The organism is Novosphingobium panipatense (genome assembly GCF_900182875.1).
GTDB lineage: Bacteria > Pseudomonadota > Alphaproteobacteria > Sphingomonadales > Sphingomonadaceae > Novosphingobium > Novosphingobium panipatense.
Genome location: NZ_FXUI01000012.1, coordinates 1 through 57,671 on the forward strand (window position 1 = coordinate 1; position 57,671 = coordinate 57,671).

The window sequence follows — 57,671 nt, forward strand, 5'->3', positions numbered from 1 at the left end:
ACGGTCACGTCCTCGGCGGTGTAGAGCGGTTTCACCGCGATGCCCTCGGGCGTGTTCCAGGTCAGGTCCTTGCCCTTGACCTCCTTCGCCGCCGCAGCCTGCCAGCTTTCGAAGGTGGGTTTATCGGTCATCGCGTTGCCTCGCCAAATCGCGGTGCTGAAGCCGTTTCAGCATCCGCCTCTTGTTCTAGATCGTTCTTCGTCAGTTCAGGTTTTTCCAAGCCCCGGGGCTTCGAGGAACCTCGTATGCCTCAGTGCTCGTGCGTGGGCGCTTCCATGATTTCGGTCAGCTGGCCGCCCATGTCCCTGGGGTGGACGAAGAAGATCAGGGTCCCGTGCGCGCCCACGCGCGGCTCCCCCAGAACGCGCTTGCCCAGCTTCTCGAACCACGCCTTCGCGGCGTGGATGTCGGGCACTTCGTAGCAAATGTGATGCTGCCCCCCGAGCGGGTTCTTCTCCAGCCACTTGCCCACCGCAGAGTCGGGTGTCGTGGGCTGCAGCAACTCCACCTGCGTGCCGGCCGTACCGCTCTCGCCGGGCGTGTTGACGAAGCAAACCCGCACCTGCTGGCTCTCCAGCACGAAGGGTTCCGTGATGTCCGTGGCGCCCATCACGTCGCGATAGAACGCGATCGCGGCATCAAGGTCCGGCGTCGCGACACCGATGTGGTTCATCCGGCCAAGCTTCACGATCCTGCTCCCGCGTTCTCGATGACGAGGGCGATGCCCTGGCCGCCGCCGATGCACATCGTGATCAGGCCATAGCGACCGCTCACGCGCTTCAGCTCGTACATGCACTTGATGGTGAGCATCGTGCCCGTGGCGCCGACCGGATGGCCAATCGAGACGCCCGAGCCGTTGGGGTTCACCTTGTCCGCGTCGAAGCCGAGCGCCTTTGAGACGGCGGCGGCCTGCGCGGCGAAGGCCTCGTTGCTTTCGATGACGTCCATCTGGTCAAGCGTCAGCCCGGCGCGCTGCAGCGCGATGGGAACAGCTTGAATGGGGCCTTCGCCCATATATTCGGGCTCAACGCCGGCATGCCCCCAGGCGACGATCCGCGCCATGGGCTTGAGGCCTCGCTTCTCGACCTCGGAAGCGGTCGCCAGCACCACCGCGGCAGCGCCGTCGTTGATCCCGCTGGCGTTACCCGCCGTGACAGTGCCGTCCTTCTTGAATGCCGGGCGCATCTTGGCGAGGATTTCCGCAGTGGTGTCCGCTTTGACATGTTCGTCGGTGTCGAACACGGTAACGCCCTTGCGGGTCTTCACCTCGACCGGAAGGATCTGGTCCTTGAAGCGGCCTTCCGCGATGGCTTTCGCCGCGCGGGCATGGCTGGTGGCGGACAGCGCGTCCATGTCCTCGCGAGAGACGCAATGACGCTCCGCCACATTTTCGGCCGTGATACCCATGTGGTAGCCGCCGATGGCGTCGGACAGGCCGAGCGTCAGCGCGTCTTCCTGCGTGTTGGCGCCCATCTTCCTGCCCCAGCGCACGCCGTGATCGTGGTAAGGCACGTTGGACATCGATTCCGCACCGCCCGCAAGCGTCACGGACGCCTCGCCCAGCATCATGACGCGGGCCGCGGAGACGATCGCCTCGACGCCGGAGCCGCAGAGGCGGTTGAGCGTCAGCGCGGGGGTCGAGAGCGGCACGCCGGCGTTGATACCGATCACGCGGCTGAGCATCTCGTCGCGGGCGCTGGTCGGCATGACCTGGCCGATAACGATGTGCTGCACGGCCTCGGGCTCGACGCCGGCGCGCTTCAGCGCCTCCGCGGCGACGAGACCCCCGAGTTCGGCCGGCATGAACGACTTGAGCGATCCGCCGAAGTCTCCGACTGCCGTGCGAACGCCGCTGACGATGTAGATGTCTTCCATGACGTGCTTTCCAATCCCTTGTATGTTGCGCCGGTGCCTGAACTCCCGGCTGCCGCCCCGCCCCTGTCGATGACGGCGCGCTTCAGAGCGGAATGTTGTCGTGCTTCTTCCAGGGGTTCTCGAGCGCCTTGTTGCGCAGCTTGCGCAAGCCGAGCGCGATGCGCCGGCGGGTCGAGTGCGGGTAGATGACCTCATCGATATAGCCGCGGCTGGCAGCCACGAAGGGGTTGGCGAAGCGGTCTTCGTATTCCTTGGTCTTGGCCGCGATGCCTTCGGCGTCCTGGCCGCGGAAGATGATCTCCACGGCGCCCTTGGCGCCCATCACCGCGATCTCCGCGGTCGGCCACGCGTAGTTGAGATCGCCGCGCAGATGCTTGGAGCTCATCACGTCGTACGCCCCGCCGTAAGCCTTGCGGGTGATGACCGTGATCTTCGGCACGGTGGCTTCGGCGTAGGCGAAGAGCAGCTTGGCCCCATGCTTGATGATACCGTTGTGCTCCTGGTCCGTGCCCGGAAGGAAGCCCGGCACGTCGACGAAGGTGATCAACGGAATGTTGAACGCATCGCAGAAGCGCACGAAACGTGCTGCCTTCTTGGACGAATTGATGTCGAGGACGCCTGCAAGGACCATCGGCTGGTTGGCGACGATGCCGACGGTGCGGCCTTCGACACGGCCGAAGCCGATGATGATGTTGCCGGCGTGCAGCGGCTGGAGCTCGAAGAACTCACCCTCGTCGACCGTCTTACGGATGACTTCGTGCATGTCGTAAGGCTGGTTGGCGCTGGGCGGGATGATGGTGTCGAGGCTCGGCTCGAGGCGATCCCAGGCGTCTGCGGTGGGCCTTTCCGGCACGTCGTCACGGTTGGACGAAGGCAGGAAGTCGAAGAAGTCACGGGCTGCCAACAGCGCCTCGATGTCGTTCTCCAGCGCAAGGTCGGAGACGGAGGTCTTGCTGGAGTGCGTCACCGCGCCGCCCAGCTCTTCCTGGGTGACGACTTCGTTCGTGACGGTCTTGACGACGTCCGGCCCGGTCACGAACATGTACGAGCTGTCCTTCACCATGAAGATGAAGTCGGTCATGGCGGGCGAGTAGACCGCGCCGCCTGCGCAGGGGCCCATGATCAGGGAAAGCTGCGGCACCACGCCTGAGGCTAGCACGTTGCGCTGGAACACGTCGGCATAGCCGCCAAGCGAGGCCACGCCTTCCTGGATGCGCGCGCCGCCGGAGTCGTTGAGGCCGATGACCGGCGCCCCCACCTTCAGCGCAGCGTCCATCACCTTGCAGATCTTCTGCGCGTGACGCGCCGAGAGCGATCCGCCGAAAACGGTGAAATCCTGGCTGAACACATAGACGAGGCGGCCGTTGATCGTGCCCGAACCCGTGACCACGCCGTCGCCGGGGATCTTCTGGTCCTGCATGCCGAAGTCGACGCAGTCATGCTCGACGTAGAGATCCATCTCCTCGAAACTGCCTTCGTCCAGAAGGACGTCGAGGCGTTCGCGGGCTGTAAGCTTGCCCTTGGCGTGCTGCGCATCGATGCGCTTTTGCCCACCACCCAGCTTTGCCGCGTCCCGGCGCTTCTCCATTTCGGCGATATTGGCTGACATCCGGCTTCCCTTGCCTGCTCTGGTTCCAGCATCGAAAATGCTCACAGCGGTAAAGGCAGCTAGAAACGCACAGGTCAACTGTTTTTAATCGGCCGATTAAAAGCAGCGGCTGCGCGAAGCTTCGCGCAGCCGTCAGGAAAAGCGCTGAGGACACCCATCGTGTAATTTAGTTGCTTACTTGAGCAACACCATCTCCTCCGACATGGTCGGGTGGATGGCCACGGTGGCATCGAAATCGGCCTTGGTAAGCCCCGCCTTAACGGCCACGGCGGCGACCTGCATGATCTCCGGCGCGTCCGGCCCGATCATGTGAATTCCAAGGATCTTCTCAGTCTCCACATTGCATACCATCTTGTACAAGGACCGCTCGTTTCGGTGCGCGACAACGTTCTTCATGGGACGGAAGTCGCTCGTGTAGACCTTGACGGATCCGAACTTCTGCGTCGCCTGCGCCTCCGTCAATCCGACGCCGGCAATCGGCGGATGGCTAAACACCGCGGACGGAATGCAGGAATAGTCGACCGTCGTCGGCTTGTTGCCGAAGAGGGTGTCAGCGAACGCCTGCCCCTCGCGGATGGCGACGGGGGTAAGCTGGACGCGATCCGTAACATCGCCGACGGCATAGATGCTGGGCACGTTCGTGCGCGAATTCTCGTCGACCTCGATCGCGCCGCGATCGGTCAGCCGGACTCCGGCACTTTCAAGACCAAGACCTTCGATATTTGGTACGCGCCCGGTGGCGAACAGCACGCTGTCGACCGCGAGCGGCTCGTGGTTGGACATGAACACCAGCATCGAGCCGTCCTCCTGCTTCTCGATCTTCTCGAAAGCCGCGTTGAAACGGAAGTCGATGCCCTTTGTGAGTGAGATCTGCAGCAGACGGTCACGCACGCTCTCGTCATAACCGCGCAGCAACTGATCAGACCGGTTCATCAGGGTGACCTTGGCCCCGAACTGGTGAAAGATGCCGGCGAACTCGTTGGCGATATAGCCCGCTCCTGCGATCAGAACGCGCCTGGGTATCGCATCAAGGTGGAACGCCTCATTCGATGTAATGCCGTGCTCATGGCCCGGGCAGGAAGGAACGTGCGGGCGAGCACCCGTGGCGATGAGGATATAACGTGCCGTCTTCTTCTCGCCGCTCGCCAGGGTGACCTCGTTGGGACCCGTGATCGTGGCGCGCTGGTGGTAGATCTCGACGTTGTTGTTCTCGAGCGTCTGCGTATAAAGGCCGTTCAGCCGATCAACATCACTCAGCACGTTGTCGCGAAGCTTCTTCCAGTCGAACGTGCAGCCTGAAATCTCCCAGCCGAAGTGCGTCGCATCCTCGAGATCCTCGGCGAAATGAGCACCGTAGACGAGCATCTTCTTGGGTACGCAGCCACGGATCACGCAGGTGCCACCGACCCTGTGCTCCTCAGCCACGGCTACCCGCGCGCCGTGCGCGGCCGCGACCCGGCTGGCCCGGACACCGCCAGAACCTGCCCCGATGGTGAAAAGATCGTAGTCGTAGTCAGCCATGCGAAAAATGCTCCCTAGGGTCCGGGGGCGCATATGGGACATGGTTGTTCCGATTGCCACCCGCCGGGGAGCGGAGCCCGATTTTCAGCGGCGTCAACACATTCTTCCCGGCCCGGGGAACCAAACAGCATTTCTCTACTTTTACGATTGAGTTATAGCAGCAACGGCGAATTGGGAGATCCCCATGGCGAGCTTGCACGAAACCGAACACACGAAGCGCCCCTTGATCCTGCTCGTTCCCGGTCTGGAGGGGAGCGGCCCCGGGCACTGGCAACGCCGCTGGTCCGAAGAGTTGGACGATTGCGAGGTCGTTGAATTGGGCAGCTGGGACAACCCGCATCGCAACACATGGATCAACCGCCTCAACCTTGCGGTATATCGCGCGAACCGGCCGGTCGTGATCGTCGCCCACAGCCTTGGCTGCATCCTGACGGCCTGGTGGTCCAAGTTCGAGCAGCCCGTATCGACTGGCGCGGTCGTGGGCGCGATGCTGGTCGCGCCGCCGGAGGTGGACTTCTTCCCGCGCGACGAACGCCTGACCGGTTTTTCCCCCACACCCGCCGAGGCGCTGCCCTTCCCTTCGCTGCTCGTCGCCAGCCGCAACGATCCATGGATGGGTTTCGAGACGGCGAAGAGCCTGGCCCGACGTTGGGGCAGCACCCTCGTCGATGCGGGCGACGCGGGTCACATCAACGCAGACTCGGGACTTGGCAGCTGGGATCACGGCAAGGCGCTCCTTGCCCGGCTGATCCAGAGCGTTTCCGGACCGGCGGCGGCCGGAACGCGGCCCCGTCAGCCAGGCCGGGACGAAGGTCTCGCGTTCCGCACCTGATGAGGCCCGCTACGTTTCAGGTAGACCGCCCCGGCCGCCCGGGACCACCGGTCAGCCGATGCCGGCAAGCGAGAGCAGCGCCATGGTTGAGGGGTCGAAATGGGCCTCCCCCTGCTCGATCTGCTTTGCGATTTCCTTGCCCAATTCCACGCCGAACTGGTCGAAGGGATTGATCCCCATGAGCACTGCGTTGGCGAAGGTGCGGTGCTCATGGAAGGCGATCAGTGCCCCGAAGGTGGCCGGTGTCAGGTCATCCACCAGGATTGTCGCCGAAGGTCGGTCGCCTGGATAAACCCGCGCCGGATCCTCGCTCGCCTTGCCCGCCATCAACGCCGCACCTTGCGCGAAGCAGTTGGAAAGCAGGATGCGGTGATGATCGCTCGCGAGATCGTGACCGGGAGCGATCGAGGCTATGAAGTCCACCGGCACCAGGTTGGTGCCCTGATGCAGCAGCTGAAACACCGCATGCTGCGCATCCGTGCCGACGCCGCCCCAGGTGATCGGTGCAGTGGGACCGTCCACCGGCGAGCCGTCCAACTTCACCGACTTGCCGTTCGACTCCATTTCCAGCTGCTGCAGGTAGTCCGGCAGCAGGCTCAGACGCTCGTCATACGCAAAGACCGCGCGTGTCTGGCAGCCACGCAGGCGGGTGTAGTACTGGTCCGCGAAGGCGGCGCGCAGGGGCAGGTTGGCCGCGCCATCCGTGTCCCGGAAATGCAGGTCCATGGCGGCCGCGCCGTCGAGGAACTCCGCGAAGTCGGGCCAGCCCAGGGCCATCGCCACAGGGAAGCCGATCGACGACCACAGCGAGTACCGACCGCCCACGCTTTCCGAGAACGGCAGGATGCGGGTTTCGTCAACGCCCCACTCGATCGCCTTTTCCGGCGCGGCCGTGAGGGCCACCACACGGCCATAGGGATCCTCTATTCCGTTTTCGCGCAGCCAGATGAGAACGCTGTCGGCATTCGTCATCGTCTCGATCGTGGTGAACGTCTTTGAGGCGATCGCAAGCATCGTCGTGGCCGGGTCGCATCGGGCGAAAGCCTGCTCCAGTGCACAACCGTCGATGTTAGAGACGACATGCACATCCACCATGGCCCCCTCGCGGGCGAGGGCATCGATCGCCAGCGCCGGTCCAAGGGCCGACCCGCCGATCCCCACATGGATGAGGTGTTTGACCTCACCCATCGCCCCCCGGTGAATGGCCTCCACGATCGCTGCCATGCGGTGGTGGTTTTCCGCGGCCGTCCTGACGCTGTCTTCCTTGCCGATTCCGCGCTGCGCCGTATGCTCGGCGGCACGCCCTTCGGTCGGGTTGACGATGCCGCCGTCGAACAGCGCCGACCGACGTCCCGCGAAGTCCATCTCTGCCGCGAGTTCCTCGAACAGGGCGATGTGAGGGGCATCGAGATGACTCTTGGACCAGTCGAAGAGGATGCCGGTGGAGTTCTCCTCCTCACCGAGGTCGAACCGGGTCGCCAGCCTGTCGAGCCGCGAGCAGTCGGCATCGAAAAGCTGCTTCAGAGTCGGCTTGTCGAGGCCCTGCAGCTTGTTCCACACCGCTTCGCTCATGCCACGCATCTCCTTCTAAGGCGTTTCGGCCCGCCTTATGCGTTCCGGGGCCGCGAAAACCAAGCCCGGCCTGTGCATTTATCGATGCGGGTCAAAGGTTGGTCTGGATCACTCTTGACGGAACGGTGCCCGCGTGAGCAAGGGTTTGACCCATGAGCGACACCCACAGCGCGACCAAGATCGAAGCACCTGGCACTGATACCGGAAAACCCGCTGCCAAGCCCAAGAAGGACGAGAACTTCTTCTCCTTCCTTTTCTGGCTGGTGCTCGGAGTCGCGGTGCTGCGCAGCTTCATCATCTCGCCCTTCAACATCCCGAGCGAATCCATGCTGCCGCGGCTCCTGACCGGCGATTACCTGTTCGCCACGAAGTGGTCCTATGGCTACTCGAAGTATTCGCTGCCCTTCAGCCTTCCGCTGATCCCCGGCCGCATCCTCGCGAGCCAGCCGGAGCGGGGCGATGTCGTGATCTTCAAGGCTCCACCGCAGAACGACGTCGACTACATCAAGCGCGTGATCGGATTGCCCGGTGACGAGATCCAGATGAAGGGCGGCCAGCTTTGGATCAACGGCACCTCCGTACCCAAGGTGAAGGTCGCCGACTTCGTGGTCCCCGTCAGCCCCAACACGGATTGCGGCCCCGGCTTCGAGAAGGTGCTCGATAGCAGGGAAGTCTGCGCCTACCCGCAGTTCCGTGAAACACTGCCGAACGGCAAGAGCTACAACGTGCTCGACATGGCCGCCACGCCGCAGGACGACACCGGGGTCTTCGTCGTGCCCGAGGGTCATCTGTTCCTGATGGGCGACAATCGGGACAACTCGATGGACAGCCGTTTCCCGCCCGTCGAAGGCGGCGGCGTGGGAATGGTTCCCCAAGCCAATCTGGTCGGCAAGGCCGCGCTCATGATGTTCTCCACCGACGGCTCGGCCGAATGGATCAAGCCGTGGACCTGGTTCACCGCCGCTCGGTGGAGCCGCATCGGGAGCGTGATCTGAGTGCTTGAAGGCAAGACCCGCGACTTCCTGATCAAGCACGCCGGCTACGAGCCGATCGATGCGGCCCTTTGGCAGTCCGCGCTCACGCACGGCTCCACCGGCGAGAAGCGCAATTACGAACGGCTCGAGTTCCTGGGCGACCGGGTTCTCGGCCTCTCCGTCGCCGAATGGCTGTTCCGCAACAGCGACGAGGCGGAAGGCCGCCTTTCGCAGCGGCTCAATGCCCTCGTCAGCCGTGCCACCTGCGCCATGATCGCGCGCGAGATCGGCCTTGGCCCTCACATTCGTCTGGGCAAACAGGCCCGCGATGACGGAGGAGAGGATTCCGACAACATCCTGGGCGACGTGATGGAGGCGCTGATCGGCGCCTGCTTTACCGAGCGCGGTTTCCCTGCCGCCCGGGACATGGTGCTGCGGATGTGGGAGGACACGCTTCAGGGCAAGACCGGCAAGCGCAAGCATCCCAAGTCCGCCCTTCAGGAGTGGGCCGCCGGGAATCGGCGGCGCATGCCCGAATACACGCTTGTGGACCGCTCCGGTCCAGATCACGCTGCACGCTTCACGGTCGAGGTTTCCGTCCACAACGTGGGAGCGGCACAGGCCACTGCGCATTCCAAGCAGGACGCGGAAACACGTGCAGCAGAAGAATTCATGAGGAAATTCGGATGACCCAACACTGCGGTCTCGTCGCCGTCATCGGCGCGCCCAATGCGGGCAAGTCCACGCTCGTCAACGCCCTTGTCGGCCAAAAGGTGGCGATCACCTCGGCCAAGGCGCAAACCACGCGCGCACGCCTTCTCGGCATTGCGCTTGAGGGGGACGCCCAGATCATCCTGGCGGATACCCCCGGCATCTTCGCTCCCAAGCGCCGCCTCGACCGCGCCATGGTCGCCGCGGCCTGGGAGGGCGCGCAGGAAGCCGACGCTCTCCTCCTGATCGTAGACACGGTGAAGCTGCGCCGCCACGAACTCATGCCGCTGCTGGAGACGCTGAAGGACCGGCCCGAGCGCAAGGTTCTGGTGCTGAACAAGGTGGACGCCGGTGCCAAGGAGAAGTTGCTGCAACTGGCGCAGGAATTCACCGCCGAAGTCACGTTCGACGAAGTGTTTTTCGTGTCGGCGTTGACCGGCGACGGCATACCGGAACTCAAGTCCTGGCTTGCCCGGCTGATGCCGGAGGGCCCGTGGCACTATCCGGAAGATCAGGTGTCCGATGCCAGCGAGCGCCTCCTCGCCTGCGAGATCACCCGTGAGCAGCTTTACCGCCAGCTTCATGAGGAACTGCCCTACGACGCCGCCGTCCGCCCTGAAGCCTACACGCAGCGCAAGGACGGTTCGGTCGAGATCCGCCAGCAGATCGTCGTCGCGCGCGACGGCCAGCGGGCCATCGTGCTGGGAAAGCGGGGAGCCCGGATCAAGGCCATCGGCGAGGCGGCACGCAAGGAGCTGACCGAGGTGCTGGGGCAGAAGGTCCATCTTTTCCTTCACGTGAAGGTCGAAGAGAACTGGGCCGAAACCAAGGACATCTACGAAGAAATCGGCCTGGACTGGGTGAAGTAATGAAGCGACCCCTTGCAGGCGCATGGCTCACGGCCGCCCTGCTGTGCGCCTGCGCCGCGCCTCTCACGACTGCTGCCGCCGCAGAGAACCCGGCGCCGGTTGCGGCTGCTGAAAACCTGGCCGGGCAACGCTACGTTGCCATCGGGTCGTCCTTCGCGGCGGGCCCGCAACTGCCGCCGGCGAAGCCCAGCTGGCCGGCACGCTGCGGGCAGAGCTTCAGCAATTACCCCACCCTCCTCGCCGCGCGTTTCGGCATGGAACTGATCGACCGCTCGTGCTCCGGCGCGACGACGGATCACGTCCTTGGCCCCTGGGCCGAGGTCCCGCCTCAGATCAACAGCGTCACGCGGGAGACGCGGCTGGTCACGATCACCATCGGCGGCAATGACCTGTCGTATATCGGCAATCTCTTTTCCGCGACCTGCGCCTTCAACGCCCGGGTCATCGCCACGCAGGGCTCCAAGGGTCGGGCCTGCGGACCAGTATACGTGCCAAGCGAAGCAGACTACGTTCGTGACGAGGCGCAGCTGAACGAGATCGCGCGGCGGATCAGAACCACCGCTCCGCAGGCCCGCATCGTCTTCGTCCAGTATCTCACCCCGCTTCCGGCCCCCGGCAAGCTGTGTGCCGTGACGCCGGTGAATGAAGCGGACGCCGCTACCGTGCGTGAAATTGGACGGCGACTGTCCGAAATCACCGCCCGCGTGGCGCAGGCTCATGGTGCAATGCTCGCCAGGATGGACGTCGCGTCGGCGTCGCACACACCGTGCGATGAGGAACCGTGGATGATCGGCTCACCGGAAGGCTACGATGGCCGTCAGGGACTACAGTGGCACCTGAACCGGGCCGGCATGGAAGCCACCGCCGAAAGCGTGGCGACCCTCCTGATCGAGAGCGGCGTGCGGCCGGTGAAGACACCAAAACCGGCTGAAGCGACACCCGCAGGCACGCCGGTGCCGCTCCGTCTGGTGCCAAAGCCCCTGCCCGCCCCCACAATCTCGGTGCCGCCGCCGGTCGGCAAGCCCAACCGGACGCCGACCCCGCAACCGGCGAACGGCAAGCGCAGCTGAGAAGCCGCCCCGGCCGCGACCGGGAATGCCTCTTATCGTGCCTTCGAGATGGTCATCCCATGCTGGCGCGCCGCATCCTTGGTGGATTCCTCGGTGCGGTTGAGCGCCTTGGCGATCTCCTTCAGGCCCTTTCCCTTTCCGGCGAGGGTCTGAAGCTTCTGCAGCTCTTCCGGCTTCCACGGCTGCTTGTGCTTGGCAACCTTATCGCTCATTCCGCAGCCTCCTTGGTCTTCCTGGCAGGCGCCTTCCTGGCAGGCGCCTTCGTTGCCCCCTCCTTCTTGGCAGGGGCCTTCTTGGCGGGTGCCTTCTTGGCCGCAGCCTTCTTCGGCGCCGCCTTCTTCTTGCCCTTCGCAGGCCCCTTCGCCGCCTTTTCGTCGATCAGGGTGATGGCCTGCTCCACGGTGAGGTCCTCTGGCTTCTGGTCGCGCGGGAGCGTGGCGTTGGTCGTGCCATCCGTCACGTAGGGCCCGTAACGCCCCGCAAGCACCTTGATCTCGCCACCGGTGGTCGGATGAGCGCCAAGTTCCTTGATCGGCTCGGCCTTGGTCCGCGAAGCGGCGCCGCCCCGGTTGGCGGCGTCGGCCAGCAGAGAAACGGCCGCGTTCATGCCGGTGTCAAAGACTTCAGCGGTACTGCGCAGACGCGCGTACTTGCCGTCATGTGCCAGGTACGGACCGTAGCGGCCGATACTGGCCGTGATGTCCTTCCCGCTTTCAGGGTGCTGGCCGATGGTGCGCGGAAGGCTGAGCAGCTTTATTGCCCAGTCCAGCGTCAGCTCGTCGATGTCCTTGGGAATGCTTGCGCGCTTCGCTTCCTTCCCTTCACCCAACTGGATGTATGGCCCGAAGCGGCCCGAGCGACGCACGATATCCTCCCCGGTCTCCGGGTCCTTGCCCAGCGCTTCGTCCTCGCCCGCATCGGCAGTGCCGCCGGGCTGCGCGAACTTCCGGGTGTACTTGCACTCGGGATAATTGGAACAGGCGACGAAGGCGCCGTAGCGTCCGCCGCGCAGGGCAAGCCGCCCGTCGCCGCACTTGGGGCACAGGCGCGGATCGCTGCCGTCATCCTTGGGCGGAAAAAGGTAGTCGGACAGGAACTCGTCCAGCGCCTCGGTCACTTCCGAAGGCTTCTTCTCCATGACCTCGTCGGACTTCGGCTTGAAGTCGCGCCAAAAGGCTTCGAGCAGGGCCTTCCATTCCTGGCGGCCGCCTGACACGTCATCGAGTTCATCCTCCATTCCGGCGGTGAACTCGTAGGCCACGTAGCGCGGGAAGAAGCGCTCGAGGAACGATGTCAAGAGACGGCCCGATTCCTCAGCAAAGAAACGGTTCTTTTCCGTCCGGACGTAATTGCGGTCCTTGATGACCTGGATCGTGGCCGCGTACGTCGAAGGACGACCGATGCCGAGTTCCTCAAGCCGCTTCACCAGGCTCGCTTCGGAGTAGCGCGGCGGGGGCTGCGTGAAATGCTGCTCGGCGCTGACGTCCTTCTTGGCCGGCATGTCGCCTGCCTGCATGAACGGAAGAAGACCGCTCTCGTCGTCCTCGGTCTTGTTGTCCTGCCCTTCCTCGTAGACCGCCAGGAAGCCCGGGAACTTCACGACCTGCCCGGTCGCGCGCAGTTCGTTGCGGCCAGTGCCATCGCGCAGGGTGATGGTCGTGCGTTCCAGCGCGGCCGAGGCCATCTGGCTGGCCATCGCACGCTTGAAGATCAGATCGTAGAGACGCGCCTCGTCGCCGGAGCCATGGCGCTCCTTTGTGAAGTCCGTAGGGCGGATCGCTTCGTGCGCTTCCTGCGCGTTCTTCGCCTTGGTTGCATAGTGGCGGGGCTGTTCCGGCAGGTAGTGGCCGGAGAAGCGCTCCGAAATTGCGGATCGGCAGGCCGAGATCGCGCTCGGGTCCATCTGCACGCCGTCCGTACGCATGTAAGTGATGGCGCCGGCCTCATAAAGCGTCTGCGCCACGCGCATGGTCTGGCTGGCAGAAAAGCCGAGCTTGCGCGCGGCCTCCTGCTGCAGGGTCGATGTCGTGAAAGGCGGCTGCGGATTGCGCCGATGGGGCTTCGTCTCGACCCCCTCGACCTTGAAGGCGCCCTGCTCGACGGCGGCCTTCGCGCGCATGGCGGTGCCTTCGTCGCCAAGGCTCAGGCGGTCGAGCTTCTGGCCGTCGAACGTGACCAGCTTGGCCGTGAAGTCGGTTCCGTCATGCGCCATGAGCGCCGCGACGGACCAGTATTCCTGCGGCCTGAACGCCTCGATCTCACGCTCGCGGTCGACGATCAGCCGCAAGGCGACGGACTGGACGCGGCCGGCAGACTTCGCCCCCGGCAGCTTGCGCCACAGCACCGGCGAAAGCGTGAAGCCGAAGAGGTAGTCGAGAGCGCGGCGGGCGAGATAGGCGTCGATCAGGTCCTGATCCAGCTCGCGCGGCTGGGTCATCGCCTTCGTTACGGTGTCCTTGGTGATGGCGTTGAAGGTGACGCGCTGCACGTCCTTGGGCAGCGCCTTGCGCTTCGCCAGCAATTCACGCACGTGCCACGAGATCGCCTCCCCTTCGCGATCAGGGTCAGTTGCGAGGATCAGCCGGTCGGCACCCTTGGCGGCGTCCGTGATCGCCTTAACCTGGCGCTGCTTGTCGCCATAGAGCTCCCAATCCATCTCGAAGCCCTCGTCCGGGCGAACCGATCCATCCTTGGGAGGAAGGTCGCGGACGTGGCCGTAGCTGGCGAGGACCTTGTAGTCCTTGCCCAGGTACTTCTCGATGGTTTTCGCCTTGGCCGGCGATTCTACGATGACAAGCTGCATTCTCTGATCCGGTCTGCCCCTCGCGTGCGCGCACGCATACATACACGTACAAGGTGGGTTGCCTCCGACGCTGCCGTCAAGCCCTGCCGCGGCGCTCCCTTGCCGCATTAGGATGACGGGATAAAGCGGCATATCGCAGCAGCCCTCCTGTCCCACCCTGCGCGCCACATCCCGATGGCGTGGCAGGCCGGGCTCAAGCCAGGCTGACGCGGCCTCCGGCGTGGCGTGCGAGCCGCCCGTCCAGTTCCAGCTCGACCAGCGCAAGCTGAACCGCCGCCGCTGCAGCGCCCGACTGGCGGATCAACTCATCAACCCCGACAGGCGTCATGGTGAGAAGGGAGAGGACCTCCTCTCCCGGCACGGCAAAGCTCTCGATCGCCGTGTCTGCCGCAGCGTCTCCCCCTGTCTCGGCACCGTCGCTGCGAGCCGTCCCTGCGGACGCGTCGAGCAGTTCGAGGACGTCTGCGGCATCCTGCACCAGGGTCGCGCCTTCGCGGATCAGATGGTTGCAGCCATGCGACCGGGGGTCGAGCGGCGATCCCGGGATAGCCATGACATGGCGCCCCATATCGTTGGCGAGTCGCGCCGTGATGAGTGAGCCGGACTTCGGAGCCGCCTCCACGACGACCGTTCCTAGACTGAGCCCGGCAATGATGCGGTTTCGTGCGGGGAAGTGCCGTGCCAGCGGCTCCGCCCCCAGTGGCTGCTCCGCAAGCAGCAGTCCACGCGTGGCGACCTCTTCCTGAAGCGCGGCGTGCTGAGGCGGATAGGCGATGTCTATGCCGCTGGCGATGACACCCACTGTACTACCCGCCGTGAGGGCGCCCTGATGGGCGGCGCCGTCGATCCCCCGTGCCAAGCCGGAAACGACCGTCCAGCCTTCGCTCGCCAGGTCGTGCGCGATTTCCCGCGCCAGCCTCATCGCCGCAGCGGACGCATTGCGCGCGCCGACCATGGCGACGCAGGGCCTGGCAAGCACCGACAGATCACCGCGGTAGGTGAGGATCGGCGGCGAAGCGGGGCTCTGATCGAGCAGGAACGGGTATTCGGGCGAGTCGTGGAAGAGATACCGCACTCCGGCCTTGCGGGCGCTGGCGATCTCTTTCTGGATCGAACGCTCGTCCGCCAGCACGCAGGCGCGGCTCGCCCGGTCGGGGAGCTCCGGCAGGGTCGCGACAGCATCGAGAGCGCTGCCGAAGCGGGCCAGCAGGTGCCGGTAGGTGATCGGTCCGAGGTTGGACGAACGCAGAAGCCGGATCCGGGCGAAGGCCTCTTCCTGGGAAAGCCCGCCCGCTGCGCTCACTTGGCGCTGCCGGTCTTGCTGCCGCCGATACGGGGTTCGGTTCCGGCGCGCAGCCGGGTGATGTTCTCCCGATGCTGGAACAACACGAGGGCCGCAATGACGGCGAGGACGAGCCCGGCTTCAGGCCGACCGAAGCCATAGGCGGCGAGCGGCGCGACGACAGCCGCCGTCATCCCTGCGACCGACGATATGCGCACGAGAGCCAGCAGGCTCAGCCATGTGACGGCATAGGCCAGTCCCACGGGCCATGCGAGGCCGAAGGCAACACCGGCCGTGGTCGCGACGCCCTTGCCGCCCTTGAAGCCGAGCCAGACCGGGAAGCAGTGGCCGAGGAACGCCCCAAGCGCGGCGAGCGTGGCCGCTTCAGGCCAGAATTGCGCCGCGACCAGCACGGCCGCAAAGCCCTTGAGCAGGTCCAGCAAAAGGGTTGTGGCCGCAAGGCCCTTGCGGCCCGTGCGTAGCACGTTCGTCGCGCCGATGTTGCCGGAGCCGATCGAACGCAGGTCGCCCGCGCCGGTCATCCGGGTGAGTATGAGGCCGAACGGCACGGAGCCGAAAAGGTAGCCAAGTCCAAGTGAGAGAATCCACGCCATGCAGCGGCCTTAGCGTTCTATCGGGCTTTGCAGAAGACGGCTTGCTGCATTCGTCGTTGCCGGGATGGCTCTCGGGCGGTTAACAGATGTCAAGGTCCAGGGATTGAAGATGGCATCCGATATCACGAGCGCGCCCGAAACGGCCGCTACAATGCCGGCGCGGGTCGATCCGGCCTCGCCGATACTGCTGTTCGACTCAGGCGTCGGCGGGCTCACGGTTCTGCAGGAAGTCCGTAAGGTGCTCCCTGATGCGCCGGTGATCTATGCCGCCGATACCGCTGGCCTGCCTTATGGCACGAAGACGGAGGCCCAGATCGCCGCGCGGGTGGCGGGGCTCCTTGGCCGTATGACCGAACGGTTCCGGCCCCGACTGGTCTGCATCGCGTGCAACACGGCATCGACCATCGCCCTCGGCATGGTGCGCGACGTATTGGAAGTGCCGATCGTGGGCACGGTGCCGGCGATCAAGCCCGCAGCCATGCTGACCAAAACAGGCGTGATCGGGCTGTTGGGGACACAGGCCACGATCCGGCAGGCCTATGTCGACCGTCTCGAGCACGAATTCGCCGCCGACCGGCGATTGCTGCGCCACGGGGCTCCCGGCCTCGTCGAGGCCGCCGAGGCCAAGCTGCGCGGTGAACGCGTCGATCCGGCGCTCATACGTCACGCAGCGGAGGCCTTGCGGTCGCAGCCGGGCGGAGATCGGATCGATACCGTCGTGCTCGCCTGCACGCATTTCCCCCTCGTCGAGGATGAACTTGCGGAAGCCTTCGGGCCGGGCGTGACGTTCGTCCACGGAGCGGCCGGCATCGCGCGGCAGGTGGCTCGTCTCACAGCAGGTCAGGAGTACGCGCGTTCATCGGCCGACCTGGCCCTGTTCACGGGATCGGGCAACCTGCCCTCATCCTACGCGGCACGGTTGCCGGCCTATGGTCTTACCCGGATGGAACGGTTCTGAAGCGCCCGGCGTTCTCCCGGCGGTAATTGATGACGATCAATGCAGAACGCGCCGCAGCGTCGCAATTGCGCCCATGGCCCGGGACGTGCTCGCGGAAAACCCGTTTTCCGCAGGCACGTTTTCCGATTAGCGTAGGCTCATAAGCAACTGGCAATAGGAACGCCGATACGGTATTGGCCACCGCAAAAGCGGTCCGGGCAACGGATGCGGCGCTGAGGACAGGCGGCAGGGCAGCCAAGGCAGGACAAGTCGACACGTGAACTACGAACACATTTTCGACCAGGCGATCGAGCGCCTGCACTCCGAAGGCCGCTACAGGGTCTTCATCGACATCCTGCGCAACAAGGGTGCCTACCCGAACGCGCGCTGCTTCGCAGGCCATAACGGTCCCAAGCCGATCACCGTCTGGTGTTCCAACGACTACCTCGCCATGGGCCAGCATCCCAAGGTCATCGAAGCCATGGAGGAGGCGCTGCACGACGTCGGCGCCGGCTCCGGCGGAACCCGCAACATCGGCGGCAACACGCATTACCACATCGACCTGGAGCACGAGCTTGCCGATCTCCACGGCAAGCAGGGTGCGCTGCTGTTCACCTCCGGCTACGTCTCGAACGATGCCACGCTTTCGACCCTCGCCAAGCTGCTGCCGGGCTGCGTGATCTTCTCGGACGAGCTGAACCACGCCAGCATGATCGCCGGCATCCGCAATTCCGGGTGCGAAAAGAAGGTCTGGCGTCACAACGACCTCGAGCATCTCGAGGAACTGCTGGCGGACACCGATCGCAACGTGCCGAAGCTGATCGCTTTCGAATCCGTCTATTCGATGGACGGCGATGTGGCGCCGATCCACGCGATCTGCGACCTCGCGGAAAAGTACAACGCCCTCACCTACATCGACGAAGTCCACGCGGTTGGCATGTACGGTCCGCGCGGCGGCGGCATCACCGATCGGGACGAGGCGGCACACCGCATCGACATCATCGAGGGCACGCTAGGCAAGGCGTTCGGGGTCATGGGTGGCTACATCGCCGCCGACACCAAGATCATCGACTGTATCCGCTCCTACGCCCCGGGCTTCATCTTCACCACCTCCCTGTCGCCGGTGCTGGTGGCGGGCGTGCTTGCCTCCGTGCGGCATCTCAAAAGCTCCAGCGTCGAGCGCGAGGGGCAGCAGCGTTCGGCCGCGATGCTCAAGCAGATGTTCCGCGACGCGGGCCTGCCCGTCATGGATTCGGTCACGCACATCGTCCCGCTGATGGTCGGCGATCCCGTCCGCGCCAAGCAGATCAGCGACATCCTTCTGGCGGAATACGGTGCCTACGTGCAGCCGATCAACTTCCCCACTGTGCCGCGCGGGACGGAGCGCCTGCGCTTCACCCCGGGCCCGGCGCACACCGAAGAGATGATGCGCGACCTGACCGACGCTCTGGTGGAAATCTGGGACCGGCTGGAGATGCGCCTCGCCGCCTGAAGCGGCTGACAATGTCTACGGCAGGTCGAAACGGGTCTTTTAACCTGCGCCATGAATACCCAACTGATGCCGCACTGCAGCGACCGGCCGGTCGCACTCGCAACTGCAACACCAGAGGACATTTCATGGCGAAGCTCTTCGAGCCCCTCACCCTCGGCGATACCACTCTTGCCAATCGCATAGTCATCGCGCCGATGTGCCAGTATTCCGCCGAAGACGGGCGGATGACCGACTGGCACACCATGCATCTGGGACAACTGGCCCAGTCGGGCGCAGCCATCCTGACGATCGAGGCCACTGCCGTCGTGCCGGAAGGGCGGATCTCCTACGCCGATGTCGGCCTGTGGGATGACGCCACCGAGGAAGCGATGCGCACCACGCTGGAAAGCGTTCGCCGCTGGTCCGACATGCCCATCGCCATCCAGCTCGCCCATGCAGGTCGCAAGGCGAGCACGGCCAAGCCATGGGACGGCGGCGCTCAGATCGCGCCTGACGCGCCTAACGGCTGGCAGACGGTCTCAGCCTCCGAGTTGCCCTTCGAGGAGCACGAGCACCCTCCTGTGGCCCTCGACAAGGAAGGTCTGGCCCGGGTTCGCGACGCCTTCGCCGATGCGGCCCGCCGTTCGGCTCGGTTGGGGATCGATGCCATCCAGATCCACGCCGCACACGGCTACCTGCTCCATCAGTTCCTCTCCCCCCTCTCCAACACCCGCACTGACGAGTACGGCGGCTCTCTGGAAAACCGCATGCGCTTCCTTCTCGAAGTGTTTGACGCGGTCCGGGACGCCTTCCCGGCAGAGAAGGCCGTCACCGTACGCCTTTCGGGCACGGATTGGGTCGACGGCGGTTGGGATATCGAGCAGACGATCGCCGTTTCCAAGGCGCTCGAAGCACGGGGCGCCGCGGCCATCCACGTGTCGAGCGGCGGCCTCCACCCCGCTCAGAAGATCCCGGTAGGGCCCAACTACCAGGTGCCGCTGGCCCGCGCGGTCAAGCAGGCTGTTTCCATCCCGGTGATCGCGGTTGGCCTCATCACGGAACCGGAGCAGGCGGAAGCGATCGTGGCGACCGGAGACGCAGATCTCGTCGGCGTGGCCCGGACCGTTCTCTATGATCCGCGCTGGCCGTGGCATGCCGCCGCCCAGCTCGGCGCCACGGTGAAGGTTGCCCCTCAATTCCTGCGCAGCCAACCCCGCATGTACAAGGACCTGTTCACCGCGGACTGACGCCGGACCCGCCCGGCGCACCGTAAGGCTCGCCGGGCGTTCCCGCACCGGTCAGCGGTTCGCCACACGCAGAAAAGCCCGCCAGCTTAGCGCTGACGGGCTTTTCATATATACTGAAAGGTCGGGCGGACCGGAATTCAGCGCAATGAGACGACGTTGTCGGACACACGCGGATCCTTGCGGCCCGTGTAGAGGCTTGCCATCGGCTCATCCTCGACGGTCACGATTTCACCGCCGCCGAAACCATTGAACGCAGTGCGCATGGCAGCCCCATAAGCGCCCAGCATGCCCACCTCGATCCAGTCCCCGGCCTTGATGTCAGCCGGCAGCAGGAACGGACCTTCCATGAAGTCCGCATCGTCGCACGTCGGGCCGTAGAAGGAGAACTCCTGCATCTCGCCCGTGTGCTCGCCATCGTGCGCGATCGCCTTTACCGGGAAGCGCCAGGCGACGTGAGCCGCATCGTAAAGGGCACCATAGGCACCGTCGTTGATGTAAAGCTCGTCGCCGCGGCGCTTCTCGACCTTCACGATGAGGGAGTTGTACTCAGCCGACAGCGCGCGGCCGGGCTCGCACCACAGTTCCGCGTTGTAGGCGATCGGCAACGCCTCGAAGTGGCGGTGGATGATCGCGAAGTAATCCTCCAGCGGCGGTGGTTCCATGCCCGGATAGGAGGAAGGGAACCCTCCGCCCACATCGACCATGTCGATCACGACACCCGCTGCGGCAATGGCGGCACGGGCGCGCTCGAGCGCCTGCACGTAAGCGAACGGCGTCATGGCCTGCGAACCGACGTGGAAGCACACGCCTAACCAGTCCGCGACCTGGCGGGTGGCTTGAAGCAGTTCACCCGCGTCCGCCACATCGATGCCGAACTTCGAGGCAAGGCTCAGTTCCGAATACTCGGACGAGACCCGCAACCGCACACAGAGGCGCAGGTCCTTCGCGGCGTTGCCCAGAGCGTCGGTGGTCGCATCCACGATCTTCTCGACTTCCTCGATGGTGTCGAGGCTGAACGTGCGAACGCCATGCTTGAAGTACGCTTCACGGATCGCGCTCGCGGTCTTGACCGGGTGCATGAAGCACAGGGTCGCGTCCGGCAGCGTCTGGCGCACCATGCGCACCTCGGCAATCGAGGCGACATCATAATGCGTGATGCCGTTGGCCCAGAGAATCCTGATCAGGTCCGGCGACGGGTTCGCCTTCACCGCATAGAGCGACTTGCCCGGAAACTTCGTAGCAAAGAAACGAGCAGCGCGCGCCGCAGCATGCGGGCGGTTCAGGATAACGGGTTCGTCAGGCGCGAGGGAGCGCGCTACGGCCGGTGCGTCGAGGTGAATGTGCAACTCAAGGGACCCCCAAACGGTGTTTAGCGACAAGGCTGCCTTGCGGTTTGGAAGTCCCCATGGGGCAGCGAGGGGCGGATATAGGGTTCAGCACATGAATCGCAAGTGAAAAACGGGGCATTTTCCAAAAACACCGACGGTGCTGTCCCGCACAGGGACCACGGTACCCCTACATTGGTAATACGTAGCGTCTTCAAGGATTTGCATCCGAGTCTCCCGACCTGCCCGGCAAAGGGTGGATCACCCTCCGGTTCCGCATATCAACGTTTGCAACGCGTCACCGGCGGCGGACGATCCCCTTCGAGTCGCAATTGCAGGATCGATCGTCCCCGAGGCGCGACGGGGCGCCTTTCCAACCGCTGAGGGGGCCGACGCCTTGTCAGCTCAGGCGGTTGCGGAAATCCTCATAATCGAACTTGCGGATGCACTCGAGCGAGTCGGTTTCGGAGTCCCACAGCCAGATCGAAGGCAGTGGCACGCCGTTGAAGGTCGTGGTCTTGACCATCGAGTAGTGCGCCTGATCGAGGAAAGCGAAACGCTGCCCCACCTCCGGACCGGCCGGAAGGACATAGTCGCCGATGACATCGCCTGCCAGGCACGACGGCCCGCCGAGACGTACCGCCTCGCCCGCGCCCTCACCTTCCTGCCGCTCACCCAGCAGCGCGGGACGATAAGGCGCCTCGATTACGTCAGGCATGTGGCAGGTGGCCGATATATCGACGACCGCCACAGGCATGCCGTTCCAGCCCACGTCGAGCACAGTGCCGACAAGGATGCCGGCGTCGAGAGCGACGGCTTCGCCCGGCTCGATGTAGATCTCGGCTTGGGTGTCATCGGCCATGTCGGCAAGGAACTGGACCAGCTCCTCGCGCTGGTAATCCGCCCGGGTCACATGGTGCCCACCGCCGATGTTGATCCACTTCAGCTGGCCAAAGTATGGTTCGAGGAAGTCGAACACCTTGTCCCAGGTACGACGCAACGGCTCGAAGTCCTGTTCGCACAAGTTGTGGAAGTGAATGCCGTCGATCATACCGACATGCTCTTCCGTGAGCTGATCGATCGGGAAGCCGAGGCGGGAATGAGGTGCGGAAGGGTCGTACTTCGGCACCTCGCCCTCGGCATGAAGAGGGTTGATGCGAAGGCCGATGTCGAAGTCTTCGCCGCGCGCGCGCGCCAACTCTATGAAGGGCCAGAAGCGCTCGATCTGAGCGGGCGAGTTGAAGATGACGTGATCGGAGAGGCGCAGGATCTCATCCATGTCCCCTTCCTTGTACGCCGCGCAGTACGTCGCGATCTCGCCGTCGTAGAATTCCGAGGCCAGGCGCGCTTCCCACAAGCCCGACGTGCAGACGCCGTCGAGATACTCGCCCACAATGGGCGCGGTGGACCACATCGAGAAGGCTTTGAGCGCGGAGAGAACCTTGGCTCCGGACCGCTCGCCGATATCGGCCAGCACGCGCAGGTTGTCGCGCAGCTTTGCCGCGTCCACCACGAAGGAGGGGCTGTCCACCCGCGAGAGGTCGAAGTTGGCAAATGCGCCCGGATCGCCGGCTCTGGTTTCCATGTGTTTCAGTCCCGTCTCGCCAGCCGGTCAACCCAGCGGGCCCTTGAAGATGAACCAGGCCCCTGCCCCGACGAGGGAGAAGCCCACGATCTCGTTCCACCCCGGTTTCTGCCCGAAGAGTGCCCAGGCTACCAGCACGAAGGCCACCAGTGAAAACGCCTCTTGCATGACCTTGAGCTGGCCCAGCGAGTAAACCTGCGCGCCGATGCGGTTGGCAGGCACGGCCAGGCAGTATTCGAAGAAGGCGATGCCCCAGCTCATCAACACCGCCACCCACAGCGCCTTGCCGGGCACTTTCAGGTGGAGATACCAAGCCGTGTTCATAAACAGGTTCGAGCCGGCCAGCAGAGCCGCCGGAGCCAGCGCCGTCCAGTTCATCGTGCCGTCAATCGATGCAGAGCAGGTCCACCCGGCTGCCGCCGTGTACTTCGGCCACGCAGCCGAACAGGCGATTGTCGGCCTGGCACTGGCCCGATATATTGGCGGTCTTGCCCATGTCGTCCTTGCTGCCGATGCAACGCCCCTCGCACTGCGAACTGTCGGTGCACTGCTTGCCCGCGTCGGCATAGGAGCGTACGCACATCTCCATGCTCGCCCGGCCGCGGCGCTGAACGGTGCCCCCGCCCGACGTGCAGGCTGCGCGATCAGCAGCGCTCAGGTCCCGTGAGAGCGATCGCCCGTCCGCAGCCTCAGGCGTCGGCGCGGCGGCCTGCGGCGTACAGGCGCCGAGCACGAGTACGCCCAGCGCCGCGACTGCGAGGTGACGCAGCGCCCGCATCAGAACGGCAAGGGCGCCGGCAGCTCTTCGACGGTCCAGGGCAGGCCGTGCTTGTTTAGCATATCCATGAAAGGATCCGGATCGAACTGTTCCATGTTGAACACGCCCTCCCCGGACCATGCGCCGGTCACGATCATGGCCGCGCCGATCATCGCGGGAACACCGGTGGTGTAGCTGACCGCCTGATTGCCGGTTTCGGCATAGGCGTCCTCATGATCGCAGATGTTCTTGATGTAGAACGTCTTCTCGCCCGATCCGTCGAGCGCTTCGCCCGTCGCGATGTCGCCGATGTTCGTCTTGCCCTTCGTCGTCGCCCCCAGCGATGCGGGCTCCGGCAGGACGGCCTTGAGGAACTGCAGCGGCACGATCTCGACGCCGTTGTACATCACAGGGTCGATGCGCGTCATGCCCACGTTCTGCAGCACGGTCAGGTGCTGGATATATGCGTCGCCGAAGGTCATCCAGAAGCGCGCGCGCTCCATTTCGGGGATGAACTTCGCGAGGCTTTCCAGCTCCTCATGGTACATCATGTACATGTTCTTCGGGCCAACGCCTTCGAAGTCGAACTCGACCTTCTTGCCCATGGCAGGCGTTTCGACGAAGTCACCGTTCTCCCAGTGACGGGCCGGCGCCGTCACTTCCCGGATATTGATTTCCGGATTGAAGTTGGTCGCGAAGGCCTGCCCGTGGTCACCACCGTTGCAGTCCAGAATGTCGAGCGTGCGGATGGTCTTGAGCTTGTGCTTCTTGAGCCACATCGCGAAGACGCTTGTGACGCCTGGGTCGAAGCCCGAACCCAGCAGCGCCATGAGGCCCGCTTCCTTGAAGCGCTCCTGATAGGCCCATTGCCAGTGGTATTCGAACTTGGCGACGTCCTTCGGTTCGTAGTTCGCGGTGTCCATGTAATGCGTGCCGGTCGCCAGGCAGGCGTCCATGATCGCGAGATCCTGGTACGGCAGGGCGAGGTTCACGACCAGCTTGGGCTGGATCCGACGAATCAGCGCCGAAGTCGCCTCGACGTCATCCGCGTCGATGGCATAGGTTGCGATGGTGACGCCGGTGCGCTGCTTCACCGAATCCGCGATGGCTTCGCACTTGGAAACCGTACGGCTGGCAAGATGGATGTCCGAGAAGATATCGGGATTCATCGCCATCTTGTGGACCGCGACCGATCCGACGCCGCCTGCGCCGATCACCAGAACCTTGCTCACCAACCTGTCTCCTTCGGCCAAGGCCATTCGAAAGAGGGCCATATAGTGCGCCTGCGTGACAACTCAACTGTACGGTCCACAACCGGCTGCGCACGCCCACAGGTTGAATGGACACTCTGCGGACTGTAGAGCCCGACCATGGATTTCGACGACCAGCTTCGCCGCTACTTCGGCACTGCCGATCTGGCCACCATCGCGCCCACGACGCTGGACACCGGTGTCGACCGCATGAGAGTCGAATTCGGCATGGAGCAGGATCGCGGGCGTCGCTTCGCCCTCTGGACGCTCATGTACATGTTCGGTGCCGCGCCGGACCTCGACGTCGCGTTCGAGGACGAGGACGACAGGAACGCCGCCCGCGACTTCATGGACATGATGGATGGGGCGAACGGCGGCCTCTAGCCGCCTTCAGCCTCGGAGGCGTCCCGCACGAAATAGCTGGCCAGTTCGACATGAGTGGACCACCGGAACTGCCCGACCGGCCGCAGTTCCGCCAGACGAAAGCCGGCATCGACAAGACGCGCCGCATCGCGGGACCAGCTTGACGGATTGCAGCTCACGTAGACCACTCGGCTAACCGAGGAGGCGGCGATGCACTCGACCTGCTCACGCGCTCCCGCCCGGGGCGGATCGAGAACGACGGCTTCGAAGCGGCTCAGTTCATCAGGCTGAAGCGGGTTGCGGAACAGATCCCGGTGGGCACAGAACACCGGAAGCTGTGCCCGATCCGCGGCCGCCTTGCACGCCAGATGAGCATCCCTCGCCGCTTCTGCCGCAAGCACTCTGGTGTCCGGACCAGCCAGAGCGAAGGCGAACGTGCCCAGCCCCGAAAACAGGTCGGCTATCGTAGCGGCACCCTGTAGCCATCCTCGTGCGGCATCGACGAGCGCCTTTTCTCCATCGGCTGTGGCCTGCAGGAACGAGCCCGGCGGAAACGGCACCTGCACATCACTCAGCGTCACTGTGACCGGTTCAGGCTCCCAGACCGTCTCGAAGCCGTAGCCGCCATCCATCGTCAAGCGGGCAAGCCGGTGTTGGCGCGCGAAGTCCAGCATGGCTTCGGTGGCGCTCAACCCCTCGGCAACAAGCCCTTTGATGCCAAGGTCCACGCCCTGGTCCACCAGCGTCATTTCGATGTCGGCAGCCATACGCGGCATCGCCTGTGGCTTGGCCGGCTTGCCGCCCTTCCTTGAGCCGGACTTGCCCGCCGCGCTCTTGCCCATCACGATCAGCAGCCTGCGGAGCGGCGCGACGAGGGCGAAGAGTTCGGCTGCGAGGACGTGGCATTCCTCCAGTTCGACGAGGCGGTGCGATCGGGCCTCCCGAAAGCCGATGACGATGCGGCCACCCGAGCTTTCCGCGCGCAGCGACGCCCGGCGACGGGAGTACGGCGGTGAGAGATGCGGCGCCGCCAGATGCTCTGCCCCCAGCTCCTGCGCTGCGGATGCATTCGCGACCCGCGCTTCGACAAAGCTCGAGAGGCTTTCCTCGTCCAACTGCTGCAGCTGGCAGCCACCGCAACGGCCGAAGTGGCGACACGGCGGGGTGACGTGGTGCGGCCCCCATTCCAGCGTGCCGTCGGCCTGAAGCCTATCGCCCGGCGCAGCCCCCCAGGCGAAGCGCCCGGATGCGGTCACGCCATCCCCCTTGGAGGCGATGCGCAGGATTTCTTCGGGCAGAAGCTGTTCGATATCGTCGGTCACAGGCAGGCCGCTAGCGCAGCGGGCACCGCCTGCGCAAGCTGTCCTGCGGTAAAGGCCGGCGGACAAAGCCGCGCTGCCTCACCGTGCAGCCACACACCCTGGCATGCGGCTTCGAAGGCATCCACCCCGCTTGCCACGCGGCTGGCAATGATGCCGGCAAGGACATCCCCGGTCCCTGCGGTGGAGAGCCATGAACTTGCGCGGGACGCACAGGCCAGCCTTCCCTCCGGATCCGCGATGAGAGTGTCGGGCCCCTTGGCAACCACGATCATGCCGCTTGCCAAAGCGAGAGCGCGCGCCCGTTCGGGCCGGGTCCCCACCCCGTCGAGTCCGAACGCGCGCTCCAGAGCAACGAATTCGCCTTCGTGCGGGGTAGCTATCGTGACGGCCTGACGTTCCGCCAGTTGCCGGCTGCCCAGCAGAACCAGGGCGTCCGCGTCGAGAACGACCGGCACCGGGTCGGCCAGAGCGATGGCCAGCCGCTCGCGAGCGGAAGCATCACGCCCGAGCCCCGGGCCCACCAGTATCGCGGCGTTCCTGTCGTCCGTCAGCACTTCGGTTAGAGGCCCCTGCTCCACCACCACGTCCATCGGGACACTGCGCTTGCTCTCAGCGAAAAGCTTCACGTAGCCAGCGCCCGCGCCTTGGGCGCCCACGCTCGCCAGCACCGCCGCGCCCGGCATGGCGCCGCTGACGACGGCAAGAAGGCCCCGCTTGTACTTGTGCGCGTCGGCGGCGGGCGCGCGCGCAACTGGACGGCCAATCGCGGTCGCGGCGCCCGTAACAGCGGCAAGGCCGATGCCTACCCGCTGCAAGCGCCCCATACGCGCCGCAGCGGGCATGAGGAAATGCGCAAACTTCCAGGCGCCCAGTGCGAGGGTCAGGTCGTAAGCGGGAAGCCCATCATTCAGCACCATGCCCGAATCGGCCTGTACCCCGCTCGGCAGGTCCACGGCAACGCGGCGAGGGTGGAGAGCGGCCAAATCCGCCAGGGCGCCGGCATGCTGCGGCGAGAGCGGGCGGGTCAGTCCGGTGCCGAACAGGCAATCGACAAGCACCTCTCCGTGCGGCGCCTCTCCGACGTCAAGCACAGGACCCTGGTAGCGAGCCCGGGCCTCCCTGCACGCCGCGGTGGAAGGCTCCCCGCCGACCACCACCGCGACGTTGCCGCCACGTTCGCGCAGGGTCTCGGCAATCACGTAGCCGTCGCCGCCGTTGTTGCCGGGGCCACACAACACGGTCACCCGGTGCCGTGCGGCCAGCCGCCAGACCCACTCGGCCGCCCCGCGCCCGGCTGTTTGCATCAGGGAGCCGACGGTCTCGCCCGCTTCGATCAGAAGCTGCTCGGCATCACGCACCTGCTGCGCTGTCAGGATCTGGTCGCTGTGGGGCATAGGCTTCACCGTTCGCAGGAGTGGAGGACGTCTGCGCCATCGTAGCGGCAGCACCGCTGCGAACAAGACACCCGCCCCGCCTCCGGCGAAAGGCCCGCCTTACCCTCGCTTGAGCTGGCTCACGTCCCGGATGGCGCCGCGCGCCGCGCTGGTCGTCATCGCGGCATAGGCCTGCAGCGCCGCCGACACCTTGCGGGGTCGCGGATGCACCGGGGACCATGCCGCATCGCCGCGCGCTTCCTGCTGCGCACGCCGGTGGCTGAGCACCTCATCCGAAACCTTGAGGTTGATGGTCCGTCCGGGGATATCGATCTCGATGGTGTCGCCATTCTCGACCAACCCGATTTCCCCGCCCTCAGCAGCTTCGGGCGAGGCATGACCGATCGAAAGGCCGGAGGTGCCGCCTGAGAAACGCCCGTCGGTCAGCAGAGCGCAGGCCTTGCCCAGCCCCTTCGACTTCAGGTAGCTCGTGGGGTAGAGCATCTCCTGCATGCCGGGGCCGCCGCGCGGTCCTTCGTAGCGGATGACCACGACGTCGCCCGCCGAAACCTGGCCACCAAGGATCCCGGCAACGGCCGCATCCTGCGATTCGTACACGCGTGCCGTACCGGTGAACTTCAGGATCGATTCGTCGACGCCCGCGGTCTTCACGATGCAGCCATCGCGCGCGATGTTGCCGTAGAGCACCGCCAGGCCACCGTCCTGGCTGAACGCATGCTCCTTGGAGCGGATGACGCCATTCTCGCGATCGAGATCGAGCGACTCCCAGCGACGGGACTGGCTGAACGCCGTCTGCGTCGGCACCCCCCCGGGCGCGGCGCTGAAGAACTCCTGCACTGACGGCTCATTGGTGCGGCTGATGTCCCAGCGGTTCAGCGCATCGCCGAGCGTCCTGGAGTGCACGGTCGGCAGGTCGGTGTGCAGCAGGCCCGCACGGTCAAGCTGGCCCAGGATCGCCATGATCCCACCGGCGCGGTGGACATCCTCCATGTGAACGTCGTTCTTTGCCGGCGCCACCTTCGACAGGCATGGAACCTTCCGGCTCAGACGGTCGATGTCCGCCATGGTGAAGTCCACGCCTGCTTCGGCCGCGGCGGCCAGCAGGTGCAGCACGGTGTTGGTCGAACCGCCCATGGCGATGTCGAGGCTCATGGCGTTCTCGAATGCCTTGAAGCTGGCGACGCTGCGCGGCAGCACGCTTTCGTCCTCCTGCTCATAGTAGCGCTGGCACAAGTCCACCGCGAGGCGACCCGCTTCCAGAAACAGGCGCTTGCGATCGGAGTGTGTAGCGAGCGTGGAGCCGTTCCCCGGCAGGGACAGGCCCAGCGCTTCAGTCAGGCAGTTCATCGAGTTCGCGGTGAACATGCCCGAACAGGAGCCGCAGGTGGGGCAGGCGGAACGCTCGATCGCCTTGACCTCCTCGTCGGTATAGCTCTCGTCCGCTGCGGCGACCATGGCATCAACGAGGTCGAGCGCCTGCTCCTTGCCCTTCAGCACGACCTTTCCGGCCTCCATCGGGCCGCCGGACACGAACACGGCGGGGATATTGAGGCGCATCGCGGCCATCAGCATTCCCGGCGTGATCTTGTCGCAGTTCGAGATGCAGACCATGGCATCCGCGCAGTGTGCGTTGACCATGTACTCGACGCTATCGGCGATGAGATCACGACTCGGCAGCGAGTAGAGCATGCCGTCGTGACCCATGGCGATGCCGTCGTCGACAGCGATCGTGTTGAATTCCTTCGCCACGCCCCCGGCCGCCTCGATCTCGCGTGCGACGAGCTGGCCCAGATCCTTGAGGTGGACGTGGCCCGGCACGAACTGAGTAAACGAATTCACCACCGCGATGATGGGCTTGCCGAAATCGGCGTCCTTCATGCCCGTCGCACGCCATAGCCCCCGCGCACCCGCCATGTTGCGGCCGTGGGTAGAAGTGCGTGAACGATAGGCAGGCATTTGCGGGACTCCGGAAGGTGGCGCCTCACGCGCCAGGCGAGCTGCCCCTACAGTGCATTAGGTTTCAACACAACGCCTCATTCCGAAACTATATTTCGTCCGGCGCCGTTGCGGGGTAACCCGACGGGTCGCTCAACTGCCCTGCCACCGTCTCGCACATGGCCGCCATCAACGCCGCCCACCGTGCCTGACCCTCCTCGTCGGAGATCAGGTCCTGGCGGATCTCGATGCTGATGTACGGGATGCCGCCCGCTTCGGCATGACGGTTCATCGAGGCGTTGAGGAGCTTGCCCGAATAAGGTTGCTGATCCCCGACTATGAGATCGCGGCCCCGCAGCCAGTCGAGCGCCAGATGCGCCGTACGCTCGTCCCGGTTGTAAAGCACACCCACGTGCCAGGGGCGGGGGCTGTCGCAGGTGGCCAGGCCTGGCGTGAAGCTGTGCAGGGACAGAATCAACGCGGGGCGATGCTCGCGCAGCAGGGCCGCAAGGCCGTTGTGGTAGGGTCGAAAGAAGCGCTCTACCCTCGCGTTACGTGCCTCGTCGCTCAACACGTTTCCGGCGATCGCGTAGCCGTCGCTGACCTCCGGCATCATGCCAGGCGCGCCCGGCTCGCGGTTATAGTCGCAGACAAGGCGGCTCACGTTGCCGAGCCAGGCCGCCGTTCCGGGGCGGACCATGTGTTCGGCAATCTGCGCCACACCGATGTCGACCGCGATATGCTGGTCCAGAAGAGCGGGATCGATCCCCAAATCGATGTCGCGCGGCACGCGGTTCGACGCATGATCCGCCACCACCAGTATCCCGCCCGCCCGCGGCGTGCCGAGAAGCCGGCTTGCACTTTCGTCCAGATCAGCCTGTGCCAAAACTGCCTCCCTCTGCTGATAGCGCCCCCTCGGGCCACCGCGTCGTACTGCGGGCCAGCTTAACGCAAGCTGCCTGTCATCTGCCACCAGCCGGGGTGCTTCTCCGCCAGCTTTTTCGCAGCGCGGTCCCGCTGCGCCTCCTCGTCGTAGAGCGCGAAGCAGGTGGCGCCTGAGCCGGACATGCGCGCCAGGAACGGGTCCGTGAATTGGAGGGCCGCCAGCACGTCCGCCACGGCCGGGCAGAGGACGATCGCCGGAGCTTCCAGATCGTTCCGCCCGCCGAGCGCAATCTCCCGCACCGAGCCGGAAGGCATCGCCCCCCTGTCGACACCGTCCCACGCCTTGAACACAGGGCCGGTGGGCACCGCCGCGCGCGGGTTTACGAGCAGCACCGGGGTGCCCGCGAGATCGCTCTGCACAGGGGCCAGTTCCGTGCCGGTGCCGGTGCCGACGCACGTCGTTGAGAGGACGCAGGCGGGCACATCGGCGCCGAGCCGGGCGGCGCGGGCCTGCCAGTCATCAGGGAGCCCGTGCGCGCGCTCCACCATGCGGAACACCGCGCCCGCATCCGCCGACCCCCCGCCCAGCCCGGCGGCTACCGGCAGGCGCTTCTCCAGGTCGACGGCCCAGCCCTTGCCATGAGGCAGGCCGGACAGCGCTTTGGCCACGATGTTGCCAAAGGGGTCTTCGATCAGGGACGCGAACTCACCGTGAGTGACAAGGCTGTCGGCTTCGGCCGGTGATGCCGATAGCCTGTCACCCCCATCGACGAAGGCGAACAGTGTCTCGAGCTCATGATAGCCGTCATCGCGCCGACGACGGACATGCAGGGCCAGGTTGATCTTGGCGTAAGCGGTTTCGGAAAGCATCGCCGCTTCATGGAGCGGCGGCAGCGGTGACGCAATCCTTCGTCGTCGGCAACCTCTTCGCCGAAGCAGGGTGCCTAATGGCGGGAACCTCCCAATCAGCAAGGCTGACGGGAGGTTCCGGTATTCCTGACAAGGCAGGCTTACATGTTCGGGTAGTTAGGTCCGCCGCCGCCTTCAGGCGTGACCCATTCGATGTTCTGCTTGGGGTCCTTGATGTCGCAGGTCTTGCAGTGGACGCAGTTCTGCGCATTGATCTGGAGCCTGGAGCCGGCGCCATCGGGATCCACGAACTCGTACACCCCCGCCGGGCAGTACCGCGCTTCCGGTCCTGCAAAGACCGGCAGGTTCACTTCCGTCGGGATCGCAGGATCCTTGAGCTTCAGGTGGACCGGCTGGTCCTCCTCGTGGTTGGTGAACGAATAGGATACGCTGGTAAGACGATCGAAGCTGATTACGCCATCGGGCTTGGGATAAGCGATCGGCTTGTAAAGATCGGCACGCTGCAACTGGCTGGCATCGGTGTGGTGCTTCATTGGCTTTGCGACGCCGAAACCGAAGAGTGTGCGCAGCCACATGTCGGCGCCGGCAAGCACGGTCCCCAGCTCACCGCCCCACTTCGCCACCAGAGGCTCCGCGTTCTGCACGAGCTTCAGTTCCTTGGCGATCCAGCTGGAACGGACCGCGTCGTCGTAGTCCTGCAGCGTGTCCTGCTCGCGGCCGGCCTTGATGGCGGCGGCAATCGATTCGGCGGCGAGCATGCCGCTCTTCATGGCGGTATGCGTGCCCTTGATGCGCGGCACGTTGACGAAGCCGGCGGAGCAACCAGCAAGCACGCCGCCGGGGAACGCCAGCTGCGGCACGGACTGCCAGCCACCCTCGTTGATCACGCGCGCGCCATAGGCCACGCGCTTGCCGCCTTCGAGGACCGCACGGATTTCCGGATGCTGCTTCCAGCGCTGGAATTCCTCGAACGGATGGATGTGCGGGTTCTTGTAGTCGAGCGCCGTTACGAAACCGAGCGCCACCTGGTTGTTCGACTGATGGTAGACGAAGCCGCCGCCCCAGGCGTCGTTTTCGCTCAGGGGCCAGCCCTGCGTGTGGATCACCCGGCCCGGGACGTGCTTGTCGGCCGGAATGTCCCACAGTTCCTTGATGCCGAGGCCGTAGATCTGCGGCTGACAGTTGGCTTCCAGATCGTACTTCGCCTTGAGGCGCTTGGTCAGGTGCCCACGCGCGCCTTCGCAGAAGACCGTGTACTTGCCCAGCAGGTTCATGCCGGGCTGGAAGTCGCCCTTGGGGTTTCCTTCGCGATCGACACCCATGTCGCCGGTCTGGACGCCAATGACGGCGCCGTTGTCGTCGTACAGGATTTCGGCGGCGGGGAAGCCCGGGAAGATCTCGATCTCGAGCGCTTCCGCCTGCTCCGCAAGCCAACGGCACAGGTTGCCGAGCGAACCCGTGTAGTTGCCCTTGTTGGACATGAAGGGCGGCTGGATGATGTGCGGAAGAGCGTATTTGCCCTTCTTCGTCAGATGCCAGTGCCAGTTGTCCGTGACGGGCGTTTGCGCCAGTGGGCAGCCGTCCTCGCGCCAGGTGGGCAGCAGTTCGTCCAGCGCCTTGGGGTCGATGGTTGCGCCCGAGAGAATGTGTGCACCGATTTCGGAGCCCTTCTCCAGAACGCAGACCTGAAGGTCCGGGTCGACCTGCTTGAGCCGGATCGCCGTTGAAAGGCCGGCAGGGCCGCCCCCGACAATGACGACGTCATAAGGCATCTCTTCGCGTTCGATCATGGGAGCCCCATAAGAGTTCTTTTTGTGTTTAGCCGTGCGATTAAAGTCGCAATTGCCTTGATTGCTCCGGCGCGGCAGGTCAAGACCCGCGCGATGGATCAGCCGCCAAATCCCGATTTTCTGGACGATATCACGGGGGCACTCGATTGGTGGCGGACCGCCGGCGTCGACTGCGACTTCCTGGATGAGCCGGTTGAATGGCTCGCTGCGCCCGAAGGTGAGGAGCCGGCGCCGGTGGAACGTCGCCGTCCGCCGCCCAGACCCGACCCCGAAGCGCCGCCACCTGTCGCCCGGCTCGATCCGGGCTCCCTTCCCCAAGGTCTCGAGGCGTTCGCCAGCTGGTGGATGACCGAACCGCTACTTTGCGAGGGTGGCCCCGCCGCACGCGTCCCGCCGCAGGGGCGGCCGGGCGCGGACCTCATGGTCGTAGTGGAGGAACCGGAAGCGCAGGACATCGACACCCTGTTGAGCGGCAGTCACGGCAAGCTGCTGGACGCGATCCTCTCCGCCTTCGGGACCGACCGGCACAACGTCTATCTGGCGAGCGCGCTGCCGCGCCACACCCCGGGCGCGGACTGGGAGGCCATGAACGAGCGAGGACTCGGTCAGGTGCTCGCTCATCACATCGGCCTCGTAGCGCCAAAACGACTTTTCGTGCTCGGCGGCAACGTCTTGCCGCTAATCGGCCACGAATCACCGCATCGGCCTGCCATGTTGAGAACTTTCAATCATGTAGACAGACAGATACCTCTGCTCGCCTCCTGGGCACTGCCTGCGCTGCTTACGCAGCCGCGCGCGAAGCCGGTACTCTGGAGGGCCTGGCTGGAATGGACCGCAGGCTGACAGGCGCGACGGTCCATCCGCAGGACAGCAGGATCGCACATTATTGCGGGGATGCGACTTGAAACGATTTATCAGGGCCGGGCTGGCGACGAGCGCCTGCCTTGCGGCAGCTGCAGGGACGGTACCGGCCTTCGCGAACAGCGCGGCAGTGGACTACTTCCGCGCCCGGGCCGATCGGACGGCGGTGCCTTCTCTGCTCAGCCAGGATGAGCGCACCTATTACCGCCAGGTCTTCGACGCGATCGAGGCGAAGGACTGGTCTACCGTACAGAGGATGCTGGCGGAACGGTCGGATGGTCCGCTCCACCAGCAGGCCCGGGCGGAATACTATCTCGCGGCAGGCTCGCCGAAGATCGAGCTGAACGAACTCCAGACCTGGCTCGCCCAGGGAGCGGAGCTGCCGGGGGCCGACCAGATCAGCCGCCTCGCTCTGAAGCGAGGCGCCACCGCGCTGCCGCAGCTACCCGCGGAGCAGAGCTTCGCACGCTTGCCGATCATGTCGAAGCGAGCCCGTCCCTCCTCGATCGAGGATGGCACGATGCCGGCCGCCATCGCCAGCAGCATCAACGATCGCATCAAGAATGACGACCCGGTGGGCGCACGCCTCCTGCTGGACGGCATCGACGCCAGTCTCAGCCCGTCGTCGCAAGCCGAATGGCGCCAGAAGGTGTCGTGGAGCTTCTATATCGAGAACAAGGACGCCGAAGCCTACCAGATGGCCCAGATCGCAGCTCTGGGTCAGGGCCCATGGGTAGGCGAAGCGTGGTGGACCGCCGGGCTGGCGGCATGGCGTCTGGGCGACTGCGACGGCGCGGCCGATGCCTTTGCCAAGTCGGCGAAGGCCTCTGAAAACGCCGAACTCACCAGCGCGGCGCATTACTGGGCTAGCCGGGCGCTCGTGCGGTGCCGCAAACCGGAACAGGCGAGCGCCCTCCTGCGGCTGGCCGCTGCTCGTGACGAAACGCTTTATGGCATGCTGGCGGCGGAGCAGCTGGGCGTGAAACTTCCGGAGCAGCATGCCGCCGCAGACTTCACGCAGGCCGACTGGCAGCAACTGCGGTCAAGCCCGAACGTGCGTGTCGCCGTGGAACTGGCCGAAATCGGCAAGGATGGGCTCGCGGACGAGGTCCTGCGCCATCAGGCGCGCATCGGCCAGGCGTCGCAGTATGCCCCGCTGACGCGGCTTGCCCGCGACCTGGGCCTGCCGGGCACGCAGCTCTGGATGGCGTATAACGCGCCCTACGGGGGCAAGCCCGAGCCCGCGACCCGCTTTCCCACGCCCAAGTGGACACCGGTGGGTGGATGGAAGGTGGACCCTGCCCTGGTCTATGCGCACGCATTGCAGGAATCCGTGTTCCGCTCCAGCGCCGTCAGCCCTGCCGGCGCCCGTGGCCTAATGCAGATCATGCCGGCGGCGGCTCGCGATCATGCCGGGGCACTTGGCGTGGTTGGCAGCGCCACGGACCTCAACAAGCCGGAGGTCAATCTGGCCTTCGGGCAGCGGCATCTCCAGATGCTGCAGAACCACTCCGGTACGCAAGGCCTGCTCCCCAAGGTCATGGCCGCCTACAACGCGGGCCTTGCTCCCATCACCCGCTGGAACACCGAGGTGAACAGCCAGGGCGATCCGCTGCTGTGGATCGAATCCCTGCCTTATTGGGAAACCCGGGGCTATGTGAACATCGTCATGCGCAACTACTGGATGTACGAGCGGCAGGCCGGCGGCCCTTCCGAAAGCCGCATGCAGCTGGTGCAGGGCCTCTGGCCGACGTTCCCCGGGCTGGCAGGATCCGAAGGTGTCCGCATGGCTTCGAATGGAGTGATCGTACGTGGCCATCGACCCTGAGCGCGTCTTCAAGCCCATCAACATCGCGCTTCTTACCGTCTCGGACACCAGAACCGCTGAGAACGACACTTCGGGCGACATACTGGCCGATCGCATCACCGGCGCGGGCCACCGGCTCGCCCGCCGCGCCATAGAGCGCGACGATGCGGAGGCCATCGCCGCCTTGTTCAACGCGTGGATCGATGATCCGGAAGTGGACGCGATCGTTTCCACCGGCGGCACGGGCCTGACGGGTCGGGACGTGACGCCGGAAGCCCTGGCGAAACTGGGCGGACGGGAGATACCGGGGTTCGGTGAGTTGTTCCGCTGGCTCAGCTACAAGACGATCGGCACATCGACCGTGCAGAGCCGCGCCATGGCGGTCCTCGTGCGCAGCACGTACCTTTTCGCCCTCCCCGGCTCCAACGGCGCGGTGAGGGACGGCTGGGACGGCATCCTTGCCGAACAACTCGACAGTCGCAACCGTCCCTGCAACTTCGTGGAACTGATGCCCCGTCTGCTTGAGGCCTGAAGCGGTGGCGGGACGTTTCGTTCCTAGCTGAACAGGGCCAGCGCCGCGGCCTCTTCCAAGTCCAGGCTGATCTGGAATATCTCGCGCAGGCTCTGCGTATAGTCGGCAGCATCTGTGATCGCGCGGCTGCGGGTTCCTGCTCCGTCGTGGATCGTCAGTTGCAGGTCAGTCATGGACGCGAACCCCGACGGCAGCGGAATGCTGGCAACATGCAACGTCGTAAACCGGGTGTCTGGCCGGGTGGACGTCCAGTGATTGGCCTGGTCCAGGTCCGCCTGCCCCACCGCACTGAGGTCGAAGCTGTATTGTGGCTGCCAGTCCTCATGCGCCTGGGCTCGCCCATCCGTGGCATGCGCCGGACCTGCCCGCTCCAGCAACCATTCGCCCTTCATCTCGCCGCGTTCTCCGACGCGCCGAAGCCGGTGGCGCGCTCCATCGGCGGTCGTAGCCTGCGCCCCGTCCTGCAGCGGAAGAGGGGGTACGTTGCTACCACCGAAGCCCGCATCGGCCAGCCATGGATCGCCGTCCAGAATGGCGAGAACCGCCGTATGCGTGCGCGGCGGTTCGGCCCCTTCCGGCTGCCCCAGCCATACCCGCGCAAGCAACGGCCGCGTCACGACGCCGAGCGTTTCGAGCGCGTCCGCGAACAACCGGTTCTGCTCGAAGCAGTAGCCGCCGCGCCTTCGGACGACCAGCTTGTCAAAGACGCTGGAGGAATCGATGCGAATCTCCCGGCCCAGCATGACGTCGAGGTTCTCGAACCCGAAAGCCCGGCGATGCGCTGCCTGAAGCGCTCCGAGCCCGGCCGGATCAGCGGCAGGGGGCGCGCTCAGGTTCACACGCTGGAGGTACCGATCGATATCCATCCTGCTGTGCTAGACCAGCGGCCCCGCTGGGGGCAACCCTGTGGAAAAGCCCGGCACAAGCGGTGCACGCGATGTGGAGAACGGAAGCTGGCCGTCCCTTATCGAGCCTCCACCGGCTTGGCGGCGGCGTTCTCGACGAAGTCGAGGATCAACGGCACCAGCCTTGGCCAGGAGCGAAACAGTGTATGGCCTTCTGCGCCGGACATGGTCTGCGCCGACCGACGATTCCATTCATCGTCCTCCCACGGCGGGTCGAGGATGAGGGACTGCGGCACGAGCCGATGAACCCATTCGGATGTCGCGCGGGTATGGGACAGATCGCTGCGTCCGCTGCGGAACACGAGGGTGGGCATGGTCAGGCGGGCGAAATCCCGGGGCAACATGCCGGGAACCGGCGTGATCGCCGACGGCGCGTAGGCCGCTGCCCACTTCTGCATCACCGCGATGAATTTGTCTGGATTCTGGGCAAGGATGAAGGTGCGCGCCTGATCGCTTTTTGCCAGGTTCTCCGCCCAGCTGGTGGCCTTGAGGACCGCCTCCATCCCGCCCACGCTGGCCAGCGTCGCCGCTTCTCCGCAGTAGTAAGTCGCAAGCTGCATGAGGCCGATCGGATCGCCCGATATCCACCACAGCACAAGGTGCGAGCAGATGTCGGGGTCGCGGGCCGCTGCCAGCATGGAAACCCGGCTGCCGCCTGAGCCTCCGGCGATCACCGTCGGCCCGAGCTCCAGCTTGCGTATGAGGCCCGCCAGCCCCTCGGCTTGCATCTCGGATTCGCTGTCTCCCAGGAGGCAGGCATCAGACAGGCCGCAGTTCGGCCGATCGTAGATGAGCGCCCGGTATCCCGCGTCGACGAATGCCTGCGCCATCTCGCGCAGGCCGGGGACGTCCATCGTGAAGCGTCCTCCGGGTGTCAGTGCGATGGCCGGAGCATTCTGCGGTCCCAGCAACTCGTAAGCGATACCGATTCCGCCGACGTCGATCCTTGGCATGCCCATCTCCCTTGCTCTTGCGCAGGAGCGTCCTCCGGAGGATGAAGCAACACAAGTCCCCGCGCTGGAACAATCGCCCTAGCGGTCCGATGTCACGGATGATTGTGGCCGTCCGGGCTCCGATCTAGCCTCCCGCCCGCAAAGGAGCCGCCGACGAATGCCCGAACTGTACGCGCTTGCCGAGGCCATCGGGCTGTGCCGGATCTGGCACGATGTCGAAGGGAAGCCTCAGGTCGTGGCGGACACCACCCTTCGGGCGATCGCCGGCGCGTTGGGCTACCCTGCGGATAGCGACGCTGAAATCGCGGCCAGCCTGAAGGCGGCGGAACAGGACAACGCTCGGCCTCCCGCCCTGATCGTCGCGGAGGCCGGAGTAGAGACGGCGCTACCGCCTTCGCTTTCGAGCGCCGGCGCCACGCTTCCCGCAATTGAGGAGCCGGGATACTACGAACAGACCATTGCCGGGCACCCGGTCACGATTGCAGTCGCCCCCGCCTCCTGCCGCAGCGTCGAAAGCTTCGGCAAAGGGCGCCTCTGGGGGCCGGCCCTCCAGATACCGGCACTCCGAGGCCGTTCGCCCCAACCCTTCGGCGCCTTCGGAGAACTTGCCGAGGCAGTCGCGATCATGGCCGCCCGTGGCGCCGACGCCGTTGCGATCAACCCCGTTCATGCGCTCTTCCCCGGCGATGGCGAGGGCTTCAGCCCCTACTCGCCATCAAGCCGCCTCTATCTCAACGGTGCGATGGGCGACCCCGCTCTCGTCGGACTGGCACCCTTTCCTGCCGAAGCGGCGCCGGAGGGCGCTCTGATCGATTGGGAAGCTGCCCTTCCGCAGCGCCTTCAGCAGATGCGCGCCCTCTTCCGCAGCCTCGACGCGGCAACACGGCAGAAGATCGCTGACGAGAGCGCCGCGCAAGGGGAAGGCCTGCGCCGTCAGGCCATCTACGACGCGTTGTACGTGCACTTCCGCGAATGCGGCGCCCGGCGTTGGCAGGACTGGCCCACTGCCCTTCACGATCCCGACGGACCGGCAGTAGCCGCCTTCGCGCGTGAACATGCGGAGGAGGTCGCGTTTCACGTTTTCGCCCAGTGGCTCGCGCGCAAAGGTCTTGCCGAAATCCAGCGCGGGGCTCGAGCGGCAGGTATGGCCATCGGCCTTGTCGCGGACCTTGCAGTTGGCGTGCACACCGGGGGCGCGGACGTGTGGTCCATGGGCGACGCGTTTCTGCAGGGCGTCACGATCGGCGCTCCGCCAGATCCCCTGGGACCACTCGGCCAGAACTGGATGTTGACCAGCTTCTCGCCCCGTGGGCTGGCGCGCAGCGGCTATCAGCCGTGGATCGCGACGATACGCGCCGCCCTCTCCACCGCGGGGGCCCTGCGGATCGACCACGCCTTCGGCCTTTCCCGCCTCTGGGTCATCCCCGATGGCATGCCGTCGACGGAGGGCGCCTATCTTCGATACCCCTTCCAGGACCTCATCCGCCTCCTTGCTCTTGAAGCCCATCTGGCGGACGCGGTCCTCGTGGCGGAAGATCTCGGCACCATGCCCGAGGGGTTCGGCCCCGCCATTGATAACGCGGGCCTGCTGGGCATGCGGGTATTGTGGTTTGAGCGTGCTGCGGACGAAGGCTTCATCGGGGCGTCCGACTACGACCCGCAGGCTGTCGCCATGACCGGTACGCATGACACCCCGACGGTGGCAGGCTGGTGGACGGGTCTCGACATCGAATGGGCGGAACGCCTCGGTCGGCTGCCGGAAGGCACCACGCGGCAGGACGCGGAAGCCCGTCGAGCATGGGAGCGCGGCCGCCTGTGGGCCACCCTCGCTCCCAATGCGCTACCCCGCCCGTCACCTGCGGAGCCCGAACCGGTTGTGGGCGCCGCTCTGGCCCACATCGGACGAACGCCGTGCGGGCTTGCTATCGTCCCTGTGGAGGATGTCCTTGCGGAGCGCGAGCAGTTGAACCTTCCCGGCACGGTTACCGAGCACCCAAACTGGCGCCGTCGTCTGAAGGCGCCGCTCGCCGAGCTTCTGGACGAACCGGCGAATGCGGCACGCCTCCGGATCCTGGCCGAGGCGAGAAAGGGACCGGCTCCGTCCGAGGGACCGGATCAGCCTCTATAGGATCCGGGCACGAGGTACGTGCGGTCGAGTTCCGCAGGACTGCACACGCCGACCATCGCCATCGCAACGTCGATCTCATTGGCAAGAAGGTCGATGGCGTGCCGGGCGCCGGCCTCGCCGCCTGCCGCGCAGCCGTACAGCGTGGCGCGGCCGATCAGCACGGCACGCGCACCGATGGCGAGTGCCTTCAGCACATCCGCCCCGCGGCGCACACCGCTATCGAACAGCACGGTAGTGCGGTCGCCTACCGCATCGACGATGGCGGCAAGTGCATCCACCGCCGGTAGCGCACTGTCGAAGTTGCGGCCCCCGTGGTTGGAGACGGCGATCCCGTCGACCCCGTGATCGACCGCTATGCGCGCATCTTCGACGCTCAGCACGCCTTTGACGACCAGCTTTCCCGGCCAGCGACGCCGCAGTTCCGAGACGTCGGTCCAGCACACCGATGCCGAGTTGGCGACCCGGCTCACGGTTCCGGTCAACTTCGATCCGACCTCGGCCGGATAGTTGGCGAACTGAGGCAAGCCGCCGTCGCGATAGTAGCGGGCGATGACGGTGCTCAGCCAGGCGGGCCGTTTGAGGAAGTCCGCCACCAGCCGCGCATTCGGCCGGATCGGGTTCGACATCCCGGCTCGCTTGTTGAACTCGCGCAGCGGCCACATCGGCGTGTCGACCGTCAGGACGAGGACGTCCGCGCCGTTCTCGCGAGCGGCCTCCACGACCTCCCATGACAGCTCGCGCTTTTCCCAGAGATACATCTGCATCCAGTGGCCGGCCGTGGCGCACATGGCGATATCGGCAAAGCTTGTCGTCGAACTGGTGGTCTGGGTGAAAGGGATACCGGCCGAAGCGGCTGCGCGGGCAATCGCCCGCTCCCCCTGATACCATAGCAGATCCGAAACGCCCGTTGGCGCGATCACCAGCGGCAAGCGCTGTCGACGACCGAACAGCTCGATCTCCGAGCAGCGCGCCGCGACATTGCGCAGCGTACGCGGAACGAACTGGACCTTCTGCAGCGCCCGAATGTTGCGCTCGATGAGCAGGTCGTCCTCGGTGCCCCGTTCTATGAACTCCCAGATCGCTCTTGGCAGTCGTCGCCTTGCCAGGACGCGCAACTGGGCGATGTTGTGAGCGGCACGCCTGATGTCACTCATCAGAGCCCCAGGTTCTCGCGCAGCGTCGTGCCTTCGTACTCGGTACGGTAGACGCCCTTCTTTTGCAGAAGGGGCACGACTTCGTCGACGAAATCCGTGACAGAGCTGGCCATGACCGTAGGCGTCACGTTGTAGCCGAAGCAGCCCGTTTCCCGCCAGATGCGCTCCATCTCGTCGGCAACCTGCTCCGGCGTGCCTACGATCTGCGGTTTGCCCACGGCGAGGCCCCACCGCACGGCGACTTCCCGCAAGGTCAGCGGCTTGCCCCCCTCGATGTTGGCGAAGGCCTTCATCAAGCCCTGGGACGCCTGCGTCTCGATCTCCGCCAGCGGCTGATCCAGATCCATTCCCTCGAAGTTGACGCCCATCGTGCCCGAAAGCCGCGCCAGGCAGCCGTCGATCGGCAGCTTCTCCACAAGATCGGCAAGTTTCCGGCGGGCCTCCTCCTCGGTGCCGCCAACGATCGGCTGAATGCCGAAGCTGACACCCGGCGTGGGCTTACCCGCGGCAAGCGCCGCTTCGGCAAGATTGGTCATGAAGCGCTTCATGCCCGGGACGTTAGGCTGGATGGAAAACACCACGTCCGCGTGACTGACAGCGAACTGCTGCCCTCGCCCCGAGCTTCCTGCCTGGAACAGGACCGGCCGTCCCTGCGGAGAAGGCGGGACCGGGCCGACCGTCTCGCACGAGAAGAACTCCCCCCGGTGCCTTATGAAATCGACCTTCGCCGGATCTGCATAGATCCCGCTGCTCCTGTCCGCGACGATCGCGTCGGGCCGGATGGAATTCCAGAGCTCATAGCAGATTTCCATGTACTCATCGGCCCGGTCGTACCGGCGATCGTGATCGAGCTGCTGCAGGCCCAGAGCACGGTGTTCGCCACGCAAATGGCCGGTGACGATGTTCCAACCGACCCGGCCGCCAGAAAGATAGTCGATCGTTCCGAGCTGGCGCACGATGGTCCAGGGCTGGTAGGCACTGGTCGACATCGTGGTTGCCAATCCAAGGTGGCGCGTCGCGGCCGCCAGCGCCGAGAGCAGGACGACGGGATCAAGCGAGGGCCAGCACACGCCGTATCTCACCGCATCTTCATGGCTGTCCCTGTAGCGGTCGAAGACGCCCGGCGTGTCCGCGAAGAAAACCGCGTCGAATTTGCCCCGTTCGAGGGTCTGCGCAAGCTCCTGCCACAGCTTCAGGTCCGCCAGGGCATCCAGCCGGTTGTCGCTGGGCTGCGCCCAGCTGAGGACCGTATGGTTGATTGGCGAGTTGATCAGAAAGCTGACCAGATGGATGTGCTTGCTCATGGCCTTTGGCCCTCCCTCTACCATGATGGTCCGAGGGAAGGCTGGCTTGCAAGGTCAAACCGCCAGCCATGTATACACTGGATCAAACTTGACGGCCGTATCTGCCGGATTTTCTACGATCCAGGAGCTACAGAACATCCAATCATCGCTGCAGCGTATCCGTTCCAGCCCACAAGGGACGTGAGGCACCCCCGCTCAGGCGCGTCTCAGGTAATCACGTCCGGAGCGCTGCGCCCCGTGTGCCGCGCGATCCCGGCAATAGCTTCTGCCGCCGCAACCTGATGCTCCAGCATGGCCGCGGTCTCTGCGTCCAGATGGCCGAACCGCGGTTCGAACCGCTCGAGATAGACGCGCAAGGTGGCCCCCTGCGTGCCCGTACCGGACAGACGGAATACGATGCGGCTGCCGTCCTCGAACAGCACGCGAATGCCCTGATTGGCGCTGACGGACTCGTCCACCGGGTCCGTATAGGAGAAGCTGTCCGCCTCACGCACGGTCAGCGGGCCCAGGGTCGCGCCCGGGAGCGAGGACAGCTTCGCCGTCAACTCCTTCATCAGCGCGTTCGCGCTCTCCGTGGCGATGCCTTCGTAATCATGGCGGGCGTAGTAGTTCCGGCCGAACCGCGCCCAATGCTCGCGCGCAAGGTCATCGACGCTGATGCCGCGAACGGCGAGAATGTTGAGCCATAGCAGGACCGCCCAGAGACCGTCCTTCTCGCGCACATGGTCCGAGCCTGTTCCGGCGCTCTCCTCCCCACAGATCGTAACCTTTCCGGCATCGAGCAAATTGCCGAAAAACTTCCATCCGGTGGGCGTCTCATACAGGGGAACGTCCAGTTCCTGCGCCACGCGATCCGCCGCGCCGCTCGTGGGCATGGACCGCGCGATACCCGCGAGCCGTCCCCTGTAGGCAGGGGCGATCTGGATGTTGGCCGCCAGCATCGCCAGCGAATCGGACGGCGTGATGAAGCGCCCGCGCCCGATGATGAGGTTGCGATCACCGTCACCGTCCGACGCAGCACCAAGGTCCGGCGCGTCATCGGACATCATCAGATCGTAAAGTTCCCGCGCATGGATGAGGTTGGGGTCCGGATGATGCCCGCCGAAGTCCTCCAGCGGCGTCCCGTTGACCACGGTGCCCGCAGCAAACCCGAGCCGCTTTTCAAGGATCTCGTGTGCATAGGGTCCGGTGACTGCGCTCATCGAATCCATGCGCATCGTGAAGCCAGAGGCGACGGCCTTGCGGATGGCGTCGAAGTCGAACAGCTCCTCCATGAGGTCCGCATAGTCCCTGACCGGATCGATGACATCCACGATCATCTCTCCGACGTGAGCGCGCCCCTGCTCGTCGAGATCGACATCAGGCGCTTCAACGGTCAGCCAGCGGTCAATCACTTTGGTCCTCGCAAGAACCGCGTCGGTGACATTCTCGGGCGCGGGACCTCCGTTGCCGATGTTGTACTTGATCCCGAAGTCTTCTTCCGGCCCGCCGGGGTTGTGGCTGGCAGACAGGATGAGGCCGCCGCTCGCGCCGTACTTGCGGATGACGTGGCTTGCAGCTGGAGTGGAGAGTATCCCACCCTGCCCAACAAGAACACGGCCATAGCCGTTCGCGGCCGCCATGCGGATCGCCTGCTGGATGACGGTGCGGTTGTGAAAGCGCCCGTCGCCCCCGATGACCAGAACAGCCCCCGATTCCGGCTTCACCACGTCGAAAACGGACTGGATGAAGTTCTCGGCATAGCCGGGCTGCTGGAAGATCTTCACCTTCTTGCGCAGGCCGGACGTACCGGGCGCCTGCCCCTCGAACGGAGTGGTCGGAACCGTGAGGATCTTGGTCAAGGGAAGCTTCTCCAGGAAAACGGCAAAGTCATGTGCGCACAAGCCGACAGTTTCGGACCCGCCGGTGGTTCGTCAAACCATCGAACGACCAATGCGGCAGGAGCGGGAGGGTTGCACGCGAACAATCGGTAAGCATTCCTACCCCCTCTGAGCGTCCGGTCCCGCTCCCCGGAAAAATGGGCCAAGGTCATCAGGATGCCTCCAGGAGCGGTAGGGCCCCCAGTGATGGCGCCTCATGGCGTGTCTTGTCAGACCGATCGCCATTGCGACGAGTTGCACGTAGGAAGGGAACATCGCCATTGCCGCATATGCGAAAGCGCTAATATCCGGCATTCCCACGCGGAACAGGTGGGCCGTGAGCGTTATGAGCTGCGCTCCGGCCATCCAGAGCGGATACTCCCGGTTTGCGTAGAGCGCCACGACGACGAGACTGCACATCGCCAGTGAGTCCACGGCAAGGTGGCCCATGTCCGCTTTCCGCCAGAGGAGAGGTCCGCCGATCTCCACCTCGAAAAGGGTGTTGCTGGCAGCCATGCAAAACAGCAATCCGGAAAGGATCCACTCCGGTGCAGCGGCCTTCAGGGGGTGGCAGCAGAGCAGAAACAGCGCTGCGATGATCATACCGATGGCGTCGCGATGCTCAAGAAGAGCGCTCATCAGCATCAGAAGATCTGGGTCAGTACGCGGGCAACGCCAAGACCGATCATGACGATCAGCAGCATTCCCACCGCGATCACCACGATGGCAGCCACTCGGGCGAGACCCGCATTGGGGCCTTCGAGGGACTTGGCCACCACGCGATGACGGGTATCCTCATGGCCGGTACTCTCGACAGCGGGCGTGACCGGCAGGGACGATGTCGCGTCCGGCGCAGCGTCCCCGGTGTGATCCGTCGCATCGGATGCCGGCGGAGCAGGTGCGAAGGGCACACCCGGCGTCTGTTCCACCTCCTGCAGATACTGCCGATAGGATCGCGCCAGCTCCGAGCGAGGCGGGGAGCCGGTGCGAGCCCGCACATTTTCGATGCGCTGATTCACCGCACTTTCGGAAATGCCCAGAATGAAGGCTATTTCCTTAGTGGTGCGGTTTTCCGCGACATGGCGCAGCGCGTCGCGCTGCTTGGCCGTCAGGAAGCGGAAAACCTCGACATGGTTCTGTCCGCACGAGCCTGATCTCTCGTCGCCTTCGATGCCGCTGCCTCCTGCCCTCAACCAACCGATACTTTGCCAGTCGACGAGTTTCGCAGGAATTAGCGGTATTAGTCAATAGTTTACTCAGCCCTGACCGGCGCAGGCACGGCGCCGCCTGGCCACCTTCGGCGCTGGTCCGGGCGGAATGACACCCGTAGCGCTTACTCCTCGCCCATCCGCAAAGCGGCGATGAAGGCTTCCTGCGGAATCTGCACGTTGCCATACTCGCGCATGCGCTTCTTTCCTTCCTTCTGCTTCTCGAGGAGCTTCTTCTTGCGCGTGATATCGCCGCCATAGCACTTGGCGGTGACGTCTTTGCGCATCGCCGAGATCGTTTCACGCGCGATGACCTTCGCGCCAATCGCCGCCTGAATCGGAATCTTGAACATGTGCCGGGGAATCAACTCCTTGAGCCGCTCCACCAGCGCACGTCCACGCGGCTCAGCCTGCCCGCGATGGACGATCATCGACAGCGCATCGACTGGCTCGTTGTTCACGAGGATGTTCATCATCACGAGGTCACCCTCTCGAAGGCCGATCTGTTCGTAGTCGAAGCTGGCATAGCCGCGGCTGATCGACTTCAGGCGGTCGTAGAAGTCGAACACCACTTCGTTAAGCGGCAGTTCGTACGTCACCTGGGCACGGCCGCCGACATACGTGAGGTCCTTCTGGATGCCACGACGGTCCTGGCACAGCTTGAGGATCGAGCCGAGGTACTCGTCCGGCGTGTAGATGACCGCCTTGATCCACGGCTCCTCCATGAAGTCAATCTTCACGGGATCGGGCATGTCGGCCGGATTGTGCAGTTCCTTCACGGAACCGTCCGTCATCGTCAGGCGATAGACCACGGAGGGCGCCGTGGTGATGAGATCGAGGTCGTACTCGCGGCTCAGGCGCTCCTGAATGATCTCCAGGTGCAGCAGGCCGAGGAAGCCGCAGCGAAAGCCGAAGCCCAGCGCCGCGCTCGATTCCATCTCGAAGCTGAAGGATGCGTCGTTGAGGCGCAGCTTGCCGATCGATTCGCGCAGCTTCTCGAAATCGTTCGCATCGACCGGAAAGAGACCGCAGAATACCACCGGCTGCACTTCCTTGTAGCCCGGCAACGCTTCTGTGGCGCCCTGCTTCACGGTAGTGATCGTGTCACCGACCTTCGCCTGCTCCACTTCCTTGATCTGCGCGGTGATGAAGCCGATCTCGCCTGGCCCGAGTTCGGGCAGGTCGATGCGCTTGGGGGTAAAGCAGCCGACGCGGTCGATCAGGTGCTCGGTCCCGCCCTGCATGAACTTGACGTTGAGGCCCTTCTTGATGACGCCGTCGATGACGCGCACCAGAATGACGACACCGAGGTACGGATCGTACCAGGAGTCCACCAGCATCGCCTTGAGCGGCTTGTCGCGCTCCCCCTTCGGGGGCGGGATCTTCTTAACGACGGCTTCCAGCACTTCGGTGATACCGATGCCCGACTTAGCGCTTGCCATCACGGCTTCGGAGGCATCGATGCCGATCACCTCCTCGATCTCGTTGCGCACCTTCTCGGGTTCGGCGGCTGGCAGGTCGATCTTGTTGATGACCGGCACGATCTCATGGTCGTGCTCGATCGACTGGTAGACGTTTGCCAGCGTCTGCGCCTCGACGCCCTGCGCCGCGTCGACCACCAGCAGCGCGCCCTCGCAGGCGGCAAGGCTGCGGCTCACTTCGTAGGCGAAGTCGACGTGGCCCGGCGTGTCCATGAGGTTCAGCTCGTAGGTCAGCCCGTCGGAGGCGGTGTAGCTCAGGCGCACGGTCTGCGCCTTGATGGTAATGCCGCGTTCCTTCTCGATATCCATGTTGTCGAGCACCTGGGCGCTCATCTCGCGCTCGGACAGACCACCGGTTGTCTGGATCAGACGGTCGGCGAGGGTCGACTTCCCATGGTCGATATGGGCGATGATGCTGAAGTTACGGATCTGCGCAAGGTCGGTCATGCGAGCGCCGTTAGAGCATTTTAGCGCGTGGTGAAATGACCTGACGAAGCTCGAACCACGAAAAATCGCGCTTCGGGCCTAGTGGTGCCGCACCGCCTTGAAGTCAGGCCATGCGGCGCTGCCCGCTCAGGACAGGTTCGGCTGGCTCGCGACGGTGCCCTGCCCGGCCGAAGAGGACCGCGCCGTTCGCGTCGCACGCAAGCGTCTCAGCGAATTCCACGCCCATGCGGTCCTCCTGACACCAGCGGGATGTCGCGAGGATCTCATGATCGTCGGCCAGTTGCACCCGGAATTGCGTGCCCGCCGGCACGTTCCACAGCCCCTCTATCATGGCGCCCGTGCGCGAGATATTGCGGATCATGCCGTCGTACCTGTGCGTGCCATGCTCGAGCACGACCTTGCGCAGCATGGTCTGGCGGGTCGCTCGGACTGATCGCGGCCCCTGTGCGGTGAGCACCAGCCCGCGCCCGAGCTGCTCCGCCACCCCTTCCGCACTCAGTGGCCGCTCGTAGATGTAGCCCTGGACGTGACTGCAGCCCAGACTCTTCACGAGATCCAGCTCGTCGAAGGTTTCTATGCCCTCTGCGGTGGTATCCATCTCCAGCGCTTGCGCCAGACTGACGATGGAGGAGATGATGGCGTCGTTACGGCTTCCCTCGATCGCGGCACCGCGCACGAGACTCTGGTCGATCTTGATCCTGTCGAAGGGCGCGCGCTTCAGGTAGCCGAGGGAGGAATAGCCGGTGCCGAAATCGTCCAGCGCGAGCCGCACGCCCAGACCCTTGAGAGCGCCGAACATCGCCTCCGTCGCCTTCTCGTCGCTGAGGAACACACTCTCCGTGATCTCAAGTTCCAGTTGCCCCGGGTTGATCCCGGCCGCGGCAACCGCACTCGTCACGATTGCCGGAAGTGCGGGGTTGGCGAACTGCAAGGGCGAGATGTTGACGGCAACGCGGACAGCTTCGGGCCAGTTCGCAAGATCCTGGCACGCCGTGCGCAGCGCCCACTCACCAATCTGCGCGACAAGCCCGGCATCCTCTGCCACGGGCACGAACTTGGCCGGTGAGATATAGCCGTGAAGCGGGTGCTTCCAGCGCAGGAGCGCCTCATAACCCGTCACAGCGCTCGTCGCGGTGCGAACCTGCGGCTGATAGTGCAGTTCAAGCGCGCCTCTGGCAATGGCCTCGCGCAGGTCCTCTTCCAGTTGCTCCCTCTCCTTGGCATCCGAATGGAGATCGTCGTCGTAGAAGTGGTGGCGCCCCCTTCCGCCCCCCTTCGCGGCGTAAAGAGCAAGGTCGGCATTGCGGATGAGTTCGTCGGCCGTCACACCGTCGTCAGGGCAAAGGGCGATACCCACGGAGGCACCGATCGTCACGGTCGCGCCCTCGATCGCATAGGGCTGCGAGAGCGTCTCGATGATGCGCCGGGCAAGTTGCGCCAGGCCTTCGCGGTGCTGAGCGCCGTGCAGGATCACCTGAAACTCGTCGCCGCCGAGCCGCCCCACCCGGCCGCGGTCGCTGACGGTGACGCCCAGTCGCTCCGCCACCTGTTTCAGCAGCGCGTCACCGGCCGGATGGCCCATCGTGTCGTTAACCTGCTTGAAGCGGTCGAGGTCCAGCAGAAACACCGCGCACGCCCGCATTTCGATGCGCGGAGTCGACAGGATCTTGTCCAGCCACTCCGCCATCTGGAAACGGTTGGCGAGGCCCGTCAGCGAATCGAAGCGCGCCAGGTGAGTCACCCGCTGTTGCGAGCGCCGCCTTTCCGTAAGATCACTTCCCGCACCGCGAAAACCCAGGAAATTGTCAAAGGGATCGAGAACCGGCCGTCCCGATATGGTCCACCAACGCTCATCCGCCGTCGCCGCCCTTACGCCCAGTTCATGGAAGGACGACCGCGTGCTGAGGTGGAACAGCAAGGTTCGCTCCTCCTGCGCGCTGGAGCCGGCAAGTTGGAACAGGCTCGTGAAGGGCTCTCCCTCGAGAAGCGATGCGCTCGTCCCCATCAGCTCCGCCACGGTTTCCGAGATGTAGGTGATGCGCCCCTGCCGGTCGGTTTCCCAGAACCAGCCCTGGCCGGTCTGTTCGTATTCGCGAAGCAGCTCTTCGGCGCGGCGCTGCTGGCGTTCGTCCTGTGCACGTTGCTGCGCCTGGGCCGAAGTGTTTCTCACCTGGCTGATCGCCAGCAGCAAGCCGGTCAGGCCACCGATGCTCAGAAGCCCGAGCGCGATGAGCGAACCCTGATCAAGGGCCGCGCCGCTCCACAAGCCAATCGTGGCCCCGACGATCGACATCGGCCGGGTCGCGAGCAGAGCCGTCGCCACGAGCGCAAGGATCACAAAGACATTGACGGTCACGTCCCGGTCAAGCGATGCCGCACGATCGGTCCATAGCGCGCCGCCAAACCCGAACAATCCCATCGGCAAAAGGATGGCGACAAGGAGCAGCAGGTAGCGTTCCCATCGATCATGCCCCAGCCGCCGCTCGACACGCGCAAAGAACGCAGCCGGAAGGCACAGGACGATGCTCAGGCCAAGGCAGCCAAGGGAAACTGGCGGCGGCAGTGTGCCCGAGAGCAGGCTCATGAGCGCCGCTCCGGCGAGCAGGGCCGCCGCCATGAACGCCCAGCGCGCGCAGGTGAAAAACTGCGACCGGTCCATCGCGTCGACCTCGATCCGCGGGCGTGCGAACCCGCCCGGCTGGAGAGCGCTTGGAGAGCCTGTAGCTGACAGCCCTGCCCCAGCCGCGTACCCCCCGCCCGCCGCGGGATTCCGTCCGGCGTCCGAACGCCCTCCTCGCCGTCGTTCACGCAGGCCTGAATGCAACATGCGCGGACCATGGCCTTGCCGCTCTTGCCAAAGTGTAAATGCGGGCGGTCACGAGGCGGATAAAGTCTCCCGCATTTCGCTTGCCCCGGTCCAGCTGGCGTGCTTGCTTGTCGGTATCGGGCCGGCGGCGGCGCCGGCCTCCTGATGGGAGACATAGCCATGCGGCATATCGCCATCGTCGGATCGGGTCCGGCCGGCTACTACACTGCCGAAGCGGCGCTGAAGCAGTGGGGCGAAGACGTCCACGTGGACATATTCGACACCCTTCCCGTCCCCTTTGGCCTTATCCGCACCGGCGTTGCGCCGGACCATCAGGCGATCAAGGGCGTGATCGAACGCTACGAGACGACGGCGCTGACGCAGAACGTGCGCTTCGTCGGTAACGTGATGCTTGGCCGGGACGTGTCGGTGAGTGAACTCCAGACCCTCTACGATGCGGTAATCCTCGCCACCGGAGCACCGCGCGACCGCCGGCTCGAGCTGCCCGGTGACGATCTGGCCAACGTCTTCGGCTCGGCCGCCTTCGTCGGGTGGTACAACGGACATCCGCAGTTCTCCGGTCTGAACCCGCAGCTGGATCATGACACGGCAGTCATCGTGGGGAATGGCAATGTCGCGCTCGATGTGGCCCGTATTCTCGCCAAGTCGGAGGAGGAGCTGACGGGTTCGGACATCGTCTCCCATGCGCGCACTGCCCTGGGCGGTTCGGCTGTGCGGCGCATCGTGATCCTTGGCCGGCGCGGGCCGCACCAGATCGCGATGACACCCAAGGAGCTTGCTGAACTGGCCAGCCTCACACGCGCCCATCCCCGGGTCGATCCGGCCGATCTACCGGACCTCAACCGCGATACGCAGCTCGATCCCGGACTGCGCAAGGCTATGGCTCTCCTGCGCAGCTTCGCCACCGACGCCGATAACGACCAGGACGATGTCGCCGTCGAATTCGATTTCTTCGCGGCGCCCCATTCCATCATCGGCCAAGGCCGCGTCGAGGCTGTCGAAGTCGAAAGAACACGGGTCGAGGGGGGCAAGGCCGTCGGCACCGGCACCTTCTACCGCGTTCCGGCCGGGCTCGTCGTCTCCTGCATCGGGTACCAGACGTCACCCATTCCCGATGTGCCTTATGACGAACAGGGCGGCCGCTTCGCCAATGTGGAAGGCCGGATCGCTCCCGGCCTCTACTGCGTCGGATGGGCGCGACGCGGGCCAACGGGCACGATCGGCGCCAACCGGCCCGACGGGTTCTCGATCATCGAAAAGGTCGAAGCCGACATTCCCGCTCCCGCCGGAAAGCCCGGACGGCAGGGGTTTGACGAACTCGCGGCCGAGCGCGGCATCCAGGTCGTTCGATTCGCCGACTGGCAGAAGATCGACGAAGCGGAAGTGGCGGCGGCCCGGGCGGGTTCGCCCCGCGAGAAGTTCGTCGCGGTGGAAAAGATGATCGAGGCGGCCGGCCGAGCCTGAGCCTCGTGACCGGCACTTCCTGCCGCTAGCCTACGATGCACAAAGGCCGGAGCTTTCGCCCCGGCCTTGTCATCACTTCATCTGAATTTGACCTCAGACGCGCATTGGCATCAGCACGTAGAGCGCGGGGCTCTTGTCGTCCTGCCGGATCAGCGTCGGAGCGGCAGCATCGGCGAGGTGCAGTTCAACGGTGTCGCCGTCGATCTGTCCAAGAATGTCCTTGAGGTAGTTCGCGTTGAACCCGATTTCGAACCCGTCGGAGGCATACTGCGCCGGCACTTCTTCCGCCGCCGTACCATTGTCCGGCGAGGTGACCGAAAGCGTCACGCGATCGGTTTCCAGAGCCATTTTCACAGCGCGGGTCTTCTCGGTGGCGATCGTCGCCACGCGGTCCACGCCTTGGAAAAAGGTCTTCGGATCCACCTTCAGGAGCTTGTCATTCGCGGTGGGGATGACGCGGGTGTAGTCCGGGAACGTTCCGTCGATCAGCTTGCTGGTCAGCACGACACCGTTCTCACCGCCAAGCGTGAAGCGGATCTTGCTGGCCGAGAGATCGACCAGCACGTTGGTGTCGAGCGATTCCTCCAGCAGCTTGCGCAGTTCGCCGACGCACTTACGCGGCACGATAACGTCAGGCATGCCTTCCGAGCCATCCGGGCGCGGCAGGGTGAAACGGGCAAGGCGGTGACCATCGGTGGCGGCCGCCTTCAGTTCCTCATCCGTGACGTGGAGGAAGATGCCGTTCAGGTAGTAGCGAGTCTCTTCCGTGGAGATCGCGAACCGGGTCCGGTCGATCAGCTGCGCCAGCGTGGCGGCCGGGACTTCGAAGCTGGTGGGCAGTTCGCCCTCGGCGATCATCGGGAAGTCGTCCCGCGGGAGCGTCGGCAGCTGGAAGCGGCTGCGGCCAGCCTTCACCACCATGCGATTGTCCGCCGAGTCCAGGCTGACCTGGCTGCCCTCCGGAAGCTTTCGGGCGATGTCGAACAGCAGGTGCGCCGATACCGTGATCGCGCCCGCCTGCTCAACAGAGACAGCGCCCAGCGTCTCGACGACCTGAAGATCAAGGTCCGTTGCCATGATCCTGAGTGAGCCTCCGGCGGAAGCTTCGATCAGGACGTTCGACAGGATCGGGATGGTATTGCGGCGCTCGACGACCGACTGCACATGGGAAAGACAGCGCAGCAGCGTGGAACGTTCGATAGTGGCCTTCATGACAGCCTCAAGTCCCCCTTGGTCGGGCACGGGATGCGGACATCCCTGAAATTCGGACGACTATCTCTAACGGGAGTCGGAAGCGCGGCAAGCTGCAACGAGGGCAGAAACCGCGAATCTGGGGATAAATGAAGGGTTCTTATGGAGAACTTGGGCCTGACGTCCTCCGGGCAGGGCTCCGGCGCGGTCCTATGCCTTCGCCCGAAGCCCCGCCTGGACGGTCACGTCAGACCATCACCATGCCGCCGTTCACGTGAATGGTCTGGCCGGTGATGTAGCCGGCTTCCTTGCTGGCCAGGAACACGGCAGCGGAGGCGATGTCGTCGCCCTCGCCCATGCGACCCATGGGGATGCGGCCGTTCAGCGCTTCCTTCTGCGCATCGGGCAGGACGTCGGTCATGGCGGTGCGGATGAAGCCGGGTGCAATGCAGTTCACCGTCACACCGCGGCTGGCGAGCTCCTGCGCAAGGCTCTTGGACATGGCGGTGATGCCGCCCTTCGCCGCGCAGTAGTTCATCTGCCCGGGGTTGCCGGTGGTGCCGACCACGGAGGTCACGTTGATGATGCGGCCGAAGCGGGCCTTCATCATCGGCTTGGTGGCGGCGCGCATGAGGCGAAAGGTGGACTCAAGATTGATCCTGATGACCTGGTCCCACTCTTCGTCCTTCATGCGCATGGCAAGATTGTCGCGCGTGATGCCGGCGTTGTTGACGAGGATGTCGATCTTGCCCAGCGATTCCAGCGCAGCCGGAACCAGCTTCTCGACCTGCTCTGCCTCGCCAAGATTGCAGGCGATCGCGACATGGTCGACTTCCTGCAGGTGCTGCGGGGTATGCTCGTCGAGCTCTTCGCGGAAGGCGCGCAGCTTGTCGGCATTCGATCCCGAAATCGCAAGGCGTGCGCCCTGTGCCGCGAGAGCCCGGGCGACGGCCGAACCGATGCCGCCGCTCGCGCCGGTCACCAGAGCAGTCATTCCGTTGAGGTTGAACATGGCAAAACTCCTAGATCGCCATCCGGCGATGCTTCTTCGAACGGCTGGCAGTCCCGGGTCAAGCCCGGGACGCGACGGCTTTACAGGCTCTTCGCCAATTCCTCGATCTCCGCCATCGTCGTGGCGGCGGTGACGTCCACCTCTCCGGCCGAGCGCTTGATCATCGGGCCGACGACCTTGCCGCCGATCTCGAAGAAACGCTCCACCCCGGCTTCGCGCATGGCGATCGCGCTCTCACGCCAGCGAACGCGGCCGGTGACCTGCTCAACGAGGAGGCGCTGGACTTCGGCCGGATCGGTCACGACCGAAGCGGTGACGTTGGCGAAAAGCGCCACTCGCAGCGTGCCCGGCGGGGTTGCGGCAAGCGCCTCGGCCATGGCGTCGGCGGCGGGCTGCATCAGCGGGCAGTGGAACGGCGCCGAGACGGGCAGCGCGATGCCGCGCTTGATGCCATGCTCCTTTACGAGCGCAATGGCGCGCTCGATCGCTTCCTTGTGACCGGAGATGACGACCTGGGTGGGATCGTTGTCGTTGGCGACGGTGCAGACCTGATCCTCAGCCGCTGCTTCGGCGAGGGCGGTTGCCTTTTCAATATCGGCGCCGAGCAGCGCCGCCATCGCACCCACGCCCACAGGGACGGCCGCCTGCATTGACTGGCCGCGCAGCTTCAGGAGGCGCGCGGTGTCGGCGAGGCTGAAAGCACCGGCTGCGCAGAGCGCGGTGTATTCACCCAGAGAGTGACCGGCAACGAAGTCCGCCTTGTCTGCAAGGCTGATCCCGCCTTCCTTCTCAAGCACGCGCAGCACCGCAATGGCATTGGCCATGATCGCCGGCTGTGCGTTCTCGGTGAGGGTCAACTGGTCCTCCGGGCCTTCGGTCATGATCCGAAACAGGCTCTGGCCGAGCGCATCGTCGACCTCCTGGAAAACCTCACGCGCGACGGCGCTCGCCGCAGCGAGTTCCGCACCCATGCCGACCTTCTGGCTGCCCTGTCCGGGGAAAACGAATGCACGCATCTTGCGACCGCTCCTTGCTCAAACGGCGGGCTGGAGCCACGCACCGCTTTCAAAAATTCGAATGTGGCGCGCGGTTATTGACCTTGGCCGTGAACCGCAAGCCCGGAATGCCGTCCTTCAACCGAAAGGCACGATCCGGTTTGCCGCGTCGTGGCCGATATCGGCCGCCCCGAGAAACGGGATCGCATGTCGCTCGCACCAGTACCGGGCTATTTCCTCAACGTCCGCGCCGAACGGGCGATCGTTTTCCGGAACGTCGCTCACTCGCCCGAGGCGCAGCCCGGCAATGCCGTTAAGATGAGCCGTGGCATGGAAGAACAGCCGATCGACGGCATAAAGATATTCGGAAACCTCCTCCACCATTACGACATGGCTGGCCAATCCGGGCATAAGCGGGGTACCGGACAGCATCGCGAGCGTCATGAGGTTGAAGGCGACGACCGGATGCCGCTCCCGTCCCAGCGAAGGCTCCAGTCCGTCCGGCGCCCCTGAAAGGAAGCCAAGGGCCCGGCGAACGGCATCGTCGCCGCCTTCGCGCCGGATGTCCGCCAACATGGGCCCGTGAACGGGGCGTCCGATCCGCGCACGATAGAGGCCACCCAGAAGATAGCCCGCGTCGGAATAGCCGAGGTATGTCTTTTCTCCGGCCGCATGCTCCATGCGTGCGATCGCGCCTTCCGCCACGCGGCAAGCGCCGTACCCCCCGCGTGCGAACCACACCGCATCGAACCCGGGATCGTTCGCGCAGTCGACCAACGCGTCCAGCCGGCGCTGGTCGGCGCCCGCGAAATGGCCGTCCGCTTCGAAGCACTGTTCGTGGATAACCAGTTCGACCTGCGGAAACTCGGCGGCGGCGAGTTCCCGTACAGCTCGGGCGTCCTCTCGCGTTATCGAAGTGGATGGCGCGCAAACGGCTACCCGGATGGAAGAGCGTGTCATGCCGTCCATTCCTATCGAGGTTGTCATGACGGGCAAGGCCGCATACGGCTTGGCCCATGAACGACGCCCGCGACCTCACCACTCATCCCTGGTTCTTCTGCGGCATCGGCGGCTCGGGCATGTTGCCGCTGGCGCTGATCCTCAAGGGGCATGGTGCCCGTATCGGCGGCTCCGACCGTAGCCGCGATCAGGGCCGCAGCGCCGACAAGTTCGCGTGGCTCAAATCGCTCGGCTTCGAACTTTTCCCGCAGGACGGCAGCGGCATCACCTCGCGCGAACAGGTGCTGGTGGCCTCCGCCGCCGTCGAGGATACCGTTCCCGAGGTCCTTCGGGCCCGGGAGCTGGGCTGCACACGGATGACCCGCGCCGAACTGCTCGCCACGCTCTTCAACGCGGCGCCTGAAGGGATCGCCATCGGCGGCACGTCCGGAAAGTCGACCGTCACCGGAATGACCGGGTGGATCATGACCGCCGCCGGCCGCGACCCAACGATCATGAACGGCGCGGTGATGAAGAATTTCGTGCGCGAGGATGCCCCCTTCGCCAGCGCGCGCGTGGGCCAGGGCAGCGCCTTCGTTTCCGAGGTCGATGAAAGCGACGGCTCGATCGCGCTCTATCGCCCGAAGGTGGCGGTCCTCGGCAATGTCAGTCTCGATCACAAGAGCCTTGAGGAACTGCGCCAGCTCTTCGGTGATTTCCTTGCGCGCGCAGAGGTTTGCGCCCTTAATCTCGACGATGCCGAGACCAGCGCCCTCGCTGCAAAGGCGCAGGCGTTCATCTCCTTTGGCATCACCTCATCCGAAGCGGAGATCGGCGCCACGGACATCGTTGAAGGCCCAACCTCCCTCACCGCCACGATTGTCGACAAGCGCGATGGCGGCTCTCATGCGCTCACGCTCAAGGTTCCGGGGCGGCACAACCTCTACAACGCCCTCGCCGCCATCGCAGCCGCCAACGCGGCCGGGGTATCGATCGCCGATGCGGTCGCCGCGCTTACCTCGTTCGAAGGCTTGGCCCGTCGCTTCGACGTCATCGGCACATCGGCTGCCGGCACCGTCGTCATCGACGACTTCGGGCACAATCCGGACAAGGTATCCGCAACGCTTGCCACCTTGCGCGCGCATCCCGGCCGGATCATCGCCTTCTTCCAGCCCCACGGTTACGGTCCGTTGCGCCAGATGGGTGCCGAACTGGCCGAGGTTTTCGCCACACGACTGGGCACGGACGACGTCACGATCCTGTGCGATCCGGTCTACTTCGGCGGAACGGTGGACCGGACGCACGGCAGCGAACGCATCGTGAGGCTGATCGAAAGCCATGGCGGCACGGCCGAATACATACCGTCCCGCGATGACTGCGCCGCTCGCATCGCACAGATCGCCCGCCCCGGCGACCGCGTGGTCGTCATGGGGGCGCGCGACGACACGCTGACGATCTTCGCCCGCGACCTCCTTGCAGCCCTCGACTGACCGCAGCGGTTCAGTGCGCCTTGCCGCGGCCTTTCGCGACGAGGTGAACCACCAATGCGACAATCGCGCCCAGGACAAGCCCGACGATCGCTGAAGCCACGGCGTAAGCCAGCCACCCGGTCACCCCTCCAAGCGGGCCGGTGGCCTCGGCAACGGCATGCTGGATCGCGTGGGCGACGTGAGCGGGACCCGGCAGTCCAAGCTCCTCCAGGCCGTGCAGGATAATGCCGCCGCCGACCCACAGCATCGCC

49 protein-coding genes (1 of these 49 running past the window's edge) are annotated in these 57,671 nt (G+C 64.9%); 15 read left to right on the top strand and 34 right to left on the bottom strand.

Annotation, left to right across the window (positions count from 1 at the left end; genetic code table 11):
- Positions 1-250: 250 nt before the first annotated feature.
- From mce to gor, 4 genes are all read right to left on the bottom strand, one after another.
- Positions 251-688, bottom strand: coding sequence for a methylmalonyl-CoA epimerase (mce, locus tag QOL62_RS15020; RefSeq protein WP_283406862.1), 438 nt, complete (start codon positions 686-688; stop codon positions 251-253).
- Complete coding sequence (gene bktB, locus QOL62_RS15025; protein WP_283406863.1) at positions 685-1,875, bottom strand: beta-ketothiolase BktB; 1,191 nt, start codon at positions 1,873-1,875, stop codon at positions 685-687. Before bktB ends, mce begins: the two co-directional genes overlap by 4 nt.
- 82 nt (positions 1,876-1,957) lie before the next feature.
- Positions 1,958-3,484 carry an acyl-CoA carboxylase subunit beta gene (locus QOL62_RS15030; RefSeq protein WP_283406864.1) on the bottom strand — a complete coding sequence of 509 codons (1,527 nt, stop codon included), beginning with the start codon at positions 3,482-3,484 and terminating at the stop codon, positions 1,958-1,960.
- 174 nt (positions 3,485-3,658) lie between these two features.
- Positions 3,659-5,005: a glutathione-disulfide reductase gene (gene gor / locus QOL62_RS15035; protein ID WP_283406865.1), complete on the bottom strand. Its 1,347-nt coding sequence runs from the start codon at positions 5,003-5,005 to the stop codon at positions 3,659-3,661.
- Between the two features lie 184 nt (positions 5,006-5,189).
- On the opposite strand from gor, the gene QOL62_RS15040 reads away from it, so the two are divergent.
- Positions 5,190-5,837, top strand: a complete 648-nt coding sequence (locus tag QOL62_RS15040; RefSeq protein ID WP_283406866.1) for an RBBP9/YdeN family alpha/beta hydrolase — start codon at positions 5,190-5,192, stop codon at positions 5,835-5,837.
- A gap of 51 nt (positions 5,838-5,888) precedes the next feature.
- Here QOL62_RS15040 and pgi read toward each other — a convergent pair whose 3' ends face one another.
- Positions 5,889-7,409, bottom strand: a complete 1,521-nt coding sequence (gene pgi / locus QOL62_RS15045) for a glucose-6-phosphate isomerase (protein WP_103730312.1) — start codon at positions 7,407-7,409, stop codon at positions 5,889-5,891.
- 152 nt (positions 7,410-7,561) lie between these two features.
- Here pgi and lepB point away from each other — a divergent pair, with 152 nt between their 5' ends.
- The 4 genes from lepB to QOL62_RS15065 are packed head-to-tail and all read left to right on the top strand — an operon-like array spanning position 7,562 to position 11,033.
- Positions 7,562-8,404 (top strand): signal peptidase I, encoded by an 843-nt coding sequence (gene lepB, locus QOL62_RS15050; protein ID WP_283406867.1) that lies wholly within the window; start codon positions 7,562-7,564, stop codon positions 8,402-8,404.
- Positions 8,405-9,073 (top strand): ribonuclease III, encoded by a 669-nt coding sequence (gene rnc / locus QOL62_RS15055; protein ID WP_103730314.1) that lies wholly within the window; start codon positions 8,405-8,407, stop codon positions 9,071-9,073.
- Positions 9,070-9,963 (top strand): GTPase Era, encoded by an 894-nt coding sequence (era, locus tag QOL62_RS15060; RefSeq protein WP_103730315.1) that lies wholly within the window; start codon positions 9,070-9,072, stop codon positions 9,961-9,963. Before rnc ends, era begins: the two co-directional genes overlap by 4 nt.
- Positions 9,963-11,033 carry an SGNH/GDSL hydrolase family protein gene (locus QOL62_RS15065; RefSeq protein WP_283406868.1) on the top strand — a complete coding sequence of 357 codons (1,071 nt, stop codon included), beginning with the start codon at positions 9,963-9,965 and terminating at the stop codon, positions 11,031-11,033. The genes era and QOL62_RS15065 overlap by 1 nt, the downstream gene beginning before the upstream one ends.
- A 32-nt stretch (positions 11,034-11,065) precedes the next feature.
- On the opposite strand, the gene QOL62_RS15070 is transcribed toward QOL62_RS15065, so the two are convergent.
- The 4 genes from QOL62_RS15070 to plsY form a co-directional block, all read right to left on the bottom strand.
- Positions 11,066-11,245 (bottom strand): hypothetical protein, encoded by a 180-nt coding sequence (locus QOL62_RS15070; protein WP_283406869.1) that lies wholly within the window; start codon positions 11,243-11,245, stop codon positions 11,066-11,068.
- Positions 11,242-13,836: a type I DNA topoisomerase gene (gene topA, locus QOL62_RS15075; protein WP_103730318.1), complete on the bottom strand. Its 2,595-nt coding sequence runs from the start codon at positions 13,834-13,836 to the stop codon at positions 11,242-11,244. The genes QOL62_RS15070 and topA overlap by 4 nt, the downstream gene beginning before the upstream one ends.
- Positions 13,837-14,029: 193 nt before the next feature.
- Complete coding sequence (dprA, locus tag QOL62_RS15080) at positions 14,030-15,139, bottom strand: DNA-processing protein DprA (protein WP_283406870.1); 1,110 nt, start codon at positions 15,137-15,139, stop codon at positions 14,030-14,032.
- The gene (plsY, locus tag QOL62_RS15085; RefSeq protein WP_283406871.1) at positions 15,136-15,732 is read right to left on the bottom strand and encodes a glycerol-3-phosphate 1-O-acyltransferase PlsY; all 597 of its coding nucleotides are present in this window, start codon (positions 15,730-15,732) and stop codon (positions 15,136-15,138) included. The genes dprA and plsY overlap by 4 nt, the downstream gene beginning before the upstream one ends.
- Before the next feature lie 109 nt (positions 15,733-15,841).
- On the opposite strand from plsY, the gene murI reads away from it, so the two are divergent.
- The 3 genes from murI (at position 15,842) to QOL62_RS15100 (ending at position 19,387) form a co-directional block, all read left to right on the top strand.
- The gene (gene murI, locus QOL62_RS15090) at positions 15,842-16,690 is read left to right on the top strand and encodes a glutamate racemase (protein WP_283406872.1); all 849 of its coding nucleotides are present in this window, start codon (positions 15,842-15,844) and stop codon (positions 16,688-16,690) included.
- Between the two features lie 256 nt (positions 16,691-16,946).
- Positions 16,947-18,161 (top strand): 5-aminolevulinate synthase, encoded by a 1,215-nt coding sequence (gene hemA / locus QOL62_RS15095; RefSeq protein WP_103730321.1) that lies wholly within the window; start codon positions 16,947-16,949, stop codon positions 18,159-18,161.
- Positions 18,162-18,286: 125 nt separating this feature from the next.
- The gene (locus QOL62_RS15100; protein ID WP_283406873.1) at positions 18,287-19,387 is read left to right on the top strand and encodes an NADH:flavin oxidoreductase/NADH oxidase; all 1,101 of its coding nucleotides are present in this window, start codon (positions 18,287-18,289) and stop codon (positions 19,385-19,387) included.
- Between the two features lie 137 nt (positions 19,388-19,524).
- Here the strand turns inward: QOL62_RS15100 and QOL62_RS15105 are convergent, their stop codons facing one another.
- The 5 genes from QOL62_RS15105 to QOL62_RS15125 all read right to left on the bottom strand — a co-directional run bounded on the left by QOL62_RS15105 (position 19,525) and on the right by QOL62_RS15125 (position 24,286).
- Entirely contained in the window at positions 19,525-20,733 is a 1,209-nt protein-coding gene (locus QOL62_RS15105) for a type III PLP-dependent enzyme (RefSeq protein WP_103730323.1), read from the bottom strand.
- Positions 20,734-21,112: 379 nt separating this feature from the next.
- A complete protein-coding gene (locus QOL62_RS15110) occupies positions 21,113-22,297 on the bottom strand; it encodes a carboxynorspermidine decarboxylase (RefSeq protein WP_283406874.1) in 1,185 nt (394 codons plus the stop codon).
- Positions 22,298-22,324: 27 nt separating this feature from the next.
- Complete coding sequence (locus QOL62_RS15115; protein WP_103730325.1) at positions 22,325-22,675, bottom strand: DMT family protein; 351 nt, start codon at positions 22,673-22,675, stop codon at positions 22,325-22,327.
- Between the two features lie 7 nt (positions 22,676-22,682).
- A complete protein-coding gene (locus tag QOL62_RS15120) occupies positions 22,683-23,075 on the bottom strand; it encodes a hypothetical protein (protein WP_103730326.1) in 393 nt (130 codons plus the stop codon).
- On the bottom strand, positions 23,075-24,286 hold the full coding sequence (locus tag QOL62_RS15125; RefSeq protein ID WP_103730380.1) for a saccharopine dehydrogenase family protein: 1,212 nt from the start codon (positions 24,284-24,286) through the stop codon (positions 23,075-23,077). Before QOL62_RS15125 ends, QOL62_RS15120 begins: the two co-directional genes overlap by 1 nt.
- 138 nt (positions 24,287-24,424) lie before the next feature.
- Here QOL62_RS15125 and QOL62_RS15130 point away from each other — a divergent pair, with 138 nt between their 5' ends.
- Entirely contained in the window at positions 24,425-24,688 is a 264-nt protein-coding gene (locus QOL62_RS15130; RefSeq protein WP_283406875.1) for a hypothetical protein, read from the top strand.
- On the opposite strand, the gene QOL62_RS15135 is transcribed toward QOL62_RS15130, so the two are convergent.
- From QOL62_RS15135 to QOL62_RS15160, 6 genes are all read right to left on the bottom strand, one after another.
- The gene (locus tag QOL62_RS15135) at positions 24,685-25,989 is read right to left on the bottom strand and encodes a class I SAM-dependent RNA methyltransferase (RefSeq protein ID WP_283406876.1); all 1,305 of its coding nucleotides are present in this window, start codon (positions 25,987-25,989) and stop codon (positions 24,685-24,687) included. The genes QOL62_RS15130 and QOL62_RS15135 overlap by 4 nt on opposite strands.
- Positions 25,986-27,383 (bottom strand): NAD(P)H-hydrate epimerase, encoded by a 1,398-nt coding sequence (locus QOL62_RS15140; protein WP_283406877.1) that lies wholly within the window; start codon positions 27,381-27,383, stop codon positions 25,986-25,988. The genes QOL62_RS15135 and QOL62_RS15140 overlap by 4 nt, the downstream gene beginning before the upstream one ends.
- Before the next feature lie 99 nt (positions 27,384-27,482).
- Positions 27,483-29,339 (bottom strand): dihydroxy-acid dehydratase, encoded by a 1,857-nt coding sequence (ilvD, locus tag QOL62_RS15145; protein ID WP_103730329.1) that lies wholly within the window; start codon positions 29,337-29,339, stop codon positions 27,483-27,485.
- 88 nt (positions 29,340-29,427) lie between these two features.
- Positions 29,428-30,204, bottom strand: a complete 777-nt coding sequence (locus tag QOL62_RS15150; RefSeq protein ID WP_283406878.1) for an N-formylglutamate amidohydrolase — start codon at positions 30,202-30,204, stop codon at positions 29,428-29,430.
- A 59-nt stretch (positions 30,205-30,263) separates the two neighbouring features.
- Positions 30,264-31,073 carry a 4-(cytidine 5'-diphospho)-2-C-methyl-D-erythritol kinase gene (locus QOL62_RS15155; protein WP_283406879.1) on the bottom strand — a complete coding sequence of 270 codons (810 nt, stop codon included), beginning with the start codon at positions 31,071-31,073 and terminating at the stop codon, positions 30,264-30,266.
- A gap of 140 nt (positions 31,074-31,213) precedes the next feature.
- Positions 31,214-32,863: an electron transfer flavoprotein-ubiquinone oxidoreductase gene (locus QOL62_RS15160; RefSeq protein ID WP_283406880.1), complete on the bottom strand. Its 1,650-nt coding sequence runs from the start codon at positions 32,861-32,863 to the stop codon at positions 31,214-31,216.
- 93 nt (positions 32,864-32,956) lie between these two features.
- Between QOL62_RS15160 and QOL62_RS15165 the strand changes: the two genes are divergently transcribed.
- The 3 genes from QOL62_RS15165 to moaB are packed head-to-tail and all read left to right on the top strand — an operon-like array spanning position 32,957 to position 36,063.
- Positions 32,957-33,706: a uracil-DNA glycosylase family protein gene (locus tag QOL62_RS15165; RefSeq protein ID WP_283406881.1), complete on the top strand. Its 750-nt coding sequence runs from the start codon at positions 32,957-32,959 to the stop codon at positions 33,704-33,706.
- Between the two features lie 58 nt (positions 33,707-33,764).
- Positions 33,765-35,552, top strand: a complete 1,788-nt coding sequence (locus QOL62_RS15170; protein WP_199183866.1) for a lytic transglycosylase domain-containing protein — start codon at positions 33,765-33,767, stop codon at positions 35,550-35,552.
- Positions 35,536-36,063 carry a molybdenum cofactor biosynthesis protein B gene (gene moaB, locus QOL62_RS15175; RefSeq protein ID WP_283406882.1) on the top strand — a complete coding sequence of 176 codons (528 nt, stop codon included), beginning with the start codon at positions 35,536-35,538 and terminating at the stop codon, positions 36,061-36,063. Before QOL62_RS15170 ends, moaB begins: the two co-directional genes overlap by 17 nt.
- Before the next feature lie 23 nt (positions 36,064-36,086).
- Here the strand turns inward: moaB and QOL62_RS15180 are convergent, their stop codons facing one another.
- On the bottom strand, positions 36,087-36,929 hold the full coding sequence (locus tag QOL62_RS15180; RefSeq protein WP_283406883.1) for an arylamine N-acetyltransferase family protein: 843 nt from the start codon (positions 36,927-36,929) through the stop codon (positions 36,087-36,089).
- Positions 36,930-37,027: 98 nt separating this feature from the next.
- Positions 37,028-37,921 carry an alpha/beta fold hydrolase gene (locus QOL62_RS15185; RefSeq protein WP_283406884.1) on the bottom strand — a complete coding sequence of 298 codons (894 nt, stop codon included), beginning with the start codon at positions 37,919-37,921 and terminating at the stop codon, positions 37,028-37,030.
- 157 nt (positions 37,922-38,078) lie between these two features.
- Between QOL62_RS15185 and malQ the strand changes: the two genes are divergently transcribed.
- Positions 38,079-40,049, top strand: coding sequence for a 4-alpha-glucanotransferase (gene malQ, locus QOL62_RS15190; RefSeq protein WP_283406885.1), 1,971 nt, complete (start codon positions 38,079-38,081; stop codon positions 40,047-40,049).
- On the opposite strand, the gene QOL62_RS15195 is transcribed toward malQ, so the two are convergent.
- From QOL62_RS15195 to QOL62_RS15225, 7 genes are all read right to left on the bottom strand, one after another.
- Entirely contained in the window at positions 40,037-41,203 is a 1,167-nt protein-coding gene (locus QOL62_RS15195; RefSeq protein WP_283406886.1) for an alpha-hydroxy acid oxidase, read from the bottom strand. The two genes, malQ and QOL62_RS15195, sit on opposite strands and share 13 nt — an antisense overlap.
- Positions 41,203-42,507: an LLM class flavin-dependent oxidoreductase gene (locus tag QOL62_RS15200; protein WP_103730338.1), complete on the bottom strand. Its 1,305-nt coding sequence runs from the start codon at positions 42,505-42,507 to the stop codon at positions 41,203-41,205. Before QOL62_RS15200 ends, QOL62_RS15195 begins: the two co-directional genes overlap by 1 nt.
- Before the next feature lie 206 nt (positions 42,508-42,713).
- Positions 42,714-44,348, bottom strand: a complete 1,635-nt coding sequence (locus QOL62_RS15205) for an alpha-D-glucose phosphate-specific phosphoglucomutase (protein WP_283406887.1) — start codon at positions 44,346-44,348, stop codon at positions 42,714-42,716.
- Between the two features lie 138 nt (positions 44,349-44,486).
- Entirely contained in the window at positions 44,487-45,005 is a 519-nt protein-coding gene (locus QOL62_RS15210; protein WP_283406888.1) for a hypothetical protein, read from the bottom strand.
- Positions 45,006-45,010: 5 nt separating this feature from the next.
- A complete protein-coding gene (locus tag QOL62_RS15215) occupies positions 45,011-45,559 on the bottom strand; it encodes a helix-turn-helix transcriptional regulator (protein ID WP_283406889.1) in 549 nt (182 codons plus the stop codon).
- Positions 45,560-45,699: 140 nt separating this feature from the next.
- Entirely contained in the window at positions 45,700-47,502 is a 1,803-nt protein-coding gene (gene lepA / locus QOL62_RS15220; protein ID WP_103730341.1) for a translation elongation factor 4, read from the bottom strand.
- 103 nt (positions 47,503-47,605) lie between these two features.
- Positions 47,606-50,161 (bottom strand): EAL domain-containing protein, encoded by a 2,556-nt coding sequence (locus tag QOL62_RS15225; RefSeq protein ID WP_346770697.1) that lies wholly within the window; start codon positions 50,159-50,161, stop codon positions 47,606-47,608.
- A 327-nt stretch (positions 50,162-50,488) separates the two neighbouring features.
- Here QOL62_RS15225 and QOL62_RS15230 point away from each other — a divergent pair, with 327 nt between their 5' ends.
- Entirely contained in the window at positions 50,489-51,793 is a 1,305-nt protein-coding gene (locus QOL62_RS15230) for an FAD-dependent oxidoreductase (RefSeq protein WP_283406890.1), read from the top strand.
- 93 nt (positions 51,794-51,886) lie between these two features.
- Here the strand turns inward: QOL62_RS15230 and dnaN are convergent, their stop codons facing one another.
- From dnaN to QOL62_RS15250, 4 genes are all read right to left on the bottom strand, one after another.
- Positions 51,887-53,005 (bottom strand): DNA polymerase III subunit beta, encoded by a 1,119-nt coding sequence (dnaN, locus tag QOL62_RS15235; protein ID WP_103730344.1) that lies wholly within the window; start codon positions 53,003-53,005, stop codon positions 51,887-51,889.
- 226 nt (positions 53,006-53,231) lie between these two features.
- The gene (fabG, locus tag QOL62_RS15240; protein ID WP_283406891.1) at positions 53,232-53,996 is read right to left on the bottom strand and encodes a 3-oxoacyl-[acyl-carrier-protein] reductase; all 765 of its coding nucleotides are present in this window, start codon (positions 53,994-53,996) and stop codon (positions 53,232-53,234) included.
- Positions 53,997-54,076: 80 nt separating this feature from the next.
- The gene (fabD, locus tag QOL62_RS15245) at positions 54,077-55,012 is read right to left on the bottom strand and encodes an ACP S-malonyltransferase (RefSeq protein WP_103730346.1); all 936 of its coding nucleotides are present in this window, start codon (positions 55,010-55,012) and stop codon (positions 54,077-54,079) included.
- A 117-nt stretch (positions 55,013-55,129) separates the two neighbouring features.
- Positions 55,130-55,951 carry an LD-carboxypeptidase gene (locus tag QOL62_RS15250; RefSeq protein ID WP_283406892.1) on the bottom strand — a complete coding sequence of 274 codons (822 nt, stop codon included), beginning with the start codon at positions 55,949-55,951 and terminating at the stop codon, positions 55,130-55,132.
- A 56-nt stretch (positions 55,952-56,007) separates the two neighbouring features.
- Between QOL62_RS15250 and QOL62_RS15255 the strand changes: the two genes are divergently transcribed.
- A complete protein-coding gene (locus tag QOL62_RS15255) occupies positions 56,008-57,420 on the top strand; it encodes a glutamate ligase domain-containing protein (protein ID WP_283406893.1) in 1,413 nt (470 codons plus the stop codon).
- Positions 57,421-57,430: 10 nt separating this feature from the next.
- On the opposite strand, the gene QOL62_RS15260 is transcribed toward QOL62_RS15255, so the two are convergent.
- A protein-coding gene (locus QOL62_RS15260; RefSeq protein ID WP_283406894.1) for a DUF808 domain-containing protein crosses the window boundary here: on the bottom strand, positions 57,431-57,671 show its 3' portion. 704 nt of this gene lie beyond the right edge of the window; the window shows 241 of its 945 coding nt (coding positions 705-945); the start codon falls outside the window, past its right edge — the gene reads right to left on this strand; its stop codon occupies positions 57,431-57,433.

Bases quoted from the DNA above. Each gene is read 5' to 3' on its own strand.
- bktB (WP_283406863.1), bottom strand. From the start codon at position 1,875: ATGGAAGACATCTACATCGTCAGCGGCGTTCGCACGGCAGTCGGAGAC.
- QOL62_RS15030 (WP_283406864.1), bottom strand. From the start codon at position 3,484: ATGTCAGCCAATATCGCCGAAATGGAGAAGCGCCGGGACGCGGCAAAG.
- gor (WP_283406865.1), bottom strand. From the start codon at position 5,005: ATGGCTGACTACGACTACGATCTTTTCACCATCGGGGCAGGTTCTGGC.
- QOL62_RS15040 (WP_283406866.1), top strand. From the start codon at position 5,190: ATGGCGAGCTTGCACGAAACCGAACACACGAAGCGCCCCTTGATCCTG.
- pgi (WP_103730312.1), bottom strand. From the start codon at position 7,409: ATGAGCGAAGCGGTGTGGAACAAGCTGCAGGGCCTCGACAAGCCGACT.
- lepB (WP_283406867.1), top strand. From the start codon at position 7,562: ATGAGCGACACCCACAGCGCGACCAAGATCGAAGCACCTGGCACTGAT.
- era (WP_103730315.1), top strand. From the start codon at position 9,070: ATGACCCAACACTGCGGTCTCGTCGCCGTCATCGGCGCGCCCAATGCG.
- QOL62_RS15065 (WP_283406868.1), top strand. From the start codon at position 9,963: ATGAAGCGACCCCTTGCAGGCGCATGGCTCACGGCCGCCCTGCTGTGC.
- QOL62_RS15070 (WP_283406869.1), bottom strand. From the start codon at position 11,245: ATGAGCGATAAGGTTGCCAAGCACAAGCAGCCGTGGAAGCCGGAAGAG.
- topA (WP_103730318.1), bottom strand. From the start codon at position 13,836: ATGCAGCTTGTCATCGTAGAATCGCCGGCCAAGGCGAAAACCATCGAG.
- plsY (WP_283406871.1), bottom strand. From the start codon at position 15,732: ATGGCGTGGATTCTCTCACTTGGACTTGGCTACCTTTTCGGCTCCGTG.
- murI (WP_283406872.1), top strand. From the start codon at position 15,842: ATGGCATCCGATATCACGAGCGCGCCCGAAACGGCCGCTACAATGCCG.
- QOL62_RS15100 (WP_283406873.1), top strand. From the start codon at position 18,287: ATGGCGAAGCTCTTCGAGCCCCTCACCCTCGGCGATACCACTCTTGCC.
- QOL62_RS15110 (WP_283406874.1), bottom strand. From the start codon at position 22,297: ATGGAAACCAGAGCCGGCGATCCGGGCGCATTTGCCAACTTCGACCTC.
- QOL62_RS15115 (WP_103730325.1), bottom strand. From the start codon at position 22,675: ATGAACTGGACGGCGCTGGCTCCGGCGGCTCTGCTGGCCGGCTCGAAC.
- QOL62_RS15120 (WP_103730326.1), bottom strand. From the start codon at position 23,075: ATGCGGGCGCTGCGTCACCTCGCAGTCGCGGCGCTGGGCGTACTCGTG.
- QOL62_RS15130 (WP_283406875.1), top strand. From the start codon at position 24,425: ATGGATTTCGACGACCAGCTTCGCCGCTACTTCGGCACTGCCGATCTG.
- QOL62_RS15140 (WP_283406877.1), bottom strand. From the start codon at position 27,383: ATGCCCCACAGCGACCAGATCCTGACAGCGCAGCAGGTGCGTGATGCC.
- ilvD (WP_103730329.1), bottom strand. From the start codon at position 29,339: ATGCCTGCCTATCGTTCACGCACTTCTACCCACGGCCGCAACATGGCG.
- QOL62_RS15155 (WP_283406879.1), bottom strand. From the start codon at position 31,073: ATGCTTTCCGAAACCGCTTACGCCAAGATCAACCTGGCCCTGCATGTC.
- QOL62_RS15160 (WP_283406880.1), bottom strand. From the start codon at position 32,863: ATGATCGAACGCGAAGAGATGCCTTATGACGTCGTCATTGTCGGGGGC.
- QOL62_RS15165 (WP_283406881.1), top strand. From the start codon at position 32,957: ATGGATCAGCCGCCAAATCCCGATTTTCTGGACGATATCACGGGGGCA.
- QOL62_RS15180 (WP_283406883.1), bottom strand. From the start codon at position 36,929: ATGGATATCGATCGGTACCTCCAGCGTGTGAACCTGAGCGCGCCCCCT.
- QOL62_RS15185 (WP_283406884.1), bottom strand. From the start codon at position 37,921: ATGCCAAGGATCGACGTCGGCGGAATCGGTATCGCTTACGAGTTGCTG.
- malQ (WP_283406885.1), top strand. From the start codon at position 38,079: ATGCCCGAACTGTACGCGCTTGCCGAGGCCATCGGGCTGTGCCGGATC.
- QOL62_RS15195 (WP_283406886.1), bottom strand. From the start codon at position 41,203: ATGAGTGACATCAGGCGTGCCGCTCACAACATCGCCCAGTTGCGCGTC.
- QOL62_RS15200 (WP_103730338.1), bottom strand. From the start codon at position 42,507: ATGAGCAAGCACATCCATCTGGTCAGCTTTCTGATCAACTCGCCAATC.
- QOL62_RS15210 (WP_283406888.1), bottom strand. From the start codon at position 45,005: ATGAGCGCTCTTCTTGAGCATCGCGACGCCATCGGTATGATCATCGCA.
- lepA (WP_103730341.1), bottom strand. From the start codon at position 47,502: ATGACCGACCTTGCGCAGATCCGTAACTTCAGCATCATCGCCCATATC.
- QOL62_RS15225 (WP_346770697.1), bottom strand. From the start codon at position 50,161: ATGGACCGGTCGCAGTTTTTCACCTGCGCGCGCTGGGCGTTCATGGCG.
- QOL62_RS15230 (WP_283406890.1), top strand. From the start codon at position 50,489: ATGCGGCATATCGCCATCGTCGGATCGGGTCCGGCCGGCTACTACACT.
- dnaN (WP_103730344.1), bottom strand. From the start codon at position 53,005: ATGAAGGCCACTATCGAACGTTCCACGCTGCTGCGCTGTCTTTCCCAT.
- fabG (WP_283406891.1), bottom strand. From the start codon at position 53,996: ATGTTCAACCTCAACGGAATGACTGCTCTGGTGACCGGCGCGAGCGGC.
- fabD (WP_103730346.1), bottom strand. From the start codon at position 55,012: ATGCGTGCATTCGTTTTCCCCGGACAGGGCAGCCAGAAGGTCGGCATG.
- QOL62_RS15250 (WP_283406892.1), bottom strand. From the start codon at position 55,951: ATGACACGCTCTTCCATCCGGGTAGCCGTTTGCGCGCCATCCACTTCG.
- QOL62_RS15255 (WP_283406893.1), top strand. From the start codon at position 56,008: ATGAACGACGCCCGCGACCTCACCACTCATCCCTGGTTCTTCTGCGGC.